General features: G+C 35.0%; 57 protein-coding genes and 1 pseudogene (1 of these 58 running past the window's edge). 26 read left to right on the top strand and 32 right to left on the bottom strand.

Annotated elements, in window-relative coordinates; genetic code table 11:
• Nucleotides 1-515 carry the 3' portion of an alpha/beta fold hydrolase gene (locus tag AC6CHR_RS12680; RefSeq protein ID WP_498249220.1) on the top strand. It extends 319 nt beyond the left edge of the window, so the window shows 515 of its 834 coding nt (coding positions 320-834); its start codon lies off the left edge, out of view; its stop codon occupies nucleotides 513-515.
• 300 nt (nucleotides 516-815) lie between these two features.
• Here the strand turns inward: AC6CHR_RS12680 and AC6CHR_RS12675 are convergent, their stop codons facing one another.
• Nucleotides 816-1079: a DUF1871 family protein gene (locus AC6CHR_RS12675; RefSeq protein WP_498249218.1), complete on the bottom strand. Its 264-nt coding sequence runs from the start codon at nucleotides 1077-1079 to the stop codon at nucleotides 816-818.
• 119 nt (nucleotides 1080-1198) lie between these two features.
• Here AC6CHR_RS12675 and AC6CHR_RS12670 point away from each other — a divergent pair, with 119 nt between their 5' ends.
• Nucleotides 1199-2368, top strand: a complete 1170-nt coding sequence (locus AC6CHR_RS12670; protein ID WP_498249217.1) for a MalY/PatB family protein — start codon at nucleotides 1199-1201, stop codon at nucleotides 2366-2368.
• Here AC6CHR_RS12670 and AC6CHR_RS12665 read toward each other — a convergent pair.
• A complete protein-coding gene (locus AC6CHR_RS12665; RefSeq protein ID WP_498249215.1) occupies nucleotides 2361-2540 on the bottom strand; it encodes a hypothetical protein in 180 nt (59 codons plus the stop codon). The genes AC6CHR_RS12670 and AC6CHR_RS12665 overlap by 8 nt on opposite strands.
• 359 nt (nucleotides 2541-2899) lie before the next feature.
• Nucleotides 2900-3103 (bottom strand): hypothetical protein, encoded by a 204-nt coding sequence (locus AC6CHR_RS12660; protein ID WP_498249214.1) that lies wholly within the window; start codon nucleotides 3101-3103, stop codon nucleotides 2900-2902.
• A 280-nt stretch (nucleotides 3104-3383) separates the two neighbouring features.
• Here AC6CHR_RS12660 and kapB point away from each other — a divergent pair, with 280 nt between their 5' ends.
• Nucleotides 3384-3770: a kinase-associated lipoprotein KapB gene (gene kapB / locus AC6CHR_RS12655; RefSeq protein ID WP_498249434.1), complete on the top strand. Its 387-nt coding sequence runs from the start codon at nucleotides 3384-3386 to the stop codon at nucleotides 3768-3770.
• Nucleotides 3771-3852: 82 nt separating this feature from the next.
• Here kapB and kapD read toward each other — a convergent pair whose 3' ends face one another.
• Entirely contained in the window at nucleotides 3853-4476 is a 624-nt protein-coding gene (gene kapD / locus AC6CHR_RS12650) for a 3'-5' exonuclease KapD (RefSeq protein ID WP_498249212.1), read from the bottom strand.
• A 428-nt stretch (nucleotides 4477-4904) separates the two neighbouring features.
• Between kapD and AC6CHR_RS12645 the strand changes: the two genes are divergently transcribed.
• Both AC6CHR_RS12645 and AC6CHR_RS12640 read left to right on the top strand, forming a co-directional pair.
• Complete coding sequence (locus AC6CHR_RS12645) at nucleotides 4905-6719, top strand: transglycosylase domain-containing protein (RefSeq protein WP_498249210.1); 1815 nt, start codon at nucleotides 4905-4907, stop codon at nucleotides 6717-6719.
• 38 nt (nucleotides 6720-6757) lie between these two features.
• Entirely contained in the window at nucleotides 6758-7165 is a 408-nt protein-coding gene (locus AC6CHR_RS12640; RefSeq protein WP_498249209.1) for a thiol-disulfide oxidoreductase DCC family protein, read from the top strand.
• Nucleotides 7166-7324: 159 nt separating this feature from the next.
• Here AC6CHR_RS12640 and AC6CHR_RS12635 read toward each other — a convergent pair whose 3' ends face one another.
• Both AC6CHR_RS12635 and AC6CHR_RS12630 read right to left on the bottom strand, forming a co-directional pair.
• Nucleotides 7325-7882 (bottom strand): DUF5366 family protein, encoded by a 558-nt coding sequence (locus AC6CHR_RS12635; RefSeq protein WP_498249207.1) that lies wholly within the window; start codon nucleotides 7880-7882, stop codon nucleotides 7325-7327.
• Between the two features lie 195 nt (nucleotides 7883-8077).
• Nucleotides 8078-8305: a hypothetical protein gene (locus AC6CHR_RS12630; protein WP_498249205.1), complete on the bottom strand. Its 228-nt coding sequence runs from the start codon at nucleotides 8303-8305 to the stop codon at nucleotides 8078-8080.
• 393 nt (nucleotides 8306-8698) lie between these two features.
• Here AC6CHR_RS12630 and AC6CHR_RS12625 point away from each other — a divergent pair, with 393 nt between their 5' ends.
• From AC6CHR_RS12625 to mnhG, 7 genes are read left to right on the top strand one after another with little or no spacing between them, the layout of a single operon-like run.
• On the top strand, nucleotides 8699-11104 hold the full coding sequence (locus AC6CHR_RS12625) for a Na+/H+ antiporter subunit A (RefSeq protein ID WP_498249204.1): 2406 nt from the start codon (nucleotides 8699-8701) through the stop codon (nucleotides 11102-11104).
• Nucleotides 11101-11538, top strand: coding sequence for a Na(+)/H(+) antiporter subunit B (locus AC6CHR_RS12620; RefSeq protein WP_498249202.1), 438 nt, complete (start codon nucleotides 11101-11103; stop codon nucleotides 11536-11538). The genes AC6CHR_RS12625 and AC6CHR_RS12620 overlap by 4 nt, the downstream gene beginning before the upstream one ends.
• Nucleotides 11538-11879 (top strand): Na(+)/H(+) antiporter subunit C, encoded by a 342-nt coding sequence (locus AC6CHR_RS12615; RefSeq protein ID WP_498249201.1) that lies wholly within the window; start codon nucleotides 11538-11540, stop codon nucleotides 11877-11879. Before AC6CHR_RS12620 ends, AC6CHR_RS12615 begins: the two co-directional genes overlap by 1 nt.
• Entirely contained in the window at nucleotides 11872-13353 is a 1482-nt protein-coding gene (locus AC6CHR_RS12610) for a Na+/H+ antiporter subunit D (RefSeq protein ID WP_498249199.1), read from the top strand. Before AC6CHR_RS12615 ends, AC6CHR_RS12610 begins: the two co-directional genes overlap by 8 nt.
• 5 nt (nucleotides 13354-13358) lie before the next feature.
• Nucleotides 13359-13835: a Na+/H+ antiporter subunit E gene (locus AC6CHR_RS12605; RefSeq protein ID WP_498249197.1), complete on the top strand. Its 477-nt coding sequence runs from the start codon at nucleotides 13359-13361 to the stop codon at nucleotides 13833-13835.
• Entirely contained in the window at nucleotides 13835-14119 is a 285-nt protein-coding gene (locus AC6CHR_RS12600; RefSeq protein ID WP_498249196.1) for a Na(+)/H(+) antiporter subunit F1, read from the top strand. Before AC6CHR_RS12605 ends, AC6CHR_RS12600 begins: the two co-directional genes overlap by 1 nt.
• Nucleotides 14103-14465, top strand: a complete 363-nt coding sequence (mnhG, locus tag AC6CHR_RS12595) for a monovalent cation/H(+) antiporter subunit G (RefSeq protein ID WP_498249194.1) — start codon at nucleotides 14103-14105, stop codon at nucleotides 14463-14465. The genes AC6CHR_RS12600 and mnhG overlap by 17 nt, the downstream gene beginning before the upstream one ends.
• A 66-nt stretch (nucleotides 14466-14531) precedes the next feature.
• Here the strand turns inward: mnhG and AC6CHR_RS12590 are convergent, their stop codons facing one another.
• The 7 genes from AC6CHR_RS12590 to AC6CHR_RS12560 all read right to left on the bottom strand — a co-directional run bounded on the left by AC6CHR_RS12590 (nucleotide 14532) and on the right by AC6CHR_RS12560 (nucleotide 20210).
• The gene (locus AC6CHR_RS12590) at nucleotides 14532-14924 is read right to left on the bottom strand and encodes a hotdog fold thioesterase (RefSeq protein WP_498249192.1); all 393 of its coding nucleotides are present in this window, start codon (nucleotides 14922-14924) and stop codon (nucleotides 14532-14534) included.
• 183 nt (nucleotides 14925-15107) lie between these two features.
• Nucleotides 15108-15749: a response regulator transcription factor gene (locus AC6CHR_RS12585; RefSeq protein WP_498249433.1), complete on the bottom strand. Its 642-nt coding sequence runs from the start codon at nucleotides 15747-15749 to the stop codon at nucleotides 15108-15110.
• Between the two features lie 87 nt (nucleotides 15750-15836).
• Complete coding sequence (locus AC6CHR_RS12580; protein WP_498249190.1) at nucleotides 15837-18137, bottom strand: histidine kinase; 2301 nt, start codon at nucleotides 18135-18137, stop codon at nucleotides 15837-15839.
• 20 nt (nucleotides 18138-18157) lie between these two features.
• Complete coding sequence (gene comX, locus AC6CHR_RS12575) at nucleotides 18158-18316, bottom strand: competence pheromone ComX (RefSeq protein WP_498249189.1); 159 nt, start codon at nucleotides 18314-18316, stop codon at nucleotides 18158-18160.
• A gap of 15 nt (nucleotides 18317-18331) precedes the next feature.
• Nucleotides 18332-19216 (bottom strand): polyprenyl synthetase family protein, encoded by an 885-nt coding sequence (locus AC6CHR_RS12570; RefSeq protein WP_498249187.1) that lies wholly within the window; start codon nucleotides 19214-19216, stop codon nucleotides 18332-18334.
• 204 nt (nucleotides 19217-19420) lie between these two features.
• Nucleotides 19421-19561 carry a degradation enzyme regulation protein DegQ gene (gene degQ / locus AC6CHR_RS12565; protein ID WP_498249185.1) on the bottom strand — a complete coding sequence of 47 codons (141 nt, stop codon included), beginning with the start codon at nucleotides 19559-19561 and terminating at the stop codon, nucleotides 19421-19423.
• Nucleotides 19562-19985: 424 nt separating this feature from the next.
• Complete coding sequence (locus AC6CHR_RS12560; RefSeq protein WP_498249183.1) at nucleotides 19986-20210, bottom strand: hypothetical protein; 225 nt, start codon at nucleotides 20208-20210, stop codon at nucleotides 19986-19988.
• A gap of 1117 nt (nucleotides 20211-21327) precedes the next feature.
• Between AC6CHR_RS12560 and hpaB the strand changes: the two genes are divergently transcribed.
• The gene (gene hpaB / locus AC6CHR_RS12555; RefSeq protein ID WP_498249182.1) at nucleotides 21328-22779 is read left to right on the top strand and encodes a 4-hydroxyphenylacetate 3-monooxygenase, oxygenase component; all 1452 of its coding nucleotides are present in this window, start codon (nucleotides 21328-21330) and stop codon (nucleotides 22777-22779) included.
• Nucleotides 22780-22800: 21 nt separating this feature from the next.
• On the opposite strand, the gene AC6CHR_RS12550 is transcribed toward hpaB, so the two are convergent.
• From AC6CHR_RS12550 to AC6CHR_RS12515, 8 genes are all read right to left on the bottom strand, one after another.
• Nucleotides 22801-23049 (bottom strand): YueH family protein, encoded by a 249-nt coding sequence (locus AC6CHR_RS12550; protein ID WP_498249181.1) that lies wholly within the window; start codon nucleotides 23047-23049, stop codon nucleotides 22801-22803.
• 202 nt (nucleotides 23050-23251) lie between these two features.
• On the bottom strand, nucleotides 23252-23473 hold the full coding sequence (locus tag AC6CHR_RS12545; RefSeq protein ID WP_498249180.1) for a spore germination protein: 222 nt from the start codon (nucleotides 23471-23473) through the stop codon (nucleotides 23252-23254).
• Between the two features lie 72 nt (nucleotides 23474-23545).
• The gene (locus AC6CHR_RS12540; protein ID WP_498249179.1) at nucleotides 23546-24661 is read right to left on the bottom strand and encodes an AI-2E family transporter; all 1116 of its coding nucleotides are present in this window, start codon (nucleotides 24659-24661) and stop codon (nucleotides 23546-23548) included.
• 307 nt (nucleotides 24662-24968) lie between these two features.
• Nucleotides 24969-25499, bottom strand: coding sequence for a chromate transporter (locus AC6CHR_RS12535; protein WP_498249178.1), 531 nt, complete (start codon nucleotides 25497-25499; stop codon nucleotides 24969-24971).
• Nucleotides 25499-26071, bottom strand: a complete 573-nt coding sequence (locus AC6CHR_RS12530; protein ID WP_498249177.1) for a chromate transporter — start codon at nucleotides 26069-26071, stop codon at nucleotides 25499-25501. The genes AC6CHR_RS12535 and AC6CHR_RS12530 overlap by 1 nt, the downstream gene beginning before the upstream one ends.
• A 557-nt stretch (nucleotides 26072-26628) precedes the next feature.
• Nucleotides 26629-27159, bottom strand: a complete 531-nt coding sequence (locus AC6CHR_RS12525; protein ID WP_498249176.1) for an HD domain-containing protein — start codon at nucleotides 27157-27159, stop codon at nucleotides 26629-26631.
• A gap of 376 nt (nucleotides 27160-27535) precedes the next feature.
• Entirely contained in the window at nucleotides 27536-28795 is a 1260-nt protein-coding gene (locus AC6CHR_RS12520) for a sensor histidine kinase (RefSeq protein WP_498249175.1), read from the bottom strand.
• A gap of 565 nt (nucleotides 28796-29360) precedes the next feature.
• Nucleotides 29361-30113 carry a (S)-benzoin forming benzil reductase gene (locus AC6CHR_RS12515; protein WP_498249174.1) on the bottom strand — a complete coding sequence of 251 codons (753 nt, stop codon included), beginning with the start codon at nucleotides 30111-30113 and terminating at the stop codon, nucleotides 29361-29363.
• A gap of 219 nt (nucleotides 30114-30332) precedes the next feature.
• On the opposite strand from AC6CHR_RS12515, the gene AC6CHR_RS12510 reads away from it, so the two are divergent.
• The gene (locus AC6CHR_RS12510; protein ID WP_498249173.1) at nucleotides 30333-30578 is read left to right on the top strand and encodes a DUF2164 domain-containing protein; all 246 of its coding nucleotides are present in this window, start codon (nucleotides 30333-30335) and stop codon (nucleotides 30576-30578) included.
• Nucleotides 30579-30665: 87 nt separating this feature from the next.
• Nucleotides 30666-30839, top strand: coding sequence for a YjfB family protein (locus tag AC6CHR_RS12505; protein ID WP_498249172.1), 174 nt, complete (start codon nucleotides 30666-30668; stop codon nucleotides 30837-30839).
• A gap of 226 nt (nucleotides 30840-31065) precedes the next feature.
• On the opposite strand, the pseudogene AC6CHR_RS12500 reads toward AC6CHR_RS12505, so the two are convergent.
• Nucleotides 31066-31534: pseudogene (locus AC6CHR_RS12500) on the bottom strand (spore coat protein).
• Nucleotides 31535-31644: 110 nt separating this feature from the next.
• A complete protein-coding gene (locus tag AC6CHR_RS12495; RefSeq protein ID WP_498249171.1) occupies nucleotides 31645-32154 on the bottom strand; it encodes a DUF421 domain-containing protein in 510 nt (169 codons plus the stop codon).
• Between the two features lie 576 nt (nucleotides 32155-32730).
• Here AC6CHR_RS12495 and AC6CHR_RS12490 point away from each other — a divergent pair.
• Complete coding sequence (locus AC6CHR_RS12490) at nucleotides 32731-33231, top strand: hypothetical protein (protein ID WP_498249170.1); 501 nt, start codon at nucleotides 32731-32733, stop codon at nucleotides 33229-33231.
• Between the two features lie 280 nt (nucleotides 33232-33511).
• Complete coding sequence (locus AC6CHR_RS12485) at nucleotides 33512-33688, top strand: aspartyl-phosphate phosphatase Spo0E family protein (protein WP_498249169.1); 177 nt, start codon at nucleotides 33512-33514, stop codon at nucleotides 33686-33688.
• A gap of 83 nt (nucleotides 33689-33771) precedes the next feature.
• Here the strand turns inward: AC6CHR_RS12485 and AC6CHR_RS12480 are convergent, their stop codons facing one another.
• The gene (locus AC6CHR_RS12480; protein WP_498249168.1) at nucleotides 33772-34371 is read right to left on the bottom strand and encodes a sulfite oxidase-like oxidoreductase; all 600 of its coding nucleotides are present in this window, start codon (nucleotides 34369-34371) and stop codon (nucleotides 33772-33774) included.
• Between the two features lie 107 nt (nucleotides 34372-34478).
• Here AC6CHR_RS12480 and AC6CHR_RS12475 point away from each other — a divergent pair, with 107 nt between their 5' ends.
• The gene (locus tag AC6CHR_RS12475; protein WP_498249167.1) at nucleotides 34479-35066 is read left to right on the top strand and encodes a biotin transporter BioY; all 588 of its coding nucleotides are present in this window, start codon (nucleotides 34479-34481) and stop codon (nucleotides 35064-35066) included.
• A gap of 711 nt (nucleotides 35067-35777) precedes the next feature.
• Here AC6CHR_RS12475 and pelA read toward each other — a convergent pair.
• Nucleotides 35778-41027: a pectate lyase gene (gene pelA, locus AC6CHR_RS12470; RefSeq protein ID WP_498249166.1), complete on the bottom strand. Its 5250-nt coding sequence runs from the start codon at nucleotides 41025-41027 to the stop codon at nucleotides 35778-35780.
• Between the two features lie 1234 nt (nucleotides 41028-42261).
• On the opposite strand from pelA, the gene AC6CHR_RS12465 reads away from it, so the two are divergent.
• On the top strand, nucleotides 42262-44424 hold the full coding sequence (locus AC6CHR_RS12465) for a PrsW family glutamic-type intramembrane protease (protein WP_498249165.1): 2163 nt from the start codon (nucleotides 42262-42264) through the stop codon (nucleotides 44422-44424).
• 22 nt (nucleotides 44425-44446) lie between these two features.
• The gene (gene cdiI, locus AC6CHR_RS12460) at nucleotides 44447-44809 is read left to right on the top strand and encodes a ribonuclease toxin immunity protein CdiI (protein WP_498249164.1); all 363 of its coding nucleotides are present in this window, start codon (nucleotides 44447-44449) and stop codon (nucleotides 44807-44809) included.
• Between the two features lie 270 nt (nucleotides 44810-45079).
• Here cdiI and AC6CHR_RS12455 read toward each other — a convergent pair whose 3' ends face one another.
• Nucleotides 45080-45625: a DUF6241 domain-containing protein gene (locus tag AC6CHR_RS12455; RefSeq protein ID WP_498249163.1), complete on the bottom strand. Its 546-nt coding sequence runs from the start codon at nucleotides 45623-45625 to the stop codon at nucleotides 45080-45082.
• A gap of 186 nt (nucleotides 45626-45811) precedes the next feature.
• Between AC6CHR_RS12455 and AC6CHR_RS12450 the strand changes: the two genes are divergently transcribed.
• Nucleotides 45812-45982: a hypothetical protein gene (locus tag AC6CHR_RS12450; protein WP_498249162.1), complete on the top strand. Its 171-nt coding sequence runs from the start codon at nucleotides 45812-45814 to the stop codon at nucleotides 45980-45982.
• A gap of 148 nt (nucleotides 45983-46130) precedes the next feature.
• On the opposite strand, the gene AC6CHR_RS12445 is transcribed toward AC6CHR_RS12450, so the two are convergent.
• Complete coding sequence (locus AC6CHR_RS12445; protein ID WP_498249161.1) at nucleotides 46131-47465, bottom strand: Na+/H+ antiporter family protein; 1335 nt, start codon at nucleotides 47463-47465, stop codon at nucleotides 46131-46133.
• A gap of 360 nt (nucleotides 47466-47825) precedes the next feature.
• Between AC6CHR_RS12445 and AC6CHR_RS12440 the strand changes: the two genes are divergently transcribed.
• Nucleotides 47826-48668 carry a glycerophosphodiester phosphodiesterase gene (locus AC6CHR_RS12440; protein WP_498249160.1) on the top strand — a complete coding sequence of 281 codons (843 nt, stop codon included), beginning with the start codon at nucleotides 47826-47828 and terminating at the stop codon, nucleotides 48666-48668.
• Nucleotides 48669-48787: 119 nt separating this feature from the next.
• On the opposite strand, the gene AC6CHR_RS12435 is transcribed toward AC6CHR_RS12440, so the two are convergent.
• Nucleotides 48788-50293 carry a leucyl aminopeptidase gene (locus AC6CHR_RS12435; protein ID WP_498249159.1) on the bottom strand — a complete coding sequence of 502 codons (1506 nt, stop codon included), beginning with the start codon at nucleotides 50291-50293 and terminating at the stop codon, nucleotides 48788-48790.
• A gap of 206 nt (nucleotides 50294-50499) precedes the next feature.
• On the opposite strand from AC6CHR_RS12435, the gene AC6CHR_RS12430 reads away from it, so the two are divergent.
• Nucleotides 50500-50985, top strand: a complete 486-nt coding sequence (locus AC6CHR_RS12430; protein WP_498249158.1) for a divergent PAP2 family protein — start codon at nucleotides 50500-50502, stop codon at nucleotides 50983-50985.
• A gap of 1 nt (nucleotide 50986) precedes the next feature.
• Entirely contained in the window at nucleotides 50987-51784 is a 798-nt protein-coding gene (locus AC6CHR_RS12425; protein ID WP_498249157.1) for a cobalamin-binding protein, read from the top strand.
• 157 nt (nucleotides 51785-51941) lie between these two features.
• Here AC6CHR_RS12425 and spsC read toward each other — a convergent pair whose 3' ends face one another.
• From spsC to AC6CHR_RS12410, 3 genes are all read right to left on the bottom strand, one after another.
• Complete coding sequence (gene spsC / locus AC6CHR_RS12420; protein ID WP_498249155.1) at nucleotides 51942-52673, bottom strand: stationary phase survival protein SpsC; 732 nt, start codon at nucleotides 52671-52673, stop codon at nucleotides 51942-51944.
• Between the two features lie 219 nt (nucleotides 52674-52892).
• The gene (locus tag AC6CHR_RS12415) at nucleotides 52893-53213 is read right to left on the bottom strand and encodes a YuiB family protein (RefSeq protein WP_498249154.1); all 321 of its coding nucleotides are present in this window, start codon (nucleotides 53211-53213) and stop codon (nucleotides 52893-52895) included.
• Between the two features lie 196 nt (nucleotides 53214-53409).
• Nucleotides 53410-54624, bottom strand: coding sequence for an NAD(P)/FAD-dependent oxidoreductase (locus tag AC6CHR_RS12410; protein WP_498249153.1), 1215 nt, complete (start codon nucleotides 54622-54624; stop codon nucleotides 53410-53412).
• 410 nt (nucleotides 54625-55034) lie between these two features.
• Between AC6CHR_RS12410 and yumC the strand changes: the two genes are divergently transcribed.
• Nucleotides 55035-56027 carry a ferredoxin--NADP reductase 2 gene (gene yumC, locus AC6CHR_RS12405; protein ID WP_498249152.1) on the top strand — a complete coding sequence of 331 codons (993 nt, stop codon included), beginning with the start codon at nucleotides 55035-55037 and terminating at the stop codon, nucleotides 56025-56027.
• A 200-nt stretch (nucleotides 56028-56227) separates the two neighbouring features.
• Here the strand turns inward: yumC and AC6CHR_RS12400 are convergent, their stop codons facing one another.
• On the bottom strand, nucleotides 56228-56473 hold the full coding sequence (locus AC6CHR_RS12400) for a hypothetical protein (RefSeq protein ID WP_498249151.1): 246 nt from the start codon (nucleotides 56471-56473) through the stop codon (nucleotides 56228-56230).
• A 519-nt stretch (nucleotides 56474-56992) separates the two neighbouring features.
• On the opposite strand from AC6CHR_RS12400, the gene AC6CHR_RS12395 reads away from it, so the two are divergent.
• Nucleotides 56993-57598: a DUF1349 domain-containing protein gene (locus AC6CHR_RS12395; protein ID WP_498249150.1), complete on the top strand. Its 606-nt coding sequence runs from the start codon at nucleotides 56993-56995 to the stop codon at nucleotides 57596-57598.
• Nucleotides 57599-57671: the final 73 nt, after the last annotated feature.

Raw genomic sequence — 57671 nt, 5'->3', positions numbered from 1 at the left:
TGGGTGGTCAAATTTCACTTATCGCTGCGAAGGAAAGACCTGATCTATTTGAAAAGATTGTTCTTTTATGCAGTTCTGGTTATATGAAACGTGTTCATCCCACATTAATATTCGGATCATATTTTCCTTATTTTTACGTATTTATTAAGCGAAGGTTGGCTCGTCAAGGGGTTCTAAAAAACTTAAATAATGTTGTCCATGATAAAGCGCTTATCGATCAAGAGATGATGGATGGCTATTTGGAACCATTTAGAAACGATCAAATTTTCATGGCTCTGAATAGAATGATTCGTGATCATGAAGGGGACCTACCACCTGAGGAATTAAAACGGATTGAACAGCCAAGTCTCCTTATTTGGGGAAGTGAAGATAAAGTAGTTCCGGTTCACGTAGGGGAAAGATTAAAAAATGATTTACCAAACTCCACCTTTTTCTCCTTCCAACAAACTGGACATTTAGTACCGGAAGAAAGACCGGAACACGTTACAGAAAAAATCCTCAACTTTTGTTACTAAAAACTGAAGGCGCCAAGCTTTTGGGCGACAAGTATTAGCCAATCCGGCTAGAAGGTTGCTCTTTAACCTTCTGGACGGATTGGCTTATGACTTAGGAGTATAGGTAATAGTTTCCCTCGAGCCGATGGCGCCTGGAGCTAGACACATTAAAAAGCGGAGTTCTCCAGTTCAGCCCCGTATGAACTGGAGAACTCCGCAATGAGAAACCTTTAAAAAATGCCTTAAGATAGCGCATTATTCTTGGCAGATTGTTTTAACACAATCCTAGGAGCTTTCAAGGATTTATCATTATCTAACGGATTAGCCTAATTCACAGCTAGCATTATTTTTAATAAGTAGAAGTTGTATTGCGAGACTTTCACATTTTTGCAGGGGGATAATTTCCTCAAATGAAAACTCATAAACAGCTTGGATTTTTCTAGAAAGTAACTTTAAATCATCAATTAAATAAACAGCTTGGAGAACATCCACTACTTCAGTTTCGTAACTACCTTCTCCATATCCTAGTGGATCCCATTGTAATAATAGTTCCATTAATTTAATATTGGTTTGCTGAGTTTCCATAAATTTCACCTTTTAAGATCTTATTTTTTGCACTGCCATTGTATCACATTTATGATTATACATAGAAACATTAACTAGGATGTATAAAGTTTCTTATTACAAATAATGGGGGGAAGATTATGAGTCAATTTAATCAGGTCATCAACCGCAAGAACTCAGGTTCTGCAAAATGGAACACAAAAAAGATATTTGGAATAGAAGATGTTTTACCAATGTGGGTAGCTGACATGGACTTTCAAGCACCAATAGAAGTTCTAGATGCCTTACATTCTCGTGTAGAGCATGGGATTTTTGGTTATTCTATGCCAGGTGAAAAAGTAGAGGATGCCATACAGGGGTGGCTAAAGAAAAGACATAACTGGGAAATCGACAAAACGAGTATTACATATAGTCCTGGAATCGTCACTGCTATTAGTTTAGCGATACAAGCATTCACTGATCCGGTCGACAAAATTGTTGTTCAACCTCCTGTTTATTATCCATTCTTTGAAATAGCTAAAAAACATAAGCGTGAGGTCCTTTATAATCAATTATTACTGACCAATGAAGAAAGATATGAAATAGATTTTAAAGATCTCGAAGAAAAGTTTTCTGATCCACATACTAAATTATTCATACTCTGTAATCCTCATAATCCAGGAGGTCGTGTCTGGAGTAAAGAGGAATTAACTAAAATTGGTGAGTTGTGTATAAAACACAATGTTCTACTTATTTCTGATGATATTCACTCTGATTTATTGTTATTTGATAATCACTATACGCCTATTGCATCTATAAGTGAGGCCATCGCAAATCAGACAGTTACCTGCATTGCTCCTAGTAAGACATTCAATCTTGCAGGTTTACAATCTTCAGTAGTGCTAATAAATAATGATTCTTTGAAACGAAAATATCAAGCAGTTCAACAGCTTTACGGTCTTTCATCACTCAATTCGTTCGGCATTGATGCCTTGGAAGCAGCATACAAACACGGTGAAAAATGGTTAGATGAACTGATTACTTATTTAGAAGGAAATGTCCTATATATAGAAAATTTCATCAAAGACCATCTTCCTGAGGTGAAAGTCATGAGACCTGAATCGACCTACCTCGTATGGCTTGACGCAAGAAATCTAAAGAAAAGCGATGACGAAATAAAAAGTCTGCTCTTAAACAAGGGAAAACTAGCATTAGAGCCGGGATCAAAATTCGGTGAAAACGGAGCTGGATTCCTCCGTATGAATTTCGCATGTCCTCGAGAAACTTTAGCTGACGGGCTTAATCGTTTAGTTGCTGCTTTTACTAAATAATGATAAACCAAGTCCCATCTACACCCTTAGACGTATTTAAAGTTACTTCCTTAGCGTCTGTAAGGTACATTTCTTTCATATTTAGAGTGTGCTTATTAAAAAGTGGTGTAGTTATGGGGAAGGTATTTAATCGTGGTTTACCTAACAAAATAAAAACTTTTGTGATACTCATCTTTCTTTGTTCTGTATTTTACTAATTAGTTTTATCAATCATCAATGGTTAATTAAAAAAGGAAGCTTCATTAATAATAAATACGCAAAGTGAAAAGCCTGAAACGATTGCCCCAAAAAGGAAATTATTGATCGAGAATTTAATAGAATCTGAGTAATCCAACAAAGAAAGCAGTCACAATCCACCTTACTAATCACCGAACATGAGGATAATATATAGAGCACAGGGACCCCTCTTATGCTCTTTTTCATGATCAAGCATTATTTATATGATCAGAAACAGAAACGCAAATAACGAGGTCCTTATATAGACCACATCATGTTAATGATCATTCATGTTAATCTACGTAATTAGATCTGTTACTCATTGTCTTTCTTTTGCTCGCCTTGTTTTAACAATTCGTCCATATCATCTTGTTCCTTTTTTGAATGCTTCACAATGAAACGAAACGCAAAAAACGCCGCTATTCCAAATATCGCCATTGTGATAACTGCTGGAATATATTCCGTTTTATCCTCTGGAAAATATAAAAATAATCCTAAAACAGCATTGATTTGAATCATCTCTTCACGACCCTTCTATTCTTACTATAGCAATTTTCATTAAAATTCACTAGGTACTAAACGCTTTATTAGTAACTTTTTAAGAAATGTTCACTATTTCTAATTCTATTTTTATCATGTTAAGATGAAGATAGAATTTATTTCGTTCAAGGATGCTACTTGAAAAAATATAAAGGCGACATTAAAAGAGGCTGACGCAAAACATATGAGTCAACCTCCTAGTGTGATAACAAGCCCACCTAAAAAAATCTGTATGAATCTAAATGAAGGAATGATACGAATGGATGAAAAAAAGCTAGGCGATCTAGTAACAGGTATATATAAAACTGGGAAATATATAGGGGAAATAACAGCTATTAAAGAAATCCATTATTTAGTAAAAGTAAAAGCCGTCTTAAAACATCCAACGCAAGGTGATTTACATAATCCTAAGCAAGCAGAAGTCCAATTTTTCCACGAACGACGAGCATTAGCTCTTAATGAACAAACAAATATCCCCAAACAAATGGTTAAACATTATGAAGGTTCAATTCCAGATTATGATGAGTCGCTTAAAGACGCCATTACGAAATTAAAAGTAGAGTTAGAACAAATGGGGAATGATTGGGCAGAACATTCACTTGCTAACATTACATCCTTAGAGAAAGATTATTTTCCAAATAAATAAACATAGAGTATGGAGTAGATCTTAAAGCTCCCTTCATTCCTCTTGAATAGCTGCTAATATAGTAGTCAGGGACTTCTGGCTACTATGTAGCATATTTATTTAGAAGTTTAGCCAAATCAATATGATCACCTATTGTCGGGGGAGTTGGCTTTTGTAGGTAACGTTTATCCTCTTCAACAAGCTTGAACAAATTATAGGTAGTTAAAGCGTCATCAAGAGCACAATGATGTTGGCCAGTAGCTTTTTTCCCATACCCCTCAACAGCCTTCCAAAGACCTGTTTGATTCCGATCCCCAAAAAATTTCTTGTATTCCATTGATAAGTCTCTAAAATTCCCTTTGAAAGGAAACTTCCCATCGTTTATTTGACAATTTTGACGTAGTACTTTCATATCCATATTCCCCCATGTAACGACTGTATTGAGAGAATGATCATTATACTTCGATAGTTTTGTTAGTAATTCCGAAAAGGTTATACCATTATTAATCTTGGATTGAGTTAGTTGAAGAAACGTTTTACAACGCTCACTTAATATGGGGAAACTTATTGGTTTAACATATGAGGAAAATTGTTCTTCAATTTCTTGGTTCAAAACAGAAACAATACCAACTTCTATAATTTCCGGAAAAAATCCTTTTGGGTTGGATTTTCCTTCTGGCATCGTAAATTCAAAATCAATAAATAAAAGCCTTTCTAGCTTCTCCACTTCTATTCACCTCCTATTCTATAACGTATTCTCTCTATTATTATATCATCGTAACAGCAGATTAAACCTCAATTTTTCTAAAAATAATGAATTACCCCTTGTCTATTTTTATAGCTGCGATCATGTTTGAATATAATTAGGCTCTTTGATTAATGCTACCATTTTAAAGAAAACTGGAAGGGAGGTCGGAATACCAATTTTAACGTTTATAAAAATTAAGCCGCAAGTTGCAAGAATCGGTTACAATAAGACTAGACTAGTATCTTTTTGATTCTTTTTATCTCATTCTTAATCTAGATTTGCTATCTAACTAGTAGAAATATATCTCGAAGAATATAAATTTGATCTATAGATTAAAAAATGACTATTTAATAGAAAGTGTGTGGATTAATTTGCGAAGTATATTTGGGTGGATTTGTATTATTATCATGGTGCCCATCTTTATTTTCAGCGGTTTCGTTGCAGGTAAGGAATCTAAGGCAGTAAAAGGATTAGGAACTGTTTTAGACGAACAGATTCCGATAGAATCTGTTGAATTAGCAGAAAATAGCTACATTTTTGACCATGAAGGCGAGCTAATATCAGAAATAACCTCCGAACAGCAAAGTCGAGTCTATATGAACTCCAATGATATTCCTGATATAGTTAAAACGCTATATATCACTTCAGAAGATCAACGTTTCTTTGAACATATAGGATTTGATGCTGCTAGTATGATGCGGGCTGTTTTTATTAATGCTCAAAACCAATCTGTCGAACAAGGTGGTAGTACAATTACACAACAGCTTGCTCGTAATGTTTATTTATCATTTGAGCAAACCTATAACCGCAAGCTTAGTGAACTCCTTTATTCCTATCAACTTGAAAAGAACTTCACAAAAGAACAAATACTTGAAGGTTACTTAAATGCTATTTATTTTGGAAACGGAACGTATGGAATCGGCACTGCGGCTACACACTATTTCAATCGCCAGCTACAAGAGCTGAATCTAGCAGAACTTGTGTTTATTAGTGCCATACCAAATAATCCAACAATGTATGATCCGATAAAAAACTTCACAAAAACGAAAGAACGACAAGAACGATTATTGGAAATGTTATATAAAAACAGTATGATATCACAACAGGAATTGGAAAATGCAATCGAGTTTCCTATTAAGCTTACCATCAGAGAACCTGTTGACAACTATGCTGACTATGTCACGTTCGTTCATAAAGAATTAAAACAATTGCTATCAGACAAAGAGGGATATGCTACAAGACTAGCTAATGGCGAAGATGCAAAAACAATTGACAAACAACTTACCGAACGAGTTAAAAAGGTGATCTCCCAAGGGATTATTATTCATACAGCACTTGAAACGAATAAACAAGATCGATTAAATCAAGCGATGAAGACCCATCTACCAGCAAGTGATGTTCAGGGTGCTGCAGCTGTTATTGATCATCAAACACATAGAATTGTTGCTTTATCAGGTGGGAAAGACTATGAAAAATTTTCATTTAATCGCGCTTACCAGGCATATAGACAACCAGGTTCTGCGATAAAGCCCCTGCTGGATTATGCACCCTATATTGATATAAAAGGAGTAACAGCAAAATCTAAAATTGATGCTGGTGCCTATTGTAAACCTGACTACTGTCCGAAAAATTACACTAAGGAAAATTATGGGACGGTCTCACTTGACACAGCTTTAAAATACTCTTATAACACAGCTGCTGTTCGAATGCTTGATGAAATAGGGATAGATAAAGGACTTTCATATTTACAGCCATTTGGATTCTCTTCTCTATCGAAAAATGATACTGGACTCGCACTTGCAATAGGAGGTTTTGCTGTCGGTGTTTCACCACTTGAGATAACGAACGCGTATACGACATTTGGTAACAATGGTCTATTTTATGATAATCACTCCATTACAAAGGTAACCGACAAGTCAGGCAAAACATTGTATGAATGGAAAGATGAGCCTGTGCGTGTATGGAAAGAAACGACTAACGAACAAATGAGATCGTTATTAGCTTCTGTTGTCAAAGGTGGAACAGGTCAAAAGGCATCAGTATCATCTGAGTATATAGGTGGGAAAACAGGCACAACCAATGATTATAGAGATTTGTGGTTTGTTGGTTTAACTGACAGATATACTGCAGGAGTATGGGTAGGTAAAGATAGAAATGGCAATGTTAGAAACAGTTATGACAAAGGTCCGCAAATGCTTATTTGGAAGGATGTCATGAAATAAACTTTTCTCCTAGCTAATCTATAGAAAGAAGGGTGACTATGAAAACAGGGTACGAACCTATTTTGCTGTTCGATGGAGATTGTCACTTTTGTGATCAATCTGTCCAATTTGTGATCAAGCATGATAAACGAGAGGTCTTTCATTTCGCTGCTCTCCAATCGAGTTTTGGTCAACAACTTTTAACTGATTACAATCTCCCAACAAATGATTTTGACAGCTTTGTTCTCATCAATCAAAAAGGGAGCTACACAAAATCAACAGCAGCCCTTCATGTCTGTTTAGAGTTAGGTGGACTTTGGAGAATTCTATACCTATTTGTGTTTCTTCCAAGACCACTAAGGAATGGTATCTACAACTTTGTAGCAAAGAACCGATACAAATGGTTTGGTAAAAAGAAACAGTGCTTAATTCCTTCACCTGAAATCCGAAAGCGATTTTTATCGTAGAGTGATTCATCGAATACTGAAAAGAACATAAAAAAGATGGAGTACTTCTGAACTGAAGTCGCTCCATCCTTTTTTTGTAAGAATTAAACTAGATCTAACACGAATAGTTAGCGAGTTTTTCTACTCATTTTTGCAACTATTTTATTCTATCTATCTTGTTTACACTGGTAGGCTCGCCATCACACTATTATAGAGTCTAAAACATAAATATAATGTCCCTAATAGAAAAATGAACCAAAAGAACACATGAAATAACACTAAACCGATTAATGAAGGAGACGTTAATGAGCTACTAAATTTGTATACGATATAAATAAAATAACAAATAGTTGCTAAAAGAAAACAGCCTACTATTGCAATCGGATATTGAATCGCAACTAAGGAAAGTGCACCCCCAATTAAGTAAAAGGAAGAACCCCCTCTTATACTTGTAAGGTTTTCCCCTGCAACATCTTTAGAGAAAAACAACAATGAAAGCTCCGTCACCGTGTTCGCAATTAACTTCAACGCTGAAAAAACCATGAAATAAAGTAACGCAAATAAAATAAATAATGCGAGCTTTATCCCATTATTCGAAAAGAATTCCAACATCCCATCATAGATTCCTAAAATCTGCAAATAATCAATGACAATCATGACAGTAGCAATTGATAATGATGTGCTAAACAAAAGGATCGTTATTAGTGGAAAATAGCTAGTAAAGTATGTATTTTTCATTCTCAATCTCCAATTTTCATTATATATAAACCTACTTAATTTCTCTTTATAATTTCTTTATTATTATGAATCAGTCAGTCCCTTTTGACAAGCGGACTTCCCATTTAAACTTTTATTACAAGTTGGAATATAAGGGAATACAACAACCATGATGGAAAATATATAAAAAACAGGATGTTTGTTTTTCACATCCTGTTACTTAGCCACGACCCGAACATATTCCCGAGGTTTAAACTTTTCGAAGACATTCGCTTCTTCCGTTAAAAAATTTACTGGAGTCTCTACATTTGTTAACTGAATGGTTGTTTCATCCACATTAATAGGTTCGACATATTCTCTTTTTAATTTTTCATTCATATACCAAGCACTACTGAACATTGATGAAAACACGCATCCTGCGACAAGAAACTTCATTTTTCGCATGGAATCACCTCAAGATTATCATGCTCTTTAGATCTTTTGAATATACAAGTTAGCAGAAATTTGATATCATTTTTATGTTCATATGAACTCGAAATGATGAATATTGATAAAAAATTCATAGTTAACCATTTTCTCGAACATATTAATTCAGTAAGATTCTTTTTTTAAAGGTTGTTGTTTTCAATCCAAAAAAAATCGGTCATTGAATTTAGTGGCTTTTTAAAAGAAAAAGGCTGAGTAATTGAAGGAAAAGAGCACGAAGGCAGGCTTAATTAAAGAAGAGTTTTTTACGTAAAACAGTCATCTTTACGAAAACAGCTATCAGTAAATTGTGTTCATGCTTTAACAATGTTTTTCAATATTTTTATTGCCATTCTGTAAGGAGGTTTAATTATGACAATACTACATTTGGCAATTTTATTACCTTTTATTTTTGCCATATTTGTTCCCATTCTGTATAAGTTTTTCCAAAGGATACATACAGGGTGGTTCGTTTTAGTAATACCTATTTTACTATTTGTTTACTTCATCCAATTTATTGACACAACAATGAACGGTGAAGCAATCATCCAGACTGCCAATTGGATTCCTTCTCTTGGTATCAATTTCACAGCATACATAGATGGATTAGGTTTACTCTTTGCTCTAATCATCACTGGAATAGGTGCACTTGTTGTTCTTTATTCAATTTACTATTTATCTAAGGAAAAAGAAAAACTGAATACGTTTTATGTCTATTTGTTAATGTTCATGGGTTCTATGTTAGGTGTTGTCCTATCGGATAACTTAATTGTCCTTTATACGTTTTGGGAATTTACTTCCCTTTCATCATTCCTGTTAATTGGTTTTTGGTATAAGCGTGAGAAATCTCGTTATGGTGCACAAAAGTCAATGATGATTACCATTTTTGGTGGTCTACTCATGCTCGGTGGGTTTATCATGCTGAATATCATGACAAATTCATTTAGTATTAGAGAAATCATCGGACAGGTTCCAGAAATCGTACAACATGAATTATTTGTTCCAGCCTTAATCCTTATTCTTTTTGGAGCATTTACAAAGTCAGCACAATTTCCGTTTTATATTTGGTTGCCAGATGCAATGGAGGCTCCGACACCAGTAAGTGCGTATCTCCACTCAGCAACAATGGTTAAAGCAGGTATCTATTTAGTAGCTAGATTTAGCCCAGTATTTGCGGGAACACCTGAGTGGTTTTGGATTGTGTCAGCTTTCGGTATCGTTACGATGTTCTGGGGCTCCTTTAATGCTGTAAAACAAACAGATTTAAAAGGTATCCTTGCCTTCTCAACTGTTAGTCAACTTGGAATGATCATGTCGATGCTTGGTGTCGGTTCAGCTGCCTTGGCCCTCGATTCAATCGATAATAGCGTCTATACGGTTGCTACTCTCGCCGCGGTCTTCCATTTGATTAATCATGCTACCTTTAAAGGAAGTTTATTTATGGTCGTTGGGATTATCGATCATGAAACAGGTACTCGGGATATTCGTAAACTTGGTGGATTAATGAGCTTTATGCCAATTACGTTTACAATCTCGATCATCGGTGCCTTTTCAATGGCAGGCTTACCGCCATTCAATGGCTTTTTAAGTAAGGAAATGTTCTTTACAAGTATGATCCGCGTTCTTGAAATGGATATTTTCAACTTGGAGACGATTGGATTTTTACTCCCTGTTATTGCATGGGTTGGTAGTATTTTCACCTTCATCTATAGCATGGTGCTTGTCTTTAAGACTTTCACAGGTAAGTATCAACCTGGAAAGTTAAAGAAAAAGCCACATGAGGCACCCATCGGTATGCTTATATCACCGATTATCCTTGCTTCTCTTGTCGTTATTTTCTTCTTCTTCCCTAACTTACTTGCGTATACGTTAATTGAACCTGCAATGGCTTCAATTATCCCAGGTCTACTTGGGAATGAGGAACATTTTCATGTCCATATCTCACAATGGCATGGAGCTAATTTAGAGCTTTATATGACAATTGGTGTCATTTTGGTAGGAACACTTGCCTACCTATCACTTGAAAAGTGGCGTGGTGTTTATCGTCTAACACCAAAAAAATTAACGCTTAATAAAGGCTATGATGCCGCCATGCGTAGTCTTGATAAATCTTCGGCAAAGATAACAAATTTCTATATGACAGGTTATATTCGCGATTACTTAGCGTACATCTTTACGTTTTTTATCATTATCATAGGTACATCACTTGTTTTGAAAGAAGGCTTCTCTTTTTCATTAAAGGGGACAGCTCCTATTGGTATATATGAATCCGTTCTTGCCCTCGTAATGGTGATAGGAACCATCACTGTACTGTTGGCAAAATCTCGGCTAACCTCGATTATAGCGCTTGGGTCAGTCGGATATTCTTTATCACTGTTTTTCGTCCTGTTCCGTGCACCTGATTTAGCACTTACTCAGTTATGTGTCGAAACGGTATCAGTCGCTCTCTTCTTACTCTGTTTTTATCACTTACCAGAATTTAAGAAAAGAGAAAAAAAGGTGCGCTTTAAAATAACAAATTTGCTTATCTCGTTAGGGGTAGGATCAATTGTTACCATACTAGCTTTATCTGCAAATAGTCAGCGTATATCAGAAAAGATCTCTTCATATTATATCGAAAACAGCTATGAGCTTGCTGGTGGTAAAAACATGGTTAACGTCATCCTTGTCGATTTTAGAGGCTTCGATACTTTATTTGAGATTACCGTTCTAGGTATTGCTGCTTTAGGAATTTTTAGTATGATCCGCCTACAAGTCAGAAAGGAGGAAGAAGGATGAAAAAAACAAACGTAAAGACTAATGATGTCATCTTTCAGACTGCTACAAAGGTCATCGTGTTTATCATTATTATCTATTCGTTGCATCTCTTCTTTTCTGGTCATTACACCCCAGGTGGAGGTTTTATTGGCGGATTAATGACATCCGGAGCACTTGTACTATTATTATTAGCTTTTGATATAAAGACAGTGGTGAATATATTGCCAATAGATTACATCAAATTGGCTGCAACTGGTTTATTAATAGCTTTACTTACCGGAATGGGTTCCTTCTTCTTTGATGTTCCATTTCTAACGCATACATTTAGTTATGTGGAGCTCCCAATACTGGGTGAGACATCATTGGCAACAGCTGTTCTATTTGATCTAGGTGTTTATCTTGTTGTTATCGGTGTAACGATGACCATTATTCAAACGATTGGAGAGACGGAATAATGGAAGTATTAATGTCTATTGTTGTAGGTATATTGTTTAGTGCTGCGACGTATTTAATGTTATCTAGAAGCTTATTACGTATCATCATCGGCACTGGCTTATTGAGCCATGGTACACATCTATTGCTTCTTACAATGGGTGGTTTAAAAAAAGGTGCTGCACCACTACTTGGTGAGCATGCACAAAGTTATGTCGATCCACTTCCACAAGCTTTAATTTTAACGGCAATCGTTATTAGCTTTGGAGTTACAGCCTTCTTCCTTGTTCTTGCATATCGTTCATATCAAGAACTTGGAACAGATGATATGGATCAACTAAGGGGAAATGATCAATATGAATAACTTAATTATTTTACCAATCGTCATACCATTATTAACCGGAATACTCTTAATCTTTTTTAATAAAAAAATTAAGATACAGAAATGGCTTAGCTTGATCGCATCCATCTCTGGCATAGTTAGTGCAAGTTTAATTGTACAAGTCGTTCATGAAAATGGGATACAAACGTTAGAACTAGGGGGCTGGGAGGCACCATTTGGTATTGTTCTAGTAGCTGATATGTATTCTAGCTTATTAGTTTTAACAACTAGTATCATCGGATTAACCGCACTGTTATTTGCCTTTTCTTCGATAGATGCCCAGAGAGAGAAGTTTTATTTTTACTCTGGTGTGCAGTTTTTGATTCTAGGTGTAACGGGGGCTTTTCTAACCGGAGATATCTTTAATCTATTTGTGTTTTTTGAGGTTATGCTAATGTCTTCCTATATGTTAATTGTATTGGGGAGCTCGAAGTCACAATTAAGGGAATCAATTAAGTACATTCTTGTAAATGTCATCTCTTCTGCACTTTTCGTCATTGCAGTTGCATACCTTTATGCCATTACTGGTACACTCAATTTGGCTGATTTAAGTGTGAAAATTGCTGAAATGGGACAATCCGGGTTACTTACAGTTATATCCATTTTGTTTTTAATCGTGTTTGGTCTAAAGGGAGCTCTTTTCCCATTATTCTTTTGGTTACCGGGTTCCTACAAAGCACCGCCTTCAGTTGTCACTGCCCTTTTCGGAGCATTACTAACAAAGGTGGGAATCTATTCAATTACAAGAATATATACACTAATCTTTTATCACGATCCAAGCTTTACTCATCAAATTCTCGCCTGGCTAGCAGCGTTAACGATTATTTTTGGTGTCATTGGCTCAATCGCTTATTGGGATATCAAAAAAATTGTTATTTATAACATCATTACTGCTGTCGGAGTTATTTTATTTGGTATTGCTGCAAATACTCGTGATTCAATCGAAGGGTCCATCTATTATTTATTACATGATATGATTATAAAGGGAGCTCTGTTTTTCTTAGTCGGAGTGATTATTACCATTACTGGTACAAGTAATTTACGAAAGTTTAGCGGATTAATCTCAAGCCATCCGTTCCTTGCTTGGCTGTTCTTTATTTCTGCCATATCTCTTGCAGGCATTCCACCACTAAGTGGATTTATTGGAAAGCTTAAAATTGTGAAAGGCGGTTTCGATGCTGGAGAATACACGATCTCGATCATTGTATTACTATCAAGTTTATTGGTTCTATATTCAGTTATGAAAATCTTTATCCATGGCTTCTGGGGAGAACCTAAGGGCGAGGTTAATGTTTCAAAAGGATCCCTCAAAGGTCTTTTGTTACCCATTATAATCCTACTATCCTTGTCTATCATTTATGGTTTCGGTGTAGAGTCGATTGCTCCTTATATAACCCAAGCTGCTGATACTCTGATTGATCCAACAATTTATATCCAAGCCGTATTGAAGGAGTAGTGCATATGGCATTTCAAATTTTACTTAATTTTTTTCTAGCATTTATTTGGATGTTTTTATCTAATGATTATAGCCCTCTTGCTTTTTTTAAAGGCTATTTCTTTGGAGGATTAATTATCTTTGCACTGAGAAGATTCTTTGATCATCGCTTTTATATGGCAAATATACTAGCTGTTATCAGACTGATTCTCCTCTTTGGTAGTGAGCTAATTAAATCAAACTTTGCTGTATTCAAGGTGATCTTGTCACCAAAGCTTTCAATAAGACCAGGAATTTTCTCTCTTGAGACTGATTTAAAGAAAGATTGGGAAATCACTGTTTTATCCAATTTAATTACATTAACACCTGGTACACTTGTCATAGAGGTTTCAGAAGATAAAAAGACACTTTATATCCATGCAATGGATATAGATGATGCGGAGCAAGCAAAAATAGATATTAAGAATACATTTGAGAAAGCCATTAGGGAGGTGAGTCGTTAATGTTTGATCTTGTTATTAAAATTTCATTATTACTCGTAGCGATTTCAACTTTACTATTTATTTACCGGTTAATTAAGGGTCCTTCGATTCCTGATCGAGTTATCGCTCTTGATGCAATTGGCATAAACCTGATTGCCATGACGGCTATCACCTCTATTGCTCTCAACACAATGGCTTTCGTTGAGGTTATTCTGCTACTAGGAATTTTAGCGTTTATTGGTACAGTTGCCTTTTCTAAATATTTAGAGAAAGGAGAAATCATCGAAAATGAACCAAATAAGTGAATTTATCGTCGGTTTTTTTATTCTCCTAGGGGCTTTGCTTAGTTTAATCGCGGCAATTGGTGTTGTTAGATTACCAGATGTATACACACGCAACCATGCAGCATCCAAGAGCACGACACTGGGTATCATCTGTATTCTCTTAGGTTTGTTTTTGTATTTCCTACTTTTTGATCATCATGCGAACGCTCGAGTCCTACTAGGATCTATCTTTGTCCTTATTACTGCTCCAGTTGCTGGTCACTTAATAAGCAGAGCTGCTTATAATACAGGTATTCCATTATGGGAAAACAGTGTACAGGATGATCTAAAAAGGGATAGAAAGAGAAAAACGCAAAAAGGTAGATAAGCGCTCTGCTTATCTACTTTTTTGTTATTTCCTTTTATGCAAATTAGTAACATTTGTTAAGCAAGATCATTTCTTTTTTCTCAAAATAGCCATTGTGCATCTGGATAAACAAACAAGTTCATTCTCCTCATCAACAATCTTTATTTCCCAAACCATAGTAGTTTTCCCCCGATGTACAGGCTTAGCATAAGCAGTTACAACACCAGACTTTTTCCCTTTAATATGATTGGCATTAATCTCTAATCCCACACAGGTTTCCGTCTCTTGATCCACTAAATAGTAAGCGCCAATACTAGCGGCTGTTTCTGCTAAGGCAACAGATGCACCTCCGTGTAAGAGTCCAAATGGTTGATGTGTTCGATGGTCCACGGGCATTGTGGCTACTACTCCCTCTTCAGAGACAGACGTAACCGAAATACCTAAGGTCTCCATTAACGTGTTCTTAACATTAAAGTCCATAATAAAATCCTCCTTTATTTTGAAAGCGCAGGGCGTCCGCTTATGCTAGTCGCCGATGACGCCTGAAGCTAGACACCAAACCTATGTAAAAAGAACTTATAAATTTTGGTACTATTAAAAGGAATTATTAAGAATCAATCAGCTTATTTTCCTTTGCTAAAGCAACAAAATTCAGAAATGAATCTACTCAATAATTCCTTCTGCTTTCGCAATGAGCACCGCTTCCGTCCGTGTACTGACATTTAACTTAGTAAAGATCGATGTCAAACTATACTCAATCGATCTTTTACTCAAGTGAAGGTGATCAGCTATTTCCTGATTGGTCAGTCCCTTTTCTACCTCATGTAAAATCGCCTTTTCACGATCATTAAAAACCGTATCACTTAATTCAGTCTCAGTCGTCTTGTTTTGCTTTGGATCTAGTATCTTCCTAATAAGATGATAGGGAACAACTATATCACCATTTATTACATGTCCAATATAATCCATCAGTTTTTCCTTTGATTCTGTTTTGCTTACTGCTCCATGAATCCCTAGACGGATTGCCTCTTCAAAATAGTCATCTACATCATAACCAGTATAAAGAATAACCTTACATGAATTGTTCATACTAATAATTTTTTTAGAGAGCTCTATCCCATTAATATCACCTAAGTTTAAGTCCATGAGTATCACATCAAATTTAATGAAATCAAATGCCTCAATCGCTTCAATCGTATATGGGGGGGTTAAACAATCAATCTGTATTCCTGGTTCTACCTCGAGAATGGCCTTTGTGCCTTCCCTTACAGCGGGATGATCATCAACAACTAATATATGTATCACTTTTTTCACCCTTTATCAAAAATCCTTTTTCGTGTTTTCCTTTATTTTAGAAAAGGACCTGGCAGTTGCCAAGTCCTCCCGTTTCTACTATATCTCAATATCTACTTTTAAACCATCACCTATTGATGTAGTGATATTAATTGTGCCCTTCAAGGCTTTAACACGCTCACTTATTCCAGAAAGACCCATACTCTCAGTTTCATCACTCACTCCATTGTATACAAAACCAATCCCATTATCTTCATAGTGAAGAACAATTTTATCTTTTATACAGACAAGAATAATTAATACATGCGAAGCTTTTGAATGTTTTTGTGCGTTCGTGAGTAACTCTTGGACAATTCGATAAAGATTTAATTGTGTATCAATATCAAGGGTTGTCGTGAAATTACCAGTATTTAATCTAATTTCAAAATCAACAAGATCTTGGTATTGCATAACAAGTTTGTTCAGTGCTTTTACTAAACCTAAATCATAGAGCAATTGCGGACGTAGTTCCTGACATGTCTCACGAGTTGTTTTAATAATTCTAGTCATGTTACTATTCATCTCTTGTAACTGACTTTTCAATTGGTCTGATTTTACTTCTACCCCAGCTAAAGCTAGTTCACACTGCCTTTTTAAAGAAACAAGATCTTGCAGTACAGAGTCATGTAGATCCTTAGCAAGATTTGATCGTTGTTTCTCCTCTATCGAGAATAAAAGTTTCGTAAGCCAAGCTGGATTTTGCCCCTCTGTCTTCACCTCTTGCAGATGGTGCAATAATTCATCAATCTTCAAAAAGTTCTCCAAAGAGACATTTGTATAGAACGAAAGTGTTTTAAGCCAAGAGATCTCATCTCGGGTTAATATTGGTGTATTTAAAATAGATACGCAAAGTAAAATGTAGCTTTTGTTCTCTGTTTCACCAATATTAATAACAAAACCTTTGTTTAACTCAATGATCTTACCAATTTCATTAGATACATTTTTTATCTCGGTAGTATATGGACCGTAATCTACCTCTTTGGCAAGTGGGTCAACTGAGGTAATATTTTTCGATTTATCGACTTCAATAATGTACGCTTTACTAACTAACAAAACATCCAAAATAACATGTTTTAATTCGGAGACAACCTGATCCAAATTATTCGCCTTCCGAATGCTTTGTGTATATTTAAAAATACTATCCTGATAATTATATTTTTCAGAAAATCGCTTAAGTCGGAATTTAAAGTCAAAGATTTCTTTAATGTAGAACACTATAACAAGTGCTATAAAGACTATTATAGCAAGTTTTATTTGATAAAAACTTGGATTACCTTCTTTTAAATTCAACATTATTCCTATTAATAAAAAGGTTGGAATAATAGCTAATAAAGAATAATATCTAATTCTCCCTAATAAAAATTCAATATCGTATATTTTAGTAGCTAAAAATTGATAAACTAATGATAAAGGAATTAATACAAGGAATGCAGCCAAAAATGTTGGTGGAAATACATATTTCTGAAAAATTAAAAAGGGTAGCACATAGAATATTAAAAATGGTGAAAACGCTAAGATATTAGTAACAATTAATACTTTAACTATATATGACTGTTCAGAATACTTTATCTTCTTTAAACCTAAGATCTTTAATAAAAAAGTACAAACCAACATTATAAAGAATGAACTTAAATTAAGGACTCTATTAAGACCGAAGTAATATTCTATGAATATTTGAGCAATTTCTGCAATTAAATTTATTAAAACAATCAAATAACCAATATAAACATAATTAATGCTAAATAGCCTTTTACCTAATTCGAGAAAATACTGATATAAAAAGTGAAGATAGCTTACAGGTACCAACAGAAATAAACATAAATTAACATAACGACTAATTTCGTCCCCTTTTGATGAACCTGTTGCTGTTATATAAGCCATAGCAATTATTAACAAAAAAAGGTTTAATAAGTTTGCCGATTTTAAATTTACACTTTTGTTTGATTTATAAATATAAAAACTACAGAATAGACACAGAGTCAACACAGTAAATGGAATAATTATTATTAATAAACTCTGGGTGCTGAAAATTAAAGAGTTAGAAAGTGAATACTCTTTATTAACACCATCTCTACTGAGAGTAAAAGACTCAACTTGCTCGATTACATTTTTATCTATCACAGGTCCATGTTTAAGTGGATCATTATCGTTAACCTCAATTAGGACATCACCAATTTTAATACCTATTTTTTCAGCCCATGATTTTGGTTCTATATTTGTTACTGTTACTTGACCATTTGAACTAATCTGTACATTTGCACCAACATATGGAAAATTTAAATTCAAAAAGGTCATGTAAATCGAAAGGATTATACTTAATAATACAAATAATTGGTATGTTTTATTGAAGTTATTACGCATTACAACCACCTATCTAAGAATTAAACCCAAAATGTATTTAACAATTTCCCTGTACCTAGAATCCCATTAATAATCCCCAAAACATCATCCAATTCAACACCTAATAAGCTTGCTTGTCCACTTACAACCTTCTCTAGTACATCTGGATTCTCAATTAAAAAGTTTACAATTTCCTGCATGGTTATCTCCCCTTATTAGTTGGTTTTTGAGTTTAGTATAAAATGAGACTTTAAGTCCTCAATATGATTAGCTTCAATTGGTAATTTATCTATTATTTTAGTTGCTCGATTTAAGGCGATTTGTTTCATTACATTTAAATATTGAGCAACACCTGATTCGGCTAATTTGTTTTTATACTGTTCTATGCTGCCATATGTCTCATTATAATCTTTTTTACTATCAAGAAATGTTAATACTTCAAGTGCATGCTCATTATAGGACTTTTGTAAATAAAGCAATGCCAATGACCTTTTTTCTAACGTACTGTCTTTTTTCAGCGGGTTAAATAGATCTCGAAAATCGTTTTCAATTTGTGCGGCAATTCCTAATTGATATGCGTATTCTTCTACTTCAGGAAAATTCACCTCAGCTAATAACATACCTGATACACAAGCTAAAGCAATAAGTGAGCCAGATTTACTTTTCATTACCTTTAAACACTCTTCTTCTGTACTGAATGTGTTTTGTAAATCTTCATGTTGTCCTTCCATTGCTTGAATGGAGTATTGAAGAAGGGCATTTAAAATTTGGAGCTTTGAGGGAGAAGAAAGGGCTAATACCGTTTGTTGACTAAGAGTATAAAGAGTTGTTGCCGCATTTAATGCAATCGATGGATCTACCTGCATCCAAGGCTCCTTCATATTATCTAAGTCTTCTAGATCATCAAACATGTCAAACGATAAAATTAGTAGTTCGATCGCTGTAGCAAGTTGGTGGGCTTCTGAGCTTTTCCCTCCAAATGCTTTGTGGTGCACAAGGACTAATTGACCAAAGTTCAATTTTTTCTTTGAATGAACAAAGGAGAGCAACAGTTGCTGTAGCTCAGATAGCTTAATTTGTGAGGTAATTGTCTTAATCATATATTGTTTCACAAAAACCACTTCTTCTACCTTACCTATTTAAATCACCCCTTCGGCTTTATATTACTATATATCTGTGCCTATGAGTAGTAAAAGTAGGAATTTCTACCTCTATGTATCTCTTATTTTCATCTACCAATACAGTAATTGTCAATAAATAACATAAAAAAACTTGGCAGGATGCCAAGTTTTTAGGGTGATTTTTTAGGATACGTTTAAAAATGCATATTTATCATACTTATCTATACTTTTATTTATACTTTTCAATGATTCCTTCGTTTCTCGGATCTCTTTTTCCAAGTTAAGTAACATCTGTGTCATCTCTTCGATTTTTTGCTGATCCATGTTTCCACTCTCCTCTTGTATTTATTAAGCGAATGTATGGCCAACGCACACAAAATCATTTGCCTCTCTATAGCTAATTCTAACGTAATTGATTACAATTATCACCGAAAATAATTCGAACTACTCAGTGCGTGATACCGCAATTGAAACGCAATAGTCTAAAATATACATTTTTAGGGACTCCACCACAACCATATACCCGTTACAAACAAGGTTTAAACCTTATTAAACATTAAATTTTTTACTTTTTTAAAAAAAATAGCTAATTATTATTTAGGATAAATAACCCAGAGTCTTTGTAACTAATTTTTGTGAAGAATATCTTCTGAGGTGAATCCGCAAACCCAGCTTTATAAAATAAAAAAAGACTTACCCTTATATTTTCTAAATTTCACAATAGAAAACATATGAGTTAGCCTACTTATTACACTGTTAATATGTTGTGTTCGAAAATATTTTGTGCCTTTAAAATAGCTAATTCAATTAATTCCGTCTTTTTCTCCTTAGGTCCGTGATACTCTAAAGTGTAATCCTCAATCCCAGTCTTTGAAAACAAGCACTCCATTTTAACTTTGCAATTGTCCTTCATAACTGAAAAAACAGCAACCATCTTATCGTCCAACACAAAAAACGTTGGCTGCACTCCCATAGAGAAAAAAACCTCCTTTACTATTAACAATTAACATTCAAAAGACCAACAACCATAATTGCTGAGTTTACTAGTCATTTCGACAAAGACATCTGTTACCCTTCTTTTACTCTTTAAATTAGCAGACTTTTCATTCTCTTTACAATTTCTTAATTTTTTTCACTTCACTATCTGTTAATTATGATCAGCTACTATCTAAAAAAGCAGTGAAACTACTAACTGCGGTGAAAAATTGTGAATTTATTCTCAAATGTTTTTTTTACATCTCTTCTTTCAACTGTTGTGATTGACTTAACATTAGTTGAAGAAAATGCCATTTTAATAGATCTTCCCACAAGAACCTTCCTTAAGAACAACAAAAAAAGTTCCTACTAGGAACATTGGAAGCAATTATTATTAGGATGGGTTGCAACAATGGTAGTTGTTTACTTGTTAAATATACCTAGCCTTATGTTTTTAGGAGTATAACAGAAGCAAAAGATCACGAAGTTAAGTCTGGGAATAGTATATAGACAGCAATTAAAACAATTATTATAGCTGATGCCGGTACTGCTAATGATAGCGTGCCGCGGGTTGTAGCTTGGATAGCTGTTAAAATAATTGTCAAACAGTACCTTGTTTATTCACGCTTATTTCATTAAAGCAGCAACACCCAAAAAGCTGTTGCCCTTTGCTTATTTTAGAAGTCATATGAATTTAACATCATTTAAAACTCTCATCATGAAAAATGCTTCCTACTTTCAAAAGTAGTCAGGCTGTCAAAACTGCTTTAAAAGGTTTATTGTTAGTTTCAACCAGCCAAAGAAAGAAAACCATAATGGTACACTTAATAATGACGCCCAGAGCATTCCTTTGAAAAAGTTTTCTTCGTGCACTCTTATCACACCTTTCAAAATCAGATCCAATTATCTTTATTATTTCCATGGTGTATGTTTTTAAACAAAAGAAAACGCTTACAATTGTATTTTTTGTATTACTACTACTTTATTCATTATGTATAACATAATTCCTCTATAAATCATTCTTCATTTTGTTACATTGTTTTTACAATATACCCTTCACTCAACCTTTTAAACCGCATATAGTGTTACATAAATTATTGAGGGGTGAAGAGAAAATGCCTGCGATTAATGGGACCCAATACTTAGAACGTATGGATCTATTAAAACCAAACCTGTGGTTGAAAGGGGAAAGGGTAGAAGGAAAATTGTCGGAGCACCCAGCATTCACTGGAGTCATAAAAACGAAGGCTACACTATACGATACACAAAGTCAGCCAGATCTTATAGAAAAAATGACTTATAAGTCACCCACAACCGGAGATCGAGTCGGTTTATCTTTCCTGCAACCAAGAACAAAAGAAGATTTGGAGATCCGGAGGTTTATGATACAAACTTGGGCATCAAAGTCAGCTGGGATAATGGGACGTACGCCTGACTACTTGAACACTGTCATCATGACATTAGCTGTCTCCGCAAGTATACTAAATGATCAAAATCAGGAATTCAGTAAAAATCTCGTCAATTTATACGAAACGGCAAGAGAAAAGGATCTTTCATTCACACATAGCTTTATTAATCCTCAAATTAATCGATCTTCAAATTATACAGAAGTCTCAGATAACCCCATTGCAGCAAAGATTGTCAAAAAGGGATCCGATGGAATCACTGTACAGGGAGCTAGACTTCTTGCAACACAAGGAGGTATGACAGATCAGGTATTTATTTTCCCAACAGGGTCAAAATTTGATGGTGATGAATATGCTTTTTCATTTTGTGTCCCAACAGAAACAGAAGGTTTAAAGTTTGTTTGTCGAGAATCATTTTACCAAGGTTCATCTACTTTTAATTATCCACTTTCATCTCGTTTTCATGAAATGGATACGATGATTATTTTTGACAACGTCCTCGTTCCATGGGAGCAAGTGTTTTTTTATCAACAACAAGACATCGCACATCGCCTTTTTTCAAGGAGTAGTTTTACATCCCAAACCCTCCATCAAGTTGTGATTAGACAGATTACCAAAACAGAGTTTATTCTAGGTCTTTCGCAAACGATGGTTTCTACATTGAGGTTATCCGAATATCAGCATATACAAGAAAAAGTAAGTGAAATTATTATTGCCTTAGAAACAATGAAAGCATTATTAGACCGTGCAGAACTCCTGGCAACTGAAGATGAATGGGGAACTATGACTCCACATATACACTCATTATACGTAGCTATAAACTTGTTTCCTAAGCTGTATCCACGCATGATTGAAATCCTCCAACTAATCGGTGCAGGTGGTCTGGTCGCAATTCCATCAGAAGAGGATTTCCAATCACCTTTAGCTACTGATTTAGATAAATACTGCCAAGGATCTGGCTGTGATGCGGAAACAAAAACAAAACTCTTTCGATTAACCTGGGATTTGACCATGAGCGCCTTTGGAGCTCGTCAAACACAATATGAACGTTATTTCTTCGGTGATCCGATAAAATTAGCATCAAATTTATATAATGGTTATCCACGAGATCAGTTTATTTATCAGGTTGAGGACTTTTTAGAGAAAAATAAAGAGGAGTAATAAATAACTCCTCTTACCAATTTACATTTCTCCAACCCATTGAACTAGCTTATTTGCTAACTCAGAAGCTGTTTGATCTCCAACTTTAGTTGACAAAGAATTTAATAGGCGCTTATTAAGCACTTCACGATCTTCTTCATATTGGATGATAGTTGACCATTCTACCTCAGGTATTGCAATCATACTCAACTCTTGTTTTTTATTTTCATATATATATACATTCGTAATAAGTTTATTACCGTTATGTACATTAGCTTTTCTAATTTTCATCTAATTCTCCCTTTCCTTCATTAACGATAGTAGCTTACAATCATTTGCTTTATTCCAAGATGTTCCTTTAAAACAACTTGTCCATGAATTTGATGAGAAGAAACAGAGACCATTTCAATAAAAATGGGAATCTCCTATTTACTATGTAGAAGATTCCCCCTTACACTCTGATAAAGGACTTACTAAGTAGGTTTTAAAAAAACTATTTATTTATACCACTAACCTGATCAAATAGGTCTACATCATTGAAATTTGAAATATTAAAGAGATTCTGTGTTTCGATGAAGTCACCAGTATTCCCAGCCCCTGAGCCAATCGAGGTCTTGTTCCCACTCTTTGGTGACAAGCTAAATGTATCTCCAACTGTAAATATTGCATTCCCACCAATTTGATTTAAATGAACCGGACCGACCAATGCAGGCATAGTTTGCCTCCTCATTTCCTAATCTTTTAAAGCTTTATCATATAATATGATACTTAGGTGAATGAGTTCTGTTTAAATGTTTGTATTTTGTATTTTTATCTCATTTTTATATTTATTTCTTAACTTGATTAAACGGATAATATTTAATATGACTGCCTTTAATACTGCATACGTGGGAACAGCTAGAATCATGCCTAGGATACCACCAAAACTACCTGCACCAATTAAAAGCAAAATAATCGTTAGTGGATGCGTATTCAGTCGTTTACCGATAATGAGTGGTGATAAGAAATTACCATCTATCTGTTGAACAATTGTGACTACAACTGCAGCCAAGATTGCCTTTGTTGGTGAATCAAGTAAACCAATGATAACTGCTGGCGCCGCACCAATAAAAGGACCCAGATAAGGAATAATGTTCGCAATTGCGACTACAATACCTAAGATTAATGCATACTCAAGGCCAATAATTGAATATCCAATAAAGCACCCTAATCCTACTGCAAGTGAGACAATTAACTGACCTTGAATATAGGCAGAAAGTGTTTCATTTAAATCTTCAAATATCTTTATACCTTCATGTCGGTATGTATTAGGTAAGACCCTAACTGCTGATGATGGTAGTTTATGACCATCCTTAAGCATATAGAATAAAATAAACGGCACAGTAATCAATGTTAAGGTAATATTCGTTACAACACCTAATACCGTCGTTAAGCTTGACGTAATATTTTCTGGTAAACTAGTGGCATATCCTGTTAATGTTTCTTCTATTTGCTCAAATGAGACATAGTTCTGGTTCATAACCCATTCAAACACCGTTGTTTCTGATAAACCAATGATATAATCACTAAATTCAGATACATATTTCGGGAAATTCTTTACTAAGTCTGTCACCTGTTCGGATAAAATTGGTCCAATAAAGGCTACAAGCAAGGTAATAACACCAATAAAAACAATATACGGAATGAGAATAGCTAATGTTCTAGGTACTTTCCACTTTTCAAGCAACTTTACTAACGGTGCAAAAATAAAAAACAAGATTCCCGCTATTAAAATTGGAAAAAACAAAGTTGACGTAAAGACAATGATCGGTTCAAATAAAAAGGAAACCTTAGAACCTACGAATACAATTAAAAGCAACAATAAAATCTGCAATGTCCAAAAATGAGTCTTCGATTTAAACACAATTTTTCCTCCTGTTTTATACCCACATATTCTCTCTATTTTGAATCATATTAATTTCACAAAGAACTCTATAGTTGTAACTATTTTTAATAGCAAAGATAAATATACTAAGTATTTCTCCATCCGCTGAATGGTATTAATTAAAAATACTTTTCCGAATCTATTATAAATGTACATGATTTTACAAGAGTTTACCAATAAATGTAGACTTTTTTATAAAATTAAGGATTTTCTTTCTGGAATCGATTATGAAGATAAAAATAAAAATGGTTCGACTCTAATAGTCATTACCATTTTATAACACCTTTTACGCTAAGAAAAGTGCCCCATACCCCATTGCCCCAATGATAACAAATGCAGGATGTACCTTCCACTTCTCTAGCAATAGATAACTTATGATAACTAAAAATAATGTTTGCCATATCCCTTTATCTGAATAGGAAGTAAAAAAGAAACTCAATGCCATCATACCTAGTAGTACAGCAATTGTTGGTCTAATATATGTTGTCATTCTTTTTACTTTAGGTGAGTCCTTGTATTTATATAAAAAGCTTAAAAGGATGATCATCAAAATAAGTGACGGGGCAACGGTAGAAAAAACTCCAATAAATCCACCTAATATACCCCCTTGTTGATAGCCAATATAACCAGCCATCTTTGTAGCAATTGGTCCAGGAAGTGCATTTCCTAAGGCTAATACTTCACCAAACTCATTTACATTCATCCAACCATATCGATCAACAACTTCATTTTCAATCAAGGGTATGGAAGCCGGGCCACCTCCGTATCCGAGAATTCCTGGTATGAAGAAAGCTAGGAATATTTGCCAGTATATCATCAGGTATCCCCCTTTTTTATAGCAGGCTCCTGCATCTGCCCCTTATCCTTCTTAATAATTGCAGCAACTAATAAGCATAGAATTAAAATAGCTGGATGTAATCCAACAATCTCCATTAATAAAAAACTCAAGGAAAATAAAGAAAGAGCTTTTCCCCATCCAAGAGACTCTTTTGATCTCTTGAAAAAGTCCCTTGTCAATATCGCTAACATGACTCCAACAACCGGTACCACTGCAGTAGTCATTCCTTGTACCCATGTTAGGTCTTTAAAGGATGCTACTGTTTTCAATAGGACGATCATTAAGATAATTGTCGGTATGATCGTTGAAAGAGTTGCATTAATTAAACCTCTTATACCTGCGACACGATAACCAATATAACCTGCCATTTTAGTTGCAATTGGTCCAGGTAAAGTGTTGCCTAAAGCTAGGACGTCTGCAAATTCATCATCATTCATCCATTTGTATTTCTCAACAACCTCTTTATGTACAAGCGGTATAGAAGATGGTCCCCCACCATATCCGAGCATCCCAACACGAAAGAAGGCCAAGAATAATTGCACTTGTTTCATCACTACTCCACCTTTATTAGTATTCACAGAAACTTGTACGTCATTATGCAACAGATAGCTCCAGTTGACATCCAATGAAATAGAGTTAGTTCGAGAATTTCTCATTAACTTTTTTCACTCTCATCCTGTTACCTTTTGTTAGTTATCCACCTGATTACAAGTAATCAGGTGGATAACTAACTTGTAAAGGGACATTTCTCTATTGTTCATTTAAGTCATCTATGATCATATAAATTTCACCTAAAGAGTAAACTAGAATCGCCACTGGTAAATTTCTAGTAATAAATAATTATTCCACCTCATACAAACCAATATGTATTTAGTAAAAGTTAACACTAGCACAAAAGTCCTGATAAGCCTACCTGTAATGAAATACGTACAGGTAGGCTTATCATCACAACTTATCTACTTAGGAAAAGGGCTATTATTTTGAAAATCGCAATAGTAGGTCTATCGAAGAAGTATATGATGATAACATTTTAACATTTCTCTAATACCGGGGAGTACTTAATAAGAGATCGTTCCAGTACTTCTCAAACCTTATATTTTTTCTCTTATTAAACAGTTTTACGATATTTATTTATATACAGTTCTATTTCCTGATCTAATCTCTCAATCTTATTTAGAGCAGATTCTCGGTTAATTTTACGATAATGGTGTTTTCCATGAGGCTCTTCATCCATTTCGTCAGCCATACGAATGATTTGTTGTAGAGATGTTTTTTTTATTGAACTTTCTGGTAGATAAGAATCTGTATGCAGAAGGACGGCTAAAGCAATATCCTTTGCATATTTTCGATCTTCACCAAGTCTGATGAGGAGTTTGTGAGCACGTTCCGCTCCCTTAATTGCATGAATATCATTTTTTCTATATTCATCATAATCCCATTCACCGTTTGTATACCACTCATAATGACCTATATCATGAAGCAAGCCTGCTTTTGCTGCAATATCGGGATTTACATCATGCTTGATTGCGAGCTGCACAGCATATCCTGCAACTCTAATCGCATGTGAAACACCTGAACGATTTAAATATTTTTGTGCAATTGGGTGGGTAAATACATCCATAATCAATATTCGTCGCATGAAAATCCCCCTTAATTAAAGGCTGTTTTCGGAAAGATTGTTGCTTATCGTAAGGAACCTAATTAACTATTCAAAATAATGTAACATATAGAATTTACCGTTTCAACTTAAAAGGAAGTTTTTCTTACATGCTTTAGAGGTTATTGGTTGTTACTCTATACTTACTTTTTAAGCAAAAACCTTCATTATATTTTTAATAGATTGAATCCCTTTATAGTTCGTCAAAAATATAATCTTATTATATATATATGTGAAAATAGAGGGATTGGAACATTTTTTTCAGTTCTTTTCTAAAAGTTTGTTGCCTTTACATGTGTTAACCAGTCTAATAAGATTTAAATTAAGAAAGAGAAGCTACGTTTACGTTAGCTCCCCATCATGTTCTAACCGGTATTTTCACACTAAATGCTGTCGTATTTCTATTAGAATGAACATCAATTGTCCCACCGTACCTACCTACTACTTGCTTAACAATACTCAGACCATCCCCTCTAGGAATACCCAGTCTTTCTTCCTTTGTCGAAAACCCAGCATTAAAGATTTCCGTCACCACGTCCTTAGGGATAGAAGGACCGATATTCTCTACCTGAAACACATACATAGAATTTATTGATCTTACTTCAATATTAATAAACCTCTCTGATTCAGATAAGAGCATAGTTGCATCAAAAGCATTATCAATTAGATTAGACATGATCTTAATCATGTCTATTGATGATACCTTTTGAAAGGTATCATCATCTACGAAAAGATGCATGTCAACCTTATCATTTTGAGCTCGTGCCCATTTAGATTGTAATAAGATAAACAGTGCTGGATTTTTCACTTTAAGCGGTAATTCCATTGATTCAACTTCATTCGTTAGTGAATTAACGTACTCAAAAGCACGATCCTCCTTTCCAAGCTTTAATAAGCCCTGTATAACTTGAATATGGTTAATAAAATCATGACGTATCCCCCTCATTGTTTGAAGCATTGATTTAAACTCTCCTTGATACGTTTCTTCTGTCTCTCCTACCTGTGAAGTAAATTCTTTCCTTGACCACATTTGAAAGACTAGAAAAATACTGAATGAAAAAATCACAAATAACCCACTAAAGATAAAAATAGGTATACTACTTTTCATCACATCATTTGTTATTTCATCAATCATTTCAATCCGCTCATCTACAACAAGCGATCCGATAACATCGCGATTACCGTTTACAATAGGTACTCCCGCGGTGACATAGGTTCCTTGAGAGTTTTCTATTAAACTAGTATTAAATGATTGATTTTCAGTGAACTTTTCCTTGAAATCTTTTGTCAGTATGCAGCAATTCCCCTTTTCTCCTGTCTTAATACTATTCACTATTAATTGTGGTTGTCTTTCATTATCAACTTTAAGAATATATACTTGTATGGCATTTGAATATGTCTTGGCACTACTAAGTTCTCGTTCAAGCATACGAAGATGATCAGTTGAATCAAGATTTTGCAGATATTTTTCATATGTACGAATATCAAAATTATCTAATACAACTTGAGCTGTTGAAATCCCATGATTAGCAATCGTTAATTCGATCGTTTTACGTGTATTCAAATAGGTAGCATACAAGTTTAGCGAAGATAATACAGCGATGATCAAAGTTGTCACGGAGATGATGACTGCAAACTTTTTTTGTTTTATACGTTTAATATTCAGCCACCTCTATACTATTTACTATATGCTAGTTATATGATTAAGAAATAGGAACTAGTGATAGATCGGTACTATGACACTAGTGAAAAAATGTTGGAGAGAACATGAGTATAGTGTGTATAAAACTAGTAGACTCCCTAGATACATGATTACTCTCCTTTACCTCTTACAAATATTATTGCATCACTTGACAAATTTTGCGAATCTTTTTTGTGTGAACATTTAAAATTTCTCACCTTAATATAGGACTTCTTCATATTTTAAGCTAAGAAAGAAGTCCTATATCACGAAATATCTCCTCAAATTGCTTTCCCTAACGAAAGACCTCAAATATCCCACTACTAAAGACCTAACTTTTATTAAAGGCTCTTTTCGCAAAGAATGTTGTTTACCGTACAAAATACTAATGTACACATTTTAAGTATATCTTCGTGCTCTTTTCGTTAAAATACTATGATATCCCTCTGAAGATCGCCGCTTTTTATTAGTACTAGAGTAACAAACTTAGAAAATAGCCTTATCAAATGAATTCCTTAATATCATATACTCTCCCATTATCTACTGGTCCTGATAGGAGTTGAACAATGATTTGTGCAACAAAACTCGGTGATCGTAACATCCCTTTTTCATGGTACTCTTTAAATTGATCAACCGCGTCAAAATCATCTTTCTCTGCTGTTCGTATTGTACTTTGCATGTCTGTATCCATAATCCCTGGAGAAAAAGCAATTGCTGTTACCTCACTTTTGGCTACTTGCTCAATACCAATTGTGTTCGTAAACATATTCAATCCTGCCTTTGTACTACAATAGGTGCTCCAGCCTGCAATAGGTCGATTTGCAGCGCCAGATGTTATATTGACAACCATCGTACGGCCACTAAAAGATTTTGTCTCCTTTATAAAATACTCGGTTAAAACCATTGGAGCTACTAAATTAAGTTGAATATTTGAAACAATATCTTTTTCAGAGGCATCACCAACGTTTTTTATTGGCTCAACCTTTCCTGCATTATTAATTAAGGTAATCTTGTTTGCATTGTTGAAATCTATTTTTGAGAATACTCTTTTTACAAGGGATGCCAATTGACCAATTTTAGAGAGATCACATTCTTCAAAATGAATGAAAACTTGTTTACGGCTCTTCACTAACTCTTCTAATGTTTGATTGTTTTTTCTTGATACGTAAATGATACAATTATCCTCAGTTAACAACTTCTTTACTATGGCCTCACCTAATCCTCTAGATGCACCTGTAACTATGTAATAATTCATTGTGCTTCCTCCCTTTTAACTTATCCGTTACAGCTTATTGATGTCATTTTTGCATAGCTTAATTTGAAAAGCAAGACGGGGTATCTATATTGAAGGCTCTATCTTAAGCCGTATAAACAAATCTATCTTAAGGAAATTCTTAGCATTTTTTTAGAATTTGAATTAGTATAGAGGATGAAGGAACATTTTTTAATAGGAATACATATTGGAGGTTATTTTATGTTCATTAAACTTTCTAAGGAAACAAAGGATGAAATGAAGGCAGAAATTCAAAGCTTTTTCTATCATGAACGAGATGAGGAAATTGGTGAGATTGCTACTGAGGCATTTCTTGACTTTTGTTTAGAAAGGCTTGGACCTCATATTTATAATAATGGCATACAAGATGCTATCAAAGTCATCAGTGAGCGCAATATGAATGCTGAAGAAGATTTGCTATCTCTTAAGCGTTCTGTCACTCGCTAAGAACTTCGATTTCATTAGGAAAGAAACCATTACATACTAAGGATACTCAAAAAAAATAACACATCTCATAAAAAGGGGGTGAACCCTTTGGATATAGCTGCCTTATCAATTGGTATGAACCAAGCATCACTCGGGCAAAGCATTGGTATTGCTTTAACCAAGAAAACAATGGAAGCTGCACAGATAAATAATCAACAACTATTGAATATGCTCAAAGCTCCCCACCCTAGTTTAGGTAAATCAATTGATATAAAAGGGTAGAAGGACGAAAGGTGACTGACTCTTTGCAACAAAGCTAAGACGAAGTTGTTGATGATTGTTTTTTAACCTTATGTAAAAATCCCTTATGATTTCAAGTGAGTTAATGCGCTTGGAGCTATACCCAAAATACTGCTGGTCCTTTAAAAAGAGGGTGACATTACGGTTTAGTCACCCTTTTTCTATTTTTCTATCTACTTTGCTCATACTAGATTATTTTTTTAAAAGATTAATAATCTAGTGATAATGCTCTTTTTGCATTTCTGATATCATTGTTAATCAGCTTCTTCAAATCATAAGATGGATATAGCCCTCTTTTATACATATAAGTATATACACGTGCATGTAACTCAATAGCAGCATTTAATTGTTTAACAAGAATCATTCTTAACACAGGTGTTGCTGTTTCAGTAATGGCAATTGCATAATTTCTAACTGTTGTTTTTGCTAAACCTAATAAATCGCCCGCATAAAAACCAACATCTCTTCTTTCATCTTCTTCCTCCCTAACTGGAGCATTTGGGAAAAATCTCAATAATTCCTGAATATTATTTTCAAGGGCTCGGATTGAGATGATAGATAATTCCCTCATCACCAATTTTACCGACTGACATTTTCAATTTAATTAAAGCATTAGATTGAAAGGCAACCAATTCATGTAATTCAAGTGTTTCATGGTAAGCAAGAGTATCACTCATTAGACATTCTCCCTTCTAAAACCCATCCTGAATATATGTGGGAAGAAACCCGTCCTATGACAAAAAACACATATTTTGCATGATATTGATTTGAGAGAAAGCGCGGATTATTAACGATCTTGTTTTTTCTGTTCTGCTCCACTAGTAGATTGTGTAATTGGCCGCTTTTCTTTCTTCAACAACACACTTAGCTCCCCATTCGGTTCCAATATCCCTAGTTCTACATCATCCACATTAAATACGTTTTTTTGGCGAAGTAAAGATAGGATCTCATCTAAACTATATTTTTCTTTCTTTATTTTCTCTTTTATTATTTCTCCGTCTTTAATAATCATGACACTTTTTCCTTCTAAAATTTCACCAATCTTCTTGTTTTTTAAAGATATTTCATTTACTAAATAAGTCACTACCGTAAATATAATAATGCTAAGAATCCCATGTAAGATATGGCCAAATCCCATTATCACTTCTGCTGCAACACCACCCGTAGTGATTCCCGATATATACTCAAAAAAGGAAAGCTGAGAAAGCTGCTTCTTACCGACTATTTTCGCAAATAAAAATAAAACAACGATGATTAATAGAGATCTAACAATAATAGCTCCTTCTGTATGATCCAATCAGTAAAGCACCACCCTTATGGTTTATAAACAATATAAATATTATTTCCCACTTTTAGTAATAAATTCTTATGTATCTTATAATTGCCCCATTGCAAGCATACTTTACTATCTACACAAGTTTAATGTCCGAAAATAATTGTTTTATTAAAGTTTTTTCGGAATGATTGTTGTTTTCCATATAAAGTACGAATGTACACGTTTTAAGGATATCTTCATGCTCTTTTCACTAAATTACTCTGATATCCCTCTAGAAGCTTAAATTTATATCATAAAAATATTTTTAATAGAACTTTAGCAACAAACTTATAGAAAAGAGCCAATTATAAGATAATTGACAGGTTATACCATAAATATATTCCTTACTCTAGAGGATAATAGTTTTGTCCACCTGGTTATCTTACAGGTCGGCACAATTGGAGTGGGAGGTGCATTGCTATATTCGGAATGTTATTCCTCATATTAATGTTAGCTATTGCTATAGGTGTTATTACAGTTAGGAAGAGGAATAAACCTATACCAGCGATAGTTGTGCCCCAACCAAAATCAAACAATCAATTTAGGGAGGAATTCGCTATGGAAAAAGAAACAAAAGTGATTAAAGAAAAAGTTAAGGCTTCAGAAAATCAGGCAATTGAAAGAGTAGCAGCTGCAAAGGTAGAGGCAGAGATCGGTGAAGAACTGGCACCATTGAAAAATCAGTTACAAACAATACAAAGTGCTCTTAGCCAACTAAATACAGATGGACAGCAACAATCAACATCATCTATGTCATCATTATCGCAAAATCAACAACAATCAAATGATTTATTAAGTCAGATGCAACAATTTGGTACACAAACTCAACAACAACAACAAAAAACGTTTCAACAATTACAACAATCTATCCATCAAGCTGTACAAATGTTAAGTAATGTAGAACAGTCCATGCAATCAGTTAATATGTTAAACCAGATAGCTCAACAAATTAATCAATCGCAACAACAACTTCAACAGCAACAGAATCAGCAGCAGAATCAACAATCCCAAGGACAAGTTGGGCAAATGAATATGGGTAGCCAAAGTTACCAACAATAATTTTTTAGAGAGCATGGCTGAGAGTCTCTCGGCTATGCTCTCTATTTTAAAGCTATTTAATTGGAATCATTAATCCATTGTTTTTTCCTCGTTACTTCTGATTCAGCGGATGTTATTATCGTTTGTTTTTGGTTAGGATTGTCTATTAATGGGAACTATTGTCCTTTTAATAGAACCATTGTCGAAAAAATAAGATCAAATCCAAATTTATGCTACTATACACTATAATCAAAATACCTACTCATTAAGATACGAATGAAACTAAGGTGGCAAAAAATTCATGGTAACCTTCTCATATACTTCAAAAGAGGCACTCACTCAAAGAATAGATTTACTGAAAGTAGAAATGATTGATCTAGGCTTGAACATAGGTCTCAATCACCCTTCCACAGTTGCTCTAAGTCAAAAACTTGATGAAATCATCTTAATGTATCAAAAGGAATATTTAAAAAGCTAACTTTATCCGTATGTATCCCTTATCTCTCCCTTAATAAAGAGTTTGATTCTTTTCATCAAATACCAGCCTGTCGATGAAGTTCATTAATCAAAACTAAATCGTTCTTCCTTCCACGGGTCACCAACCATATGATAGCCATTACGTTCCCAGAAACCAGGGTGGTTATGTTCGGTAAACTGAATGCCTCTTATCCATTTGGCACTTTTCCAAAAATAGAGATGGGGGAAAACACCTCGCAACGGATATCCATGCTCTGGTGTCAATGGTTCACCATTAAAGGAATGAGCCAGTAGGCTGGTTTCTTGCAAAAAGTCTTGCAATGATAAGTTGGTCGTCCAACCTTCCTCCGCATGTAAAATAACATATTGTGCATGTGATTGAATATTAATATCTTTAACAAGTTCTCTTGTACTAACTCCGGACCAGCTTGTACCAATTTTTGACCAGCCGGTGACGCAATGGATATCATTGGATAATTCGATTTGTGGGAATTGTGTCATAATATCCTCTAGCGTATACAGCTTTGGATTATCAACCAACCCATATATCTGTATATTCCACTTTGATAGATCCTGATAGTATGGAACATTCCCGGTATGTAAGACAGGAAATGTTGTCGTTACATTCTGATTTGGTGGGACACGATCTGATCTATTTGTATTTCTTTTTTTACCAAAGTACATGTTTACATACTCTCTCCTTTTTGTTAACCTAATTATATTTTAGTTGACATATATAATTAGGTGGATTATTCTTCTAATAGATAATTTGTAAAACATGGGGGATTATAATGAAAAGAAAATTGAGTACATATGACGTTACATTGGTTGGAATGTTTGCAGCTTTAATGGCTGTTGGAGCTAATATTACATCTTGGGCACCATTTCTTCAAATTGCAAATGTTCCGTTGTCTATGCAGCCTTTTTTTTGTATTTTAGCAGGTCTTCTATTAGGAAGCAGGCTTGGTGCTTTATCGATGGCCATTTATGCCCTAATTGGGGTTGCTGGCGCACCTGTATTTGCCCAATTTAGTGGGGGTCCTAGTGTAATCTTTGGTAGTACCGGTGGATTTATACTTTCTTATATCATTACCGCTTATGTTGTCGGGAAAATCATTGAAGCAAGCAAAGAGAAAAAACGATCAGCTTTTTTAATTTCTTCATTTGTTGGTATTATTTTAATTTATATTATTGGTACATCGTATATGTGGCTCGCTTTAAATATTTGGATGAATGCACCAATGTCTTACGGTACTGCTTGGGTAGTTATGTCTTGGTTTATCGTAAAGGACGCTATATTTACAATTTTAGGCGCATTTATTGCCCCTCGTATCTATTATGCTGTTATTAAGGCAACTAATAATAGAATTGCAGCTTAGCATTCTATTCACTTAAGAAAAGCATAAGCCATGCACTAGCTAGATACCAAACCTATCTAAAAGCAACATATAAATTTTGATACTATAAAAAAAGAACACAGTAATAATAAGATAATACCTATAGATAAGACACTTGCAAAAGAGTGTTTCATCTGTAGGTACTTTTTTATAGAATTAAAAGATAGAATGTTGTAGGAGGCATTTAAATGAAGCTTGCTTTGAAGCTACTGATAAAATTTATCTTGAAAGCTTCCGACTTGATTTATCTAGCCTTTGTTATCAAATTATTTTCTTTTACACAACATTTTTCACGAGGGCTCCATTCACAATTTACTAGGGGAAGGAACATCTGAACAACTTCCGAGTCTCACTATCTAGTAAAAACAATGTATCTGTTACTGACCACCTACTTTTCTCTGGTACATAGCTGATGATGCCGTAGTTCCTGTGCAAAACAGAATACTCATTCACAAGCTTTAAGTAAAAAGAACATTTTTTTGAAATGCATATCTTTCCACATCGGCGTCATGCTTTAGGACTTGCTGAGGATGATCCAGTTATTAGGAAATGGCCGGAGTTGTGCGAAAGCTGGTTAAATCAACAGGATTTTCAATAAACTTTTGATCTAATAAAATAGCCTTAGCCCATTCATGTATGATGGACTAAGACTATTTTAAAACTAGAAAAACGAATTACTGATAATAAAAATCGTCATTGCTTTGCCGAAAACGCAGCATCAACTTTATACAAGCTTCCTTTTTCCAAAGATTCACCTGCAACATTTTGCGATTTTTCACCAACAACTTTCACATAGACTCGGTTTCCGTAATAACCTGTTGTATTCGCTACATTCAATAATTTTTGCGGCCATTCCCCTGCCCAGCGGTAACCATCTCTTCTTTCCTGCTCAATTTCTTGTATCGTGTGCTTGATGACACCATCTCTTCCTGAAAAAATTGGACGATTTGTGCCAATCTCATAAAAGCGATACCAGGTGTTGGTTGCTACATCAGGGTAAAAATATTGACCTGCTGGATCAGCTGATACGTATTTCTCCCCTTCAACTTTAGCCTCTTCAAACCACCTTAAGGCACCATCAATTGCGGCCTGAACTTCATTTGAAGGACTAGGCAACGCCATTAAATACTGTACAATTCCTACTGACTCTGAACCTGAAATAGATGGATGTTCATAAGAACGAGCTTCCTTCGGTTCGTACGTAACAGGATCATGTTGTGCACACCATGCCGTTAATAAATTGTTCACCTTTATTTGGGATTTCAAAATATAATCCAACCCAAGATCTAATGACACGTCTATCTGCTTTGAAAGATCCTCGCTAACTATGTCTGAATTAAATGGATACTTCTTTTGCGAGACCATTGTTAATACATTCATAACACGAATCATCGCATTATCGTTATACGTAACATAATCTGAGTAACTGCCACTGCCCCTTGTAGGGTATACTTGTGGCCAGCCGCCAATATCATATTGAGCCTCAAGCAAATATTGAATTCCTTTCAAAACAGAATCTTTATAACGAGCGTCACTTGTTTCTTTATACATTAGAGCTAAAAAGAGAATCTCGTTTGTTGTTGCATTATTATCTATAATCCCTAGTTCCCCATCTTCAGGACTATACATTTCGGATTTAGGTTCTTTGCCATCCCAAGGCCGATTATATTTATCTTCCATGTTTTTATACCATCCGCCATGATCCATTTGCCAAGATAATAGCGCATCAGCTTGTTTAATATCATTCACTCTATCTCCGGTATAATAAGCAGCATTCAGGTATGGAATAGTAAGTGGATCTTCAATAATTGGCTTATTTATCGTTCCATCCTCGTTAAATGCCTCCTTCGTTTTAATTACCGCTATTGTTTGCTTGTCTTTGTTAACTCTTGTGGAGATACTTTCTACTGTCAAATTTGGTTTAAGACCAGGTTCAAGATTTGCCCAATCGTTCATTGCCGACTGCAATTCTATATCACTAGGATTAAAGTTTTTTAGCTTACTATTAAATGTTACTTCAACGGTATTTGGACTTGTTGCTTCACTTTTAATGATTTTTATTGGACCGTCTGGTATAGCACTCCCTTTCGGAACAACATTGAAGGTGACAGGTTCGGATTCATTTCCCGCTTGATCAACAGCTGTAATTGTCACTTTATTAAATCCAGGTTCAAGGTTTACTTTTGAACGAAATGTAAAATCAGTCGCAGATTTTACTTCCTTCCCATTAACCTTTACAATTCCTGCTTCGTTCAGCTTACCTGTAATTGGAAAAGGGTTATAAATAACATTATAGTGATTCCCGCTTTTCTCTCCCTCAAGATCATCTACCGTCACAACAGGTTTCACATGATCATAAACAACCTTTAAAACGGCAGGAATCGCTCGATTACCTTCTGAATCCACTGCGTCCACAGTGAACGTATTTAGTCCTGTCTCTAGCTCAACCGTTGTGCTAAAACCATAATTCTCCTGTAATGGAATTTCCTTTTCATTTACAGAAACAGTTGCTTCTTTATCCATTTTACCCGTTATCGTAAAACTTGGCTTATTTACAATCGAGTCTTGCTGGTCAAGCGAAATAGCCGGTGGTGATATTGTTGATACTGGGATGATCCCAAGACGAGTAGGGTCCCAACCGTCAGACCCTTTCAGCACATTCTGAACAGTGTATTGATTTGCTGCCTCTGGCGTTAATTGCTTAGTCCAAGGATCACGTTCCTTCGGATTTGCCCCTGGTCCCTTGCTATTGTATTCTGAATACCTAGCCGTTTTTTCGTTTGCTTGTTCTCCCCAATTATCCCAACCATCAGGAGCAATGGATGCATCCATTTCTGAATTGATAAAGGAAACAGCTGAATAGGGACGCCATGGTCTACCAAAACGCACACCTTCTATTCCTTCATCTGAAGTAATTTTAGAATCCAAAAAAACATAGCCAAACTCACTATCTTGTGGTGTACTTGCGGCAGTTAACATTCCACCGTCACGTTTACTATGGATTTGACAATCATCAAAAACCGCTGTTGCTGCACCAAAGATGAAATCCACATCCCCTTCAATATAACAGCCTTTATAATACTGTCTACCAGAATGTGTATACAATGTATCTTGATATCCTAAGAACTGTACGTTTTCAAAGTATGCGCGGTCACCTGCTACATAAGCCGCTACCGCTTGTCCTGTCCCTTGACCGGAATCATTTTGGATAGTCAATTTTTTTGCAATAAAATTATCTGCGTAGATAAAAAGGCTTGAGCTTTTTGACGTACCCAATGGATTGCCATCAGGTCCTAATGTATTTGCATTATCACTATAAACAAGAACGGTGTCTTCTTTACTTTCACCTACAAAACTTAGGTTCTTTTTGCTCTCTGGTATTGTCAGTTTTTCACGATACTCACCATCTTTAATGTAAATTACATGTCGTTTAGAACTGTTATCAGGGGCAGCTTCAATGGCTTCTTGAACCGTTTTAAAGTCTCCACCTTCTTTCGCTACAACCGTTACTTTTGCCGGTGTAACTGCTATTGGAGCGGAATCAAAGCTTTTCCCATTCTCGTTAACAGCAGAAATAACATAATCATAGGTTTCACCATTCGTAATGCCTGCATCTCGATAACTAGTAAGATGAACATTCTCCTCAATGACATCATATTCACCACTATCAAACGAACCACGCTTGATGGTATATGTGTTTGCCCCACTTACAGAAGGCCATGTTAAGACAACCTGCCCGTTACCAGCAGTAGCTTCAATACTACTTGGAATTGCTGGAACTCCATTCTCTGAAACAGCAACCGCGCTTATAGGATAGGAGTTTGCACTTTGAGATGTTTTGTTCTTTGCTGCTACAACATAATAATACTTATCCCCATTTGTAATGCTAGTGTCTGTATATTTCGTTTCAGTTACTCCGCTTTTGATCACCTCATAGGCTATTCCATTTTCTTTGCTACGTAGGACTTGGTATGAGGTTGCCCCATTAACAGAATCCCAATTGACCGTTACCTTTCCATCACCATTACTTGCTGACAAGCCAGTTGGAGCTTGCAATGGAGCCACAGGTAACGCACTTATTTCTTCTGAATTTTTACTTTCTCCACCAATATTTTCTGCTGAGACGACATAGAAATAATTCGTGCCATTTTCTAATCCCGTATCACGAAATGTTGTTCCCTCAACATTTTCAGCAATTGTCTCAAAAGGTCCTTCTTTTGCTGTGCTACGTTTCACATTATAGGTTTCTTTAGGAGCATTACTCTCTTCAATGCCAAGCGCCCATTTTACGGATGCATCAATCAACGACCAACCGTCTTCCGTCATAAAACCTTCCTGTCCCGCAAATAAAAACGTAGCTACTTGACGAGCGGGGACTGGGTCTCCATTTACATTTTTTGATCCCTTTTCATAAGCAAAAATTGTTGCTTTACTATTATCATCTGTTGCAGTAGCGATGATGATCGCCTCTTCGCTAGGTGTACCAAAATTGACTTTACCAGCCTGGTTGTAAACCTTAATCGTACCACTTAATCCAGCAGCTAGTGGATGGTTACTTGCATTAATTTTAAGAGAATCCTGATTCTCGTAGCTTCCAAATGATCCAGGAGCTGCTTCACTTAAATGAACATCATCATGTGCATAAGGTTCGGCATACACTACAGGAACTGTTGAATTCATGAATTTTTTACCAATATATGCAGACCCAGAGGATTCTCCGACAAATACCAAATCATAGGAAAGAGCATCCTCTCCACTTACTTCATTATCCTTTTTAAAAGTCACGGAGAATCCAAGTGATTCTATATGTTTCATTGTTTTTTCGTCAGCTGGAATCCCTGTCCCCACAAATAATATACTTTTACTTTCACCAAAAGAATTCCAACTTAAATCAACCTGACTGTTCCTTGAAAGAACAGTTAATCCTGTTGGTGCAGAGGGCGGATTTGGTATTTCATTCGGTGTTACGCTGACTTGTTCCGAATTTTTACTAACCCCTAGAGAATTCACAGCAGAAATAACATAATAATACGTAGTTTGATTAGTTAATCCGCTATCGACATAACGAGTTTCTGTTACATCTGTTGCGATGACTTCATAAGGTCCTCCGTCTACTGTGCTCCGCTTTACAGTATAGGTTTCATTAGGATCAATATTCTCATCTATGCCCAACGCCCACATAACTGATTCGTCAATCAACTTCCACCCATCTTCAGTCATATATTCTTCTTGACCCGCAAATAAAAACGTGGACACCCGACGAGCAGGGACTGGGTCTCCATTTACATTTTTTGATCCTTTTTCATAAGCAAAAATTGTTACTTTACTAGTATCATCTGCTGCAGTGGCAATGATGATCGCCTCTTCACCCGGTGTACCATAATTGATTTCGCCAGCCTTACTGTAAACCTTTATGGTGCCACTTAATCCAGCAGCCAAAGGATGATTGCCGGCATTGATATTAAGAGATTCCTGACTTTGATAGCTTCCAAATGATCCAGAAGCAGATTCACTCAAATGGACATCATCAAGTGCAAATGGTTCAGCATACACAATAGGAACAGAAGAATTCATAAATTTTTTCCCTATATTTGCTGAGCTTGAGGATTCACCGACAAAAACTAAATCATAGGAAAGTGCATCTACTCCACTTACTTCTTTATCTTTCTTGAAAGTCACAGAGAACCCAAGTGATTCTAAATGTTTCATTGTTTTTTCATCAGCTAGATTTCCAGTACCGATAAACAATATATGCTTACCTAGCCCGGCCTTCCAACTTAACTCAACCTGACCATCCATTGGAACAACCGTTAGTCCTATTGGTTCAGAGGGTGGATTTTGAATTTCTGTTGGTTCTGCTGCTGATACCACTGAAAGAATTCCATTCTGAACAAATGAGAACAATAATATCATACTTAAAAAAACCTTTAATACTTTCTTCATTTATTTCCTCCTCACAGCATTCATGGATAAATTTCTACAGACAATATGTAACTCTAGATGTAAAGTGACTGCTCTTATACAGAATCATTCATTATACTAATTGCCTAAAATCACCTCCTTAAAGTAAGCAAGTAAACTCCTAATAATTAATAAATAAAACAAATAAGTCTGCATCAGTAAGAAGACTATTAATTTCCCACTTGGAATTTATGACTATTCTTCTAATTACCAAAAAACTAGATTCCTTCGACTTTATGAAAACCCTTTCATTATTAGGTAATTTAAACCCTAGTGTAATAGTAACATCGTTTTTTTGTCATTTTCCTTTTATATAACAACTACCTAGAAGAACTTTCATACCCTACTAAGGTTTTTTTCAGTTTCTTAGATTTCTATCTAACACATCATCTAGGATTAAAGGATTCTTACAACATTTATACATGATATCAATATTTTTGTCTTATTTTAGATCTCTATTAATTTACTTAGTTCCATAATTTCGAAGGTGTATTTTTGCTGTTCTAATTTAGAACTTCTACCTCCTTTTATAATAGTTTAGTAAATTAATAGCGTTTTCATTTTTGTGCATAGGTGCTTATATAAAAACTTCTTATTGTACTAAGTAGTGCAAAATAATGGGCGATATTAACAGTCACAAAAACAAAAAGGTTAAAGCAATAATATTTCGAAGCTTTACTATAGGAAAGTATTTGGATATTTGGATATATTCATTATCTTAGCTAAATTATATGGTAACTACTACAATCAAATAGTTAGGTTATGGGAAAACAGAAGGATAACTTACTTTTAACTAATGGAATGATTATAAAATAATAAAATGATTATAAGCTTTAAATAACGCCGAAACCGTTATAGCAACTGGACAGTAGTTTGACCTAGGCGGTCCATTCTAGTTCAACCAAGGTATCAATTAACAAATAATCCATCCATAGCTTAGCTTTCATCCCCTAAAACCCTGATGTTGTTGTCTTTATGTTTTTTCGCCTCCCCCATTCACAATTCAATTACTTAATCAAATATTATTGTTTTACGACCTTTTCTTTGGTATAGACATAGGAATAAAGATACTATCGTTAAATATATTTGTAAAATTCGACCTATTCCATTTTTTAGGAAATTGGCGTATAGTACAAAATCGTAAGCATCGGTTATCATCATAAATTTAATTTAAATCATGCAGGAATGAAAAAATACTGCATTGGAGTGGTGCAATATGACGAGAAAGGTTGAAAAGTTTAGAGTAAGTTTAAGGAAGAAGCTCGAGTCTATCTTTTTCTTTTGGAATGTATGGACTCAGAAACATCCATTCATTTTACGAGTCTTTACGATTTTTTCATGGATATCTCTTTGTGCCTTCGTACTAAGCTTAATTTTTTTGGAAGACTCTCGAAAAATGTTCGTCCAGTTTTTTTGGTCATTTTACGTCATTTTGCAATTTTGGTTGTTATGTCGTAGTAAAACTTTATCTTGGAAGAAGTACACCTATTTCTTTATGGCAGGGGCATGGTTAATTGTACCCTTGAATTCTTTTATTGTCAGTTTTATTACAAATATTTTCGGTGGGATGGAACAAGATGTATGGAGTCAAGCATTTTTAACCCCGATTACTGAAGAAGTATTAAAACTGATCCCCATCGGAGTTTATCTATTTTTGTCTCGACGTGCTTCCACATTGAGTTTAAGCGATTATGCCCTTATTGGTGCGGCATCGGGAGCTGGTTTTCAATTTTTAGAGGAAACAACTCGTCGATTGGTTTCTGGAGGCATTTTCGATTATGGTGTGACATTATTTGAAGGGAAAGTGATCCATTGGGATTTATTCACATTATTTCCAGGATACTTCGAGGCGAGCTTTTTACCCGACAAAATGACAGCTGGACACCCGTTACTTACCGCTATGATAGCGTTAGGCCTCGGGCTAGCAATCAGGTTTAAAAGTAAATTAAAGCGGTCTACTTATATTTTTCCTATTATCCTTTTGGTTTGGGCCATTTTTGATCATGCAATATGGAATGCTGGTTTCCAGGCTCCGGATTGGTTAACCGGAATTCATGATTTATTAGGAAGTGGCTATGCCGCAAAATCGACATTTTTAATTATGCTCGGCGCTGCGTTGATCATCGATTATTGGGAATTGAACCGAGTAAGAGAGAAGCTCCCCATGTTGTATGGAGAAATCAATATCAATCCAGCTTCTGAATTGTGGAATCTATTTAGAAGCGTTTTTGAGGAAAGACAACGTTTTGGAGACTTGCTGCTATTTTATCGAGAACGGAGAGAACTAGGCTTTACACTGTTGCATGGTAAAACAGAAGCCAAGGAACTTTTATCAGGCTTAGAAGCAAATATACAGAAGTACCACAAAGCTTTAATCGCTGTATTTGTAGCATTATTCGCAGCTATGTTTCTATCTGAATGGGGAGTAACAGCCAATGGCCCCGATGCTTGTTTTGCATGTTTATTTGATAGTCTGCAAAACTGGTGGAATGGTTTATCTACTGGGGAAAAAGGGTTGATTGTACTCGGAGCATTTGCTTTAACATTCCCATTATTAGGATTTTGGTCGGCAATAGGGGCAGTATCGACTGGAATCGGTCTTGCTGCAAGTGGTAGTCAGATTGCAGACATCATCCGCAATCCTAAAAAGTTACTGACGCCAGAAACGGCACTTGCACTGGGAATTAGTTCCTTGTTAAGCCGAATTCCTTTTGGGAAACCCCTAGTAAAACTAGGTGACTCAGTTGCATCGAAAATTAAACCTTATTTAAAAAGATTCTTGGAACCGTTCACCGGCAAGAAGAAAAGGAATAGTAACAAATACCCAGATCAAAATCAATCTGTGAAAAAAGCTCCACAAGAAGAAAAGACTCAGAATAAGGACAATAATAGTAAAGATGATTCTAAAAAAACTGAGGAACCGAATAAAATTATTACGTTTAAACCAGGATATGATAAGCATTTAGTGGAAGTAGTAGATATTGTTAGAAAAAAAGGTAAGGGCGTAGTCGGAGGACATAATCTCAATAATTTCGAAAAAGCATTTAAAGAAAAAGGTTGGGATTTAGAGGAATGTATCATTTCAAAAAGAAAGCATCCATCCATCGAGGGAGTGCATGAAATAGAATATGGCTTACCTAAATTAGACATGGAAGGTAAGTTAATACCAGGAGAGCTTAAAAATGTTTCCCATCCAAAAACAGTTTACGATCCTAACATAATATCAGACGAAGAGATACTAAAATGGGGGGAAGAAGCGATGAAAAATGGTAAAGTCATTAATAGAGAGATAACAGGAGTTTCCTCTAACGGACTCCAATTTAGAGGCTTTATTAATGAATCAGGAGAAATAACAAATTTCTTCCCTACACTGGATTAATGATTAAGGAGTTGGAAGCATCATGGAAGATAAGAAGAGAAAATTGATAAAATACTTCTATCACCACATGGGAAACGGTAAATTTTTAAGAATCTTAAGAAGTTATGCCAATGGTGAGGGATATGGTAACGAATATGCGAGATTTGTGTTTGCAGACTATTATGAAAAGTGGGAAGAAGATTATTTTGGTAAAGAAGGAATAGCCTATTACATTGATCGTCCTGCAGTAGAGGAGGACGAAGAAGTTATTTTAGATTATCCGACATTCTATAAATATCTAAGAGAAGATTGTGTTAGTTATCTAGAAGATTATCCTCAAGATAAACCAGAAGTAGACAAACAATTAGAAATTATTAAAGAAAGATTTAATATACAAGAACCTTGATTAGCTTTTATGCTTTTCAAGGTTTTTTTAACATGTCTTTTCCATTTCAAACCTATTGTTCAGTTTTTGATGAGAATTAGTAGTTAATGATGCTTGCCCTCTTAATCACAGTATGATCCTTTAAAAAAGCACCTATAGATAAAGGCCCTTTCACGAGTGTCCTTACTATAGGTACTATATCAGTAAACTTTTCCCTTTTTTATGTTTTTTTAATAGTTGTTCCACAATAAATCAATTTTTTTCTTAAACTACACTCTTATTAAAACATCCTTATTTTAAACTCCTATTATTTTCCTCTAAGTATTGCTTTTCCTCTTCATTACTCATGACTCCAGTTGCCTTACCAATTGTTCCACCTTGTAATTGCCATATAGCATTATGGTCTTTATCCGCTTTTGTAAAATCAGCTTCCTTCCACCGATTAAGGATTTCCAAAAGTAAATCGCTATTTTCATAGCTTCCCGCTTCTATTACACTGATTAAAAACTGAATCCGTTCATTAGTCATTTGATAATGTATCCATTTTTCATCTGCGATCACTTTTTGGTGTGACATTCCGTGCATATATGTAAGTAATTCATCCTCAGCTAACATAGCATTATTGCTACCAAAGGGATTGTCAGATATTTTTTCTACTTGCTCTGATTCTGCATTTCCTGTCTCTAATAACGTATTTTCTTCTTTTGATTGAACCTTGGAAGTTGTGACAGCCTTTTGATCAATCATATCTACGAGAATAACTCCTAAAACTCCTAGGAAAATAGCAATAAACACGATACTTACTATAATAAGTTTATGTTCCTTTATCCACGACAATAGCACACCTCCTAAAAGTTGGATATACTAATGATACAATGCCTTAATCAAACGAAACAAGGAAAAGGATTGTCGAAATTTCTCTATTTTAATCGATTTTACTATTTTTTTATTTTCAATGTATAATTAATACTAGTTTTGTTAATAAATAGAGTAGCTTAGAGTAAATGAAAAGGGTGTGAGCTTATGAAGAAATTAGTCGTTAAGAAATACTTCTTAGACCTAAAAGATAGAGAAATACTAGAAAGAGATTTATTGGTAGTAAATCCTGACTTGATAGACAATATACTAGAATGGGATGATGAGGAGCTATTGGAGAAAATAAAAGAGATAAACAACAACACCACAACCGTTTGATTATCTATATGAATCATACACCTAAAAAGCAATGTGCTGGAGCTAGGGCTGGTTTACTAGTTATGAAAGTTTATGGAAAAAGGTAGATAACCATCGTATTGAAAGCTACGATGATTAGTCTACCTTTTTCTTTGTTTACTAATAGATTTTATAATGTAATGGCAGCTATCCAGCCAAATATGATTAACGGGATATTGTAATGGACAAAGGTTGGTACACACGTATCCCAGATATGATTATGATTTCCATCTACCGATAACCCTGCTGTAGGCCCTAGTGTACTATCAGATGCTGGTGAACCTGCATCTCCCAGGGCAGAAGCTGTACCAATAATCGCAATAGTCGCCATTGGGCTAAACCCTAGCTCAAAACATAATGGTACAAAAATGGTTGTGAGAATCGGAATTGTTGAAAATGAGGATCCGATTCCTAGTGTAACTAGTAAACCCACTATTAACATTAACAATGCCCCAATTACTTGATTTCCACCAATTATCGTTGCAGCATCTTCAACTAGTTGTTCAACATGTCCTGTTTCCTTTAATACACTTGCAAATCCGGAAGCAGTAATCATAACAAAACCGATAAATGCCATCATTTTCATACCATTTGTGATAACAATATCTGCTTCTTTCCGCTTCAAGATCCCAGTTATATATAGAACAACCAAGCCAGCTAATGCCCCAAAGATCATTCCTTCGACCCCTAGCTTTTGTGACAGATATAGCTGCACTGAAAGAGATACGATGATTGAAACAATGGCAAGGATAATACTTTTCTTAGTGAACGAATTACTTATATTTTGTTCAGCAACTTCACGCGTTTCATACTGTCTTTTTTTACGATAAGAAAAGAAAATAGCTATCAAAAGTCCCACAACCATACCAAGAGCAGGAATGACCATTGCACTTGGGATATCTGTTAACGAAACAATTAATCCACTTTCTTCCATATTCGTCTGCATAATTTCATGGTAAATTGCACCAAATCCAACTGGCAACAACATATATGGAGTAATTAACCCAAAGGTAATAACCGTGGCAATTAATCGACGATCCACCTGAAGCTCATTTAATACCTTTAAAAGTGGTGGAATTAATACCGGTATAAAGGCAATATGTACAGGAATCACATTTTGTGAAAAGATAGCCATTATTAAAATCATTAAAATGATCAATACTTTAGAAAGTGTTTTTCGTTTTGTTTCACCTTCGCGACCTACTAATTTGATCGCCGCAGAAACCATTGCATCTGGAAGACCTGTTTTAGACAGGGCTACTGCAAAAGCACCTAATAAAGCATAACTCAAAGCAACAGTTGCATTCGCTCCTAAACCACCTGTAAATGTTTCGATAGTTGTCGCCACTCCTAGTCCACCTGTTAATCCTCCAACTAGGGCACCTACAACAAGGGCAAATACAACATTTATTCTTAGTAAGCTTAAAATAAGCATAACAACAACAGCTATAACAACAGCATTCAATGGAAAAACCTCCAAAATCCTTTAGTTTGCTAATATGGTAGAGAAATAAAATAATAAAATAAATTTATCATAACCCTTTTTACCATGTCAACGGAAATTTTGTCTAATTACCGAAGTAAAGGACAGGAGAGGCAATTATACCGCCTGTATTAATTCAGAAGATTATATATTTCATCTATCAACCCATACCATATACTCTATCAATTGGCCTTATTTTGACTAAATGCCAAATGATTCTAGTAAGTGATTTAAATCTTGCTCGATATTAATATAAATGTAATCAATTATTCATGTTCAATTTACATCCTATCTGTATTGTACAGGGTGTACCAACAATTAAAGAATAGGAAGTGAAGCAAAGTGAAAAATAATCGATTTCTATTGTTTGCTAGCCTGCTTATATTTGTAACATCTTTTCTTTATGAAAATGCAGCTAGTGCAGCGCCGAATAATAACTGGCTACATAGTAACCGAACGGAGTTAAGCGCTCATCGTGGTGCACAAGTTACTGCTCCAGAAAACACTTTGGAGTCAATTACCCAGGCTGGTTTACTAGGATATGGATTTGTTGAAATCGATGTCCAAAAAACGAAGGATGATCAATATGTCTTAATGCATGATAAAACAATTGATCGTACAACAACAGGCACTGGTAAGGTAGAAGATTTGACATTACAAGAAATTCAAAGCTATAGGGTTGAAGATAAACAAGGGAATTTGACAAATTTAAAGGTCCCCTTACTTAAAGAAGTGTTAAAGGAAGCTCATCGATATAACCTCGGTATCAATTTCGATGGGTCAAAAGGGAATTGGGATAACAAAGAATTTGTCGACGGTATAATGGAAGAAGCAAAAAAAACAAAAGTATTAAATCATTCATTCTTTGTGCTGAGTAATACGGCTATTAGAGATCAATTTAACAGATGGTACCCAGAGGCAACTCTCACATTCCTTGGAAATGCATTGAAGAATGTTGATGCTGATATGTCAGAGTTAAAAAAATATAAAAACGCTATTTATTCAACATCTATTCACAATATAGATGTTGAAACGGCAAAAAAAATTAAAAAAGGAAAGATAAAATTACATGTATATTCAGTTAACACAGACGAAACATATGCAAAAGCGAAAAAGATTCATCCACGATTAATTGAAACTGATGTGATTGTTCCCAAAATAAATTCTGGAATGAATGATAGGTGATACGCCCTACAGATTTCCTATTTAACTTTTGTAGATAAGATAAAAACAACAGTTTGACAATGTCTGTCAAACTGTTGTTTTCCGTGTTAATAGCGTTGTTATTGACATTACTCTCTAAGCTATTTCGTTTCTTCAAATCTTTCTACAAATGTAGCAAGTGTTCTTGCCATTACACCAGTTGCACCTGATGGGCCTAAGTCGTTTTCTTTTGAGGCAGTTGCCGTACCAGCTATATCGAGATGTACCCATGGGGTAGTTTCTGCAAATTCTCCAATGAATGCACCTGCCATTATGGCATGACCTTCTCGGCCAGGTGAGTTATTTAAATCCGCCATTTTACTATCGCGAACACGTTTTTTATCCTTTTCAGTAATTGGTAAGCGCCATATTGGCTCATCCACTTCATGTGATGCTTGAAGAACCTGTTCAAACAAGTCTTCATTGTTAGTCATAGCCCCTGTTGTATCAGTACCTAGTGCTACGATGACTCCACCTGTCAGGGTTGCTACGTCTATTAAGTAATTAGCACCATGATGTTTTGCATAGGTTATCCCATCTGCAAGTGCTAGACGTCCCTCTGCATCAGTGTTCAATACTTCGATCGTTTTTCCGCTTAAAGATACTATGACATCATCTGGCTTAAACGCTCCACCACTTATCATATTATCTGTAGATGGAATAACAGCCACAACATTTTGTTCTGGTTTTATTTCACCAATAATCTCCATCGCACCAAGTACTGCTGCAGCACCACCCATATCGGTTTTCATGCCAACAATGCCGTCCTTAGGTTTTATTGAATAACCACCTGTATCAAAGGTTATTCCTTTTCCAACAAGTCCAATAACATCTGACCACTCATCTTTACCTTGATATTTTAATACAATCATTTTCGGAGGTTCCTCAGATCCCTTGTTCACCGCAAGTAATGCCCCCATACCAAGTCGCTCCATCTCGTCCTTTTCAAGAACTTCATATTCAAATTGGTACTTATTTGCTAAGTCAATTGAGTATGTTGCTAGCTCAGTCGCAGTTAATAGATTAGGGGGCATGTTTGTTAATGTTCTTGCACTGTTTGTGCCTCTACCAAATGCATAGCCAATTTCTAGTCCTGATTTTATTTCAGCTATTTCACCTATTGTTGAAACAACTTGAATCTCTTCAATGTTTTTTTCAGGTTCATTTGACTTCTGTTTGTAGTCGAGAATTTTATATGTTGATTTAGCAAAAGCCTCTGCTAACCCATGTGCTAAGTCGTTAGAATCTAGTTTATCTGTTACAAAACTATCCAAAACAATCGTAACATTCTGGATTTTAGCATCCTGGATCGTTTTAAATATCTTACCAAATACTTCCTTTACTGAATCAAAGTTACTTTCCTTTTCCCTACCTAACCCAACAAAAAACACACGTTTTACTTCTGCTCTACCAAGGGTATGTACTTTAGTAATTGCCTTTCGTTTAGTAGATAAGTCTCCATCCTTCATTAACTGTGTTATTTGTCCATCTAGTCGATCATCTAGATCAGCAGTAAAGCCTGTTAATTTACTGTTTTTTTGATATAGACCGATCACTAGTGTTTCATGTTGATTAGTTAGATCCAGTTGATTATGTACTTTAAACAAACAAGCACCTCCAAATTTAATAAAAGGTCGAAAATTGATGTATTGCTTTTTCATTGAACGAAGCTGAGATATGCTATAATGAAGAAAATCTTTTTTTCATTCTCTCTCTTTGGGAGAACTTATTCTTCATTGTATCAAAAATAATCTTTAGTAGAAATGAAAGCGCATGATGAATGGATTTAACATCATTGAAAGGAGTATATACGTTGGATTTATTTCTTAATTTCCCTTTACTCTCTGCACTAGCTGCAATCTTATTTGCCCAATTTGTTAAAGTACCAATTCAATATCTTGCTACTAGAGAATGGGATTGGTCTCTTGTAACCAGCACTGGAGGAATGCCTAGCTCTCATTCAGCTGCAGTTACAGCTCTATCTACAGGAGTAGCACTTGATCACGGTATTAGCTCCTCAATCTTCGCGATAGCAGCTATTTTTGCAATCATTACAATGTTTGATGCAACAGGAGTAAGGCGACATGCAGGGGAACAGGCAACCGTATTAAACCAGCTTGTGCTAGATTTCAATAAATTTGTTGAAGAAGCGAAGGTATGGCCCAAAAAACATGAACAAGATAAACAAAAGAAATTAAAGGAACTTCTCGGTCATCAACCAATTGAGGTCTTCTTTGGTGGTATCACCGGAATCCTCCTATCACTATTTCTTTACTTTTTCTTTGGAATAGGTGAATAACATGAAGATCATTTCCATTTGTCCTAGTAATACAGAGCTTGCCGTATATCTGGGCTTAAAAGATAACTTAATTGCACTTGATGATTTTTCTAATTGGCCAAAGGAGCTAGAACATCTTCCTCGTCTCGGACCTGACCTATCGATTAATATTGATCTATTAGAGAGCTACAAACCTGATCTAGTACTTGCCTCTCTAAGTGTTCCAGGTATGGAGAAAAATGTGAAACAATTAGAAGAACGGAATATCCCTCATCTTGTCCTTGATCCACAGTCTTTGAATGATATTGCGGCAGATCTAATTACGGTAGGAAACGTAACAGGAAAAACACGGGAAGCAACCCTTTCTGTTGAAAAATTCAACAACACTCTCAATACATATAGAAATGTCGCGGCTACAATCAAACAGCCCAAAACGGTCTACTTTGAATGGTGGCCAAACCCTATCTTTACTCCTGGTAAAACAAATTGGTTAACAGAAATAAGTGAATTATCTGGAGCTAAAAACATTTTTGATGATGTTGAATTAGCTAGTGTGCAAACAACTTGGGAAGATGTGCAAAGTAGAAATCCGGAACATATTTGTTTATCCTGGGTTGGTGTAAAGCAATCAAGAATGAAACGCGAGCATGTATTAAAGAGAAAGGATGCGTCCGATATGATAGCTGTTCAAGATGGCCAAATTCATCTGCTTCAAGAGGAACTTTTCTGCAGACCTTCACCACGTCTTCTTGATGGTTTACAACAGTTGGCATATCTTATTCATCCAAATGAATATCCTAAACCTATTAGTGAAATTTAGGGGAAATACTTTTCTAAAGAACAAATCGATTTTAGCACTTGTTCGGTCTCTACAAGCATCTGACTTGTGCAAAATTGGACTGCTGAAACTGGATGTCTAGTACTTATCCACAGTACAAGAATTTTATTATTCTAACTACGAAAAAAGCTAGTATTCACTAGCTTTTTGTTTTTCCTTTTATAAACTTTTGTCTGAATACTTGCATTGACTCATCTTCATTCAACAGCTCAAGCTGTTCCTCTGTTAATGTACCTTCACCTTTTTTCACTACATAAACATTAATTTGCTTTTTACCCCAATTACTATAGACATCATTTACTGTTTCATAATAAAGATCCAATCTATTACCTTTAATTGCACCACCTATGTCTGCTACAACTCCATATCCATAACCTGGGATAAATAAAATCGTGCCAATTGGAAAAATACTAATATCCGCTGCAACTGTAGAATACAAATCACGTTTTACTTTCACACCTGAATAGGTAATCCCGTAACTAGGATGGTCTGGATGTTTTCCTGTAGATTCAACACCAGCTGTATAACCTGTCGCAACTACATTCTTTGTTGGATATTTTGACCAATCAAATGCATCTTCTAGTGATACATCGTGATTGAACGTTTCAACACTTGATGAAATTTCAGTGCTTACCCTTGGTTCACTATTTATAGATTTAAACACTAAACCTAAAAATCTATATGTATCATCTTCATCCGTATTCTTTTCATTCACAGTTTCAATACTCTTACTTGAACCGGAATTCTGGCTATACCAATTTGAGACATCTTGCGCTTCTATACCTGATATTACTTCAAACGTTGTAGTCAATGCTCCTAAAAATAATAAAGTCATAAAAATCCTTCTACTTACTCTCTTTATACTAATCATATTTCCTTTTTCGCTCCTCTCTCACAAAACTATTCGTTCCCTATTTTGCGAGAGAATATTCATAAATAAGCAAAAAACATATTTTAACAGTTTGAAAGCTGAAACGAGAAACCTATATATATCATACGCTTTTTACAAAATAATTTATTTTTCCAGCCAAAAAAAGTCTGTCACCACGAATGGTGTCAGACTTTTAGTAATTGGAATTCATAAAACAATTTAGAACATTTGATAACCACTTTTTCGAAGCATTTTAATAATAACTCCGGATAGAAGCGCTCCAATTAGACCACAAACTAAAATGAGGATATCTGCTAATGCTAATGAGGCCAACTTATTCCCTAAAGCCGGAAATGAATCACCTGGTTTTTGAAAATATGTAATGAATCTCACATCATCTATAATAAAAATACAAACGATTGGATACACAATCGCCATTATCCACGACATGCGTAAAAGCATATTTAATAAGAAACCGATGCCGAAAAATAAAACTAAAAATAAAAGCATTGATATTAATAAAACAGGTAAGCTTAACATGCCTATCACCTCCATTACACCTTTTTAAGTGTACTTAACTAACGATAGACAGTCAATCCTAATACAGTGAAATTTTTATGACTTCTACTAAGTGCTAGATTTTTACTTGCTAGCATAATTTCAAGATAGATCCATTTCTTTCTTACAATAGAAAAGAACACAAGCCAATTAGACTCATGTCCCCCCTTATAATAAATTATAGTAAGTTAAATTTACCTTTTTTCAAAACAAGAGAAGGTCCGCCAACCATTAATAATGCACGGTTGTCGATCATCTTCTTCATAAATGAAGCTTTAGATCCTACTAGTTTCTTACCAAAAACAACACCAACTGCATCATTTTCACCCAGTGATGCAACAGATCCTTTAATGTCAGGTGTAAATGTACCCATTTCTCCATGTCCACTGATAGCAACAGCTAAATTCTTAGCACATACTTCTCCTTCTTGCATAGCAATTTGAGCTGTTGGAGGGTATGGACGATTAATTTCTTCGTTGATGATCAACGCACAATCTCCAATAATGAAAACATCATCATGTCCTGGAGCACGAAGGAATTCATCTACTTTCACACGACCACGCATGTTTTCGAATCCCGCTTCTTCTACAACACTGTTACCACGAACACCAGCAGCCCAAACAACAGTGCCAGCTTTTATTGTTTCTAATTGCTCACCTTTTGCAACAATGATACCTTCTTCAATACATTCTTTAATCGCAGTACCAATCATAAATTCTACACCTTTACGTTGTAAATGATTTACAGCGTAATCTACTAACTCAGGATCAAATCCTGGTAGTGCTGTTGGTGCTGCTTCGACACAAATAATACGAACCTTTTTGAAGTCAATGTCATACTCTTTGCATAGTTCAGGAATTCTATTACCTAATTCACCTAGGAATTCAATACCAGTGAATCCTGCACCACCTACAACAATTGTAAGTCGCTCGTCCTTTTTCTCAACTTCCATATTATATGAAGCAAATTGATATTCAATATGTTCTCTTAATTGGCGGGCTGAATCAATACTAGTAATACCGAATGCAAATTCTTTTAATCCTTGAATACCAAAAGTTTCAGGATGTGCACCTAGAGAAATAACTAAGTAATCATAATCTACTTCTCCATTTTCTAGAACAACCTTTTTCGCTTCTTTATCAATTGAAACGACAGTATCTTTTATAAATTTCACACGGTTACTATCAATGATATCCTTTACTTGATAACGAGCACGATCATGGTGTAATGTACCTGCTGAAGCTTCGTGTAACCATGTTGTTTCATAGTGATAATCATTTTTATTCACTAATGTGATTTCTGCATCGTCTACTCCAATTTGTTTTTGTAAACGAGTAACTGTTATTAATCCACCATATCCTGCACCTAATACGACAACTCTTGGCTTTCTCACTTAATTACATCCACCTTTTCCTTAAATTATTGTAAAGAAACGTATTATATTACTACTATAATCCACTTAAATACAATTTTTTATTTTGCTTAAAAGATAAAACTTTGTGAAATTTTTCACTTACCAACACACACTGAAGGTAAAGTACCACTGATATATAAATATATATAATTACACCTATATTCCATATTAGCGATTTCATTATCATTTTTCAAGTCAAATTTTCTAACAAAACAGTTTAATTTTTATTCCCTATGCTTTATAATGATTTTTTATTTCACTTTCATCATTATAGCATTTTCAATTGGGGTATTATATAAAAATTAACATGAAGTTTACTAGGTGAGTGAAAGTACATATGGTAAGATTTTGTCATAGGTTGGTACTGTTACTATAGAGGAGGATATCTCGTGAAAGAAGATATAAAGGTATTTGATATTACCATAATTGGTGGTGGCCCTGTGGGTTTATTTACTGCCTTTTACGGTGGAATGAGACAAGCAAGTGTGAAAATAATTGAAAGTCTTCCACAATTAGGTGGGCAGCTATCAGCATTATATCCTGAAAAATACATATATGATGTTGCTGGCTTTCCAAAAGTGAGAGCCCAGGAGCTTGTTGATAACTTGAAAGAACAGATGGCAAAATTTTCTCCGACCATTTCATTGGAGCAAGCGGTTGAATCTGTTGAAAAACAGGCAGATGGCATTTTTAAACTTACAACAAACACTGAAATTCATTATTCAAAGACAATTATTATTACTGCAGGTAATGGCGCATTTCAACCTCGCAAACTAGAAATTGAGGATGCAGTAAAATATGAGAGTGAAAATTTACATTATTTTGTTGATGATTTAAATAAATTTGCTGGAAAGCGCGTTGCTCTTTGTGGTGGCGGTGATTCCGCAGTTGATTGGGCATTAATGCTTGAACCTATTGCTGAAAGCGTCAGCCTTATCCATCGTCGGGATAAGTTTCGTGCACATGAACATAGTGTCGAGTTACTTAAAAACTCTAAGGTCGAGATCGTCACTCCATATATCCCTACTGAACTAATTGGTGAAAAACAAGTTGAACAATTAGTCTTAGAGGAATCAAAAGGAGATCATAAGAAAGTTCTAGATATTGATGACTTAATTATAAATTACGGATTCGTTTCTTCACTAGGACCAATTAAAAGTTGGGGCTTGAATATTGAGAAAAACTCCATACTCGTTAATACAAAAATGGAAACGAATATTGAAGGTATCTATGCTGCAGGTGACATTTGCACGTATGAAGGTAAAGTTAATTTAATTGCAAGTGGATTTGGTGAAGCACCAACTGCTGTTAATAATGCCAAAGCATATATGGATCCAAAAGCTAGAGTTCAACCATTGCACAGTACAAGCCTGTTTGAATAAACAAAAGCGCAAAAGTCCGTTTAGCGCCGTATGAACTGGAGCTCTCCGCAATGAGATAAAGGAAACTTGTTGACTTATCTTATGGAGCTGGGTGTCAAAGCGCTTATCATATTACAAGAACCTTATAGTTTACAAAACAAAAACGACTGTTCAATACCAGTCGTTTTTGTTTTGTAATTACATGCTTAAATTAACACTCTTCAGGCGTACCAGTCTTCTTTGTAGTTAATTTGCGCTAGTTCTTTACTTTGTTTCGGTAATTGTAGAGCTTCTTGTACCTCTAAACGTCGGTTCTCTTCTGTCTTTAAAGATTCTTCTTGAGCATTTTGTTGATTTCTATGGATATTCTCCAATATTTTTTGATTTTCAGCATGTCTTTGTCTTTTCTCTTTTATTAATTCCTGTAAAAGTTTCTCAAAATAAAAAAAACATGCAATTAAACCCACTCTGCGAAACTCAGCAACCTTAGTTAAATTCCGGTATTTGACTAAGGCATGTAATCAGTTCAACGAGATACGTAATCATGTGTTTCCTAGCAATTGAAGCTCGATAAACTATCGACTTTTCACTCGTAGGAACACCGAGATACTTGCAGTTATCATCAGAGTGCAACCAGCTGAAGTCACCCCAACGATGTCAGGATCAATAACGATTATCTCTCCGTCTAAAGTAGTGCCAGGCGGAATACCTAACGAAGTCAACTCCTGAAACTTGGTGGTTACTTTGTTATTGTGAAGCTTATTTAGTCATACTTTACAGGGTTAATCTACGGATATAATAGCTTATACCCCCCGAGCTAAGTTATTTCTATTTAACTTCATAAATCTCTTGTACAAAAATACTGTAAGTTATAATATGGAAAATAAAGTATACCCTTATTTCTAAGTTTTCCGAAATATTTTACAATATGATTATTACTTGAATAATAATTGGTCAAAATCAAAATCAGAATGGGGAAGAAAAAAATGATCAAAAAATCATTAGATCGTTTTAAGTGGATAAACGAAAGTAAGGCAGAATATAGTCAAAATACATTGATTATTGACGCACCAGCCAAAAGTGATTTTTTCTGTAATAATGGTGTTGTTTCAGAATCAGGAGCATCCCCACAAAATCTATTAAATGCTCCGTTTTATTATACAGAAGTAAGTGGAGATTTTGTTATGCGTGTTCAAGTCTCTCATGAATTTAAGGATATGTATGATGCCGCATGTATTATGGTTATGCAAGATGCAAACATCTGGGCAAAAGCATGCTTCGAAGAAACGGATTTTGATACACATGCTGTAGTTAGTGTCGTCACAAATCATACTTCAGATGACGCAAATGGTTGTAACATTGAAGGAGATACAGTCTGGCTACAAGTAGCAAGAGTAGGCAATGCTTTCTCTTTCCATTATTCATTAGACGGGATTAAATTTGATATGATGCGGTTTTTCAGTTTGCCAGTTGATAAGACAATTAAGGCTGGCTTAGTCGCTCAGGCCCCAATCGGAAATGGCGGATCCCGCATGTTTAAGAACTTTTCATTAATGAATAAATCAATTAAGAACATTCGAGCTGGTGAATGAATGATTTAGAATAGCTTATTGTTTTTTGATTTCAGCATATATTACTGGTAGTGTAAAAAAGCCCCGACTTAAG

Source organism: Metabacillus sp. GQ13, from assembly GCF_059758525.1.
Note: the sequence above shows the minus strand (reverse complement) of the source record. Positions and strands in the feature narration are given on the sequence as shown.

Excerpts from the sequence above, each read along its gene's own strand:
- AC6CHR_RS12675 (WP_498249218.1), bottom strand. The coding sequence starts at position 1,079 with ATGGAAACTCAGCAAACCAATATTAAATTAATGGAACTATTATTACAA.
- AC6CHR_RS12670 (WP_498249217.1), top strand. The coding sequence starts at position 1,199 with ATGAGTCAATTTAATCAGGTCATCAACCGCAAGAACTCAGGTTCTGCA.
- AC6CHR_RS12665 (WP_498249215.1), bottom strand. The coding sequence starts at position 2,540 with ATGAGTATCACAAAAGTTTTTATTTTGTTAGGTAAACCACGATTAAAT.
- AC6CHR_RS12660 (WP_498249214.1), bottom strand. The coding sequence starts at position 3,103 with ATGATTCAAATCAATGCTGTTTTAGGATTATTTTTATATTTTCCAGAG.
- kapB (WP_498249434.1), top strand. The coding sequence starts at position 3,384 with ATGGATGAAAAAAAGCTAGGCGATCTAGTAACAGGTATATATAAAACT.
- AC6CHR_RS12645 (WP_498249210.1), top strand. The coding sequence starts at position 4,905 with ATGGTGCCCATCTTTATTTTCAGCGGTTTCGTTGCAGGTAAGGAATCT.
- AC6CHR_RS12640 (WP_498249209.1), top strand. The coding sequence starts at position 6,758 with ATGAAAACAGGGTACGAACCTATTTTGCTGTTCGATGGAGATTGTCAC.
- AC6CHR_RS12635 (WP_498249207.1), bottom strand. The coding sequence starts at position 7,882 with ATGAAAAATACATACTTTACTAGCTATTTTCCACTAATAACGATCCTT.
- AC6CHR_RS12630 (WP_498249205.1), bottom strand. The coding sequence starts at position 8,305 with ATGCGAAAAATGAAGTTTCTTGTCGCAGGATGCGTGTTTTCATCAATG.
- AC6CHR_RS12625 (WP_498249204.1), top strand. The coding sequence starts at position 8,699 with ATGACAATACTACATTTGGCAATTTTATTACCTTTTATTTTTGCCATA.
- AC6CHR_RS12620 (WP_498249202.1), top strand. The coding sequence starts at position 11,101 with ATGAAAAAAACAAACGTAAAGACTAATGATGTCATCTTTCAGACTGCT.
- AC6CHR_RS12615 (WP_498249201.1), top strand. The coding sequence starts at position 11,538 with ATGGAAGTATTAATGTCTATTGTTGTAGGTATATTGTTTAGTGCTGCG.
- AC6CHR_RS12610 (WP_498249199.1), top strand. The coding sequence starts at position 11,872 with ATGAATAACTTAATTATTTTACCAATCGTCATACCATTATTAACCGGA.
- AC6CHR_RS12605 (WP_498249197.1), top strand. The coding sequence starts at position 13,359 with ATGGCATTTCAAATTTTACTTAATTTTTTTCTAGCATTTATTTGGATG.
- AC6CHR_RS12600 (WP_498249196.1), top strand. The coding sequence starts at position 13,835 with ATGTTTGATCTTGTTATTAAAATTTCATTATTACTCGTAGCGATTTCA.
- mnhG (WP_498249194.1), top strand. The coding sequence starts at position 14,103 with ATGAACCAAATAAGTGAATTTATCGTCGGTTTTTTTATTCTCCTAGGG.
- AC6CHR_RS12590 (WP_498249192.1), bottom strand. The coding sequence starts at position 14,924 with ATGGACTTTAATGTTAAGAACACGTTAATGGAGACCTTAGGTATTTCG.
- AC6CHR_RS12580 (WP_498249190.1), bottom strand. The coding sequence starts at position 18,137 with ATGCGTAATAACTTCAATAAAACATACCAATTATTTGTATTATTAAGT.
- comX (WP_498249189.1), bottom strand. The coding sequence starts at position 18,316 with ATGCAGGAAATTGTAAACTTTTTAATTGAGAATCCAGATGTACTAGAG.
- AC6CHR_RS12570 (WP_498249187.1), bottom strand. The coding sequence starts at position 19,216 with ATGATTAAGACAATTACCTCACAAATTAAGCTATCTGAGCTACAGCAA.
- degQ (WP_498249185.1), bottom strand. The coding sequence starts at position 19,561 with ATGGATCAGCAAAAAATCGAAGAGATGACACAGATGTTACTTAACTTG.
- AC6CHR_RS12560 (WP_498249183.1), bottom strand. The coding sequence starts at position 20,210 with ATGGGAGTGCAGCCAACGTTTTTTGTGTTGGACGATAAGATGGTTGCT.
- hpaB (WP_498249182.1), top strand. The coding sequence starts at position 21,328 with ATGCCTGCGATTAATGGGACCCAATACTTAGAACGTATGGATCTATTA.
- AC6CHR_RS12550 (WP_498249181.1), bottom strand. The coding sequence starts at position 23,049 with ATGAAAATTAGAAAAGCTAATGTACATAACGGTAATAAACTTATTACG.
- AC6CHR_RS12545 (WP_498249180.1), bottom strand. The coding sequence starts at position 23,473 with ATGCCTGCATTGGTCGGTCCGGTTCATTTAAATCAAATTGGTGGGAAT.
- AC6CHR_RS12535 (WP_498249178.1), bottom strand. The coding sequence starts at position 25,499 with ATGATATACTGGCAAATATTCCTAGCTTTCTTCATACCAGGAATTCTC.
- AC6CHR_RS12530 (WP_498249177.1), bottom strand. The coding sequence starts at position 26,071 with ATGAAACAAGTGCAATTATTCTTGGCCTTCTTTCGTGTTGGGATGCTC.
- AC6CHR_RS12525 (WP_498249176.1), bottom strand. The coding sequence starts at position 27,159 with ATGCGACGAATATTGATTATGGATGTATTTACCCACCCAATTGCACAA.
- AC6CHR_RS12515 (WP_498249174.1), bottom strand. The coding sequence starts at position 30,113 with ATGAATTATTACATAGTTACAGGTGCATCTAGAGGATTAGGTGAGGCC.
- AC6CHR_RS12510 (WP_498249173.1), top strand. The coding sequence starts at position 30,333 with ATGTTCATTAAACTTTCTAAGGAAACAAAGGATGAAATGAAGGCAGAA.
- AC6CHR_RS12490 (WP_498249170.1), top strand. The coding sequence starts at position 32,731 with ATGGAAAAAGAAACAAAAGTGATTAAAGAAAAAGTTAAGGCTTCAGAA.
- AC6CHR_RS12485 (WP_498249169.1), top strand. The coding sequence starts at position 33,512 with ATGGTAACCTTCTCATATACTTCAAAAGAGGCACTCACTCAAAGAATA.
- AC6CHR_RS12480 (WP_498249168.1), bottom strand. The coding sequence starts at position 34,371 with ATGTACTTTGGTAAAAAAAGAAATACAAATAGATCAGATCGTGTCCCA.
- AC6CHR_RS12475 (WP_498249167.1), top strand. The coding sequence starts at position 34,479 with ATGAAAAGAAAATTGAGTACATATGACGTTACATTGGTTGGAATGTTT.
- pelA (WP_498249166.1), bottom strand. The coding sequence starts at position 41,027 with ATGAAGAAAGTATTAAAGGTTTTTTTAAGTATGATATTATTGTTCTCA.
- AC6CHR_RS12465 (WP_498249165.1), top strand. The coding sequence starts at position 42,262 with ATGACGAGAAAGGTTGAAAAGTTTAGAGTAAGTTTAAGGAAGAAGCTC.
- cdiI (WP_498249164.1), top strand. The coding sequence starts at position 44,447 with ATGGAAGATAAGAAGAGAAAATTGATAAAATACTTCTATCACCACATG.
- AC6CHR_RS12450 (WP_498249162.1), top strand. The coding sequence starts at position 45,812 with ATGAAGAAATTAGTCGTTAAGAAATACTTCTTAGACCTAAAAGATAGA.
- AC6CHR_RS12425 (WP_498249157.1), top strand. The coding sequence starts at position 50,987 with ATGAAGATCATTTCCATTTGTCCTAGTAATACAGAGCTTGCCGTATAT.
- spsC (WP_498249155.1), bottom strand. The coding sequence starts at position 52,673 with ATGATTAGTATAAAGAGAGTAAGTAGAAGGATTTTTATGACTTTATTA.
- AC6CHR_RS12415 (WP_498249154.1), bottom strand. The coding sequence starts at position 53,213 with ATGTTAAGCTTACCTGTTTTATTAATATCAATGCTTTTATTTTTAGTT.
- AC6CHR_RS12395 (WP_498249150.1), top strand. The coding sequence starts at position 56,993 with ATGATCAAAAAATCATTAGATCGTTTTAAGTGGATAAACGAAAGTAAG.